The 46,373-nt window shown below is 67.9% G+C and carries 52 protein-coding genes and 5 pseudogenes (1 of these 57 only partly in view); 31 read left to right on the forward strand and 26 right to left on the reverse strand.

All coding sequences use genetic code 11. From position 1 onward, the window contains the following. On the forward strand, positions 1-300 hold the final stretch of the coding sequence (locus OG867_RS31455) for an FG-GAP repeat domain-containing protein (protein ID WP_406290574.1). The gene continues 321 nt to the left of window position 1, outside the view; 300 of the gene's 621 nt are visible here — the last part of the coding sequence; the start codon falls outside the window, past its left edge; the stop codon is at positions 298-300. Positions 301-1,178: 878 nt separating this feature from the next. Here the strand turns inward: OG867_RS31455 and OG867_RS31460 are convergent. Next, entirely contained in the window at positions 1,179-1,391 is a 213-nt protein-coding gene (locus tag OG867_RS31460; RefSeq protein ID WP_406290576.1) for a hypothetical protein, read from the reverse strand. Positions 1,392-1,447: 56 nt separating this feature from the next. On the opposite strand from OG867_RS31460, the gene OG867_RS31465 reads away from it, so the two are divergent. Next, the gene (locus OG867_RS31465; RefSeq protein WP_406290578.1) at positions 1,448-2,098 is read left to right on the forward strand and encodes an HAD family hydrolase; all 651 of its coding nucleotides are present in this window, start codon (positions 1,448-1,450) and stop codon (positions 2,096-2,098) included. A gap of 28 nt (positions 2,099-2,126) precedes the next feature. On the opposite strand, the gene OG867_RS31470 is transcribed toward OG867_RS31465, so the two are convergent. Beyond that, positions 2,127-3,374 carry an FAD-dependent monooxygenase gene (locus OG867_RS31470; protein ID WP_406290580.1) on the reverse strand — a complete coding sequence of 416 codons (1,248 nt, stop codon included), beginning with the start codon at positions 3,372-3,374 and terminating at the stop codon, positions 2,127-2,129. A gap of 82 nt (positions 3,375-3,456) precedes the next feature. On the opposite strand from OG867_RS31470, the gene OG867_RS31475 reads away from it, so the two are divergent. From OG867_RS31475 to OG867_RS31495, 5 genes and pseudogenes are all read left to right on the forward strand, one after another. Further along, on the forward strand, positions 3,457-4,032 hold the full coding sequence (locus OG867_RS31475) for a TetR/AcrR family transcriptional regulator C-terminal domain-containing protein (protein ID WP_406291252.1): 576 nt from the start codon (positions 3,457-3,459) through the stop codon (positions 4,030-4,032). Between the two features lie 393 nt (positions 4,033-4,425). Continuing rightward, positions 4,426-4,649 (forward strand): annotated as a pseudogene (locus OG867_RS31480) (hypothetical protein); the annotation flags it as partial. 176 nt (positions 4,650-4,825) lie between these two features. After that, positions 4,826-5,396 (forward strand): annotated as a pseudogene (locus OG867_RS31485) (site-specific integrase); the annotation flags it as partial. Between the two features lie 229 nt (positions 5,397-5,625). Further along, on the forward strand, positions 5,626-6,387 hold the full coding sequence (locus tag OG867_RS31490; protein ID WP_406290582.1) for a class I SAM-dependent methyltransferase: 762 nt from the start codon (positions 5,626-5,628) through the stop codon (positions 6,385-6,387). A gap of 201 nt (positions 6,388-6,588) precedes the next feature. Then, entirely contained in the window at positions 6,589-7,113 is a 525-nt protein-coding gene (locus tag OG867_RS31495) for an NUDIX domain-containing protein (protein ID WP_406290584.1), read from the forward strand. Here OG867_RS31495 and OG867_RS31500 read toward each other — a convergent pair. Both OG867_RS31500 and OG867_RS31505 read right to left on the reverse strand, forming a co-directional pair. After that, positions 7,107-7,547: a DUF6262 family protein gene (locus OG867_RS31500; protein ID WP_406291255.1), complete on the reverse strand. Its 441-nt coding sequence runs from the start codon at positions 7,545-7,547 to the stop codon at positions 7,107-7,109. The genes OG867_RS31495 and OG867_RS31500 overlap by 7 nt on opposite strands. Positions 7,548-7,988: 441 nt before the next feature. Beyond that, positions 7,989-8,582: a TetR/AcrR family transcriptional regulator gene (locus tag OG867_RS31505; protein WP_406290586.1), complete on the reverse strand. Its 594-nt coding sequence runs from the start codon at positions 8,580-8,582 to the stop codon at positions 7,989-7,991. A 128-nt stretch (positions 8,583-8,710) separates the two neighbouring features. On the opposite strand from OG867_RS31505, the gene OG867_RS31510 reads away from it, so the two are divergent. Then, the gene (locus tag OG867_RS31510) at positions 8,711-9,442 is read left to right on the forward strand and encodes an SDR family oxidoreductase (protein WP_406290588.1); all 732 of its coding nucleotides are present in this window, start codon (positions 8,711-8,713) and stop codon (positions 9,440-9,442) included. Between the two features lie 204 nt (positions 9,443-9,646). Then, a pseudogene (locus tag OG867_RS31515) lies at positions 9,647-9,758 on the forward strand (AAA family ATPase); the annotation flags it as partial. Between the two features lie 21 nt (positions 9,759-9,779). Here OG867_RS31515 and OG867_RS31520 read toward each other — a convergent pair. Continuing rightward, complete coding sequence (locus tag OG867_RS31520; RefSeq protein WP_406290590.1) at positions 9,780-10,358, reverse strand: GNAT family N-acetyltransferase; 579 nt, start codon at positions 10,356-10,358, stop codon at positions 9,780-9,782. 177 nt (positions 10,359-10,535) lie between these two features. Then, on the reverse strand, positions 10,536-10,979 hold the full coding sequence (locus tag OG867_RS31525) for a DUF4259 domain-containing protein (RefSeq protein ID WP_406291258.1): 444 nt from the start codon (positions 10,977-10,979) through the stop codon (positions 10,536-10,538). A 400-nt stretch (positions 10,980-11,379) separates the two neighbouring features. Between OG867_RS31525 and OG867_RS31530 the strand changes: the two genes are divergently transcribed. Beyond that, on the forward strand, positions 11,380-12,126 hold the full coding sequence (locus tag OG867_RS31530) for a class I SAM-dependent methyltransferase (RefSeq protein WP_406290592.1): 747 nt from the start codon (positions 11,380-11,382) through the stop codon (positions 12,124-12,126). Between the two features lie 144 nt (positions 12,127-12,270). Beyond that, positions 12,271-12,777 carry a telomere-protecting terminal protein Tpg gene (tpg, locus tag OG867_RS31535; protein ID WP_406290594.1) on the forward strand — a complete coding sequence of 169 codons (507 nt, stop codon included), beginning with the start codon at positions 12,271-12,273 and terminating at the stop codon, positions 12,775-12,777. 44 nt (positions 12,778-12,821) lie between these two features. Here the strand turns inward: tpg and OG867_RS31540 are convergent, their stop codons facing one another. Both OG867_RS31540 and OG867_RS31545 read right to left on the reverse strand, forming a co-directional pair. After that, entirely contained in the window at positions 12,822-14,348 is a 1,527-nt protein-coding gene (locus tag OG867_RS31540) for a hypothetical protein (protein ID WP_406290596.1), read from the reverse strand. A gap of 767 nt (positions 14,349-15,115) precedes the next feature. Then, positions 15,116-15,787, reverse strand: coding sequence for a hypothetical protein (locus OG867_RS31545; protein ID WP_406290598.1), 672 nt, complete (start codon positions 15,785-15,787; stop codon positions 15,116-15,118). Between the two features lie 1,004 nt (positions 15,788-16,791). Between OG867_RS31545 and OG867_RS31550 the strand changes: the two genes are divergently transcribed. Next, entirely contained in the window at positions 16,792-17,079 is a 288-nt protein-coding gene (locus tag OG867_RS31550) for a helix-turn-helix domain-containing protein (protein ID WP_406290601.1), read from the forward strand. A 104-nt stretch (positions 17,080-17,183) separates the two neighbouring features. Here OG867_RS31550 and OG867_RS31555 read toward each other — a convergent pair whose 3' ends face one another. Beyond that, positions 17,184-17,501, reverse strand: coding sequence for a hypothetical protein (locus OG867_RS31555; protein ID WP_406290603.1), 318 nt, complete (start codon positions 17,499-17,501; stop codon positions 17,184-17,186). A 530-nt stretch (positions 17,502-18,031) separates the two neighbouring features. On the opposite strand from OG867_RS31555, the gene OG867_RS31560 reads away from it, so the two are divergent. After that, positions 18,032-18,511: an HIT family protein gene (locus OG867_RS31560; RefSeq protein WP_406290605.1), complete on the forward strand. Its 480-nt coding sequence runs from the start codon at positions 18,032-18,034 to the stop codon at positions 18,509-18,511. Positions 18,512-18,662: 151 nt separating this feature from the next. On the opposite strand, the gene OG867_RS31565 is transcribed toward OG867_RS31560, so the two are convergent. Both OG867_RS31565 and OG867_RS31570 read right to left on the reverse strand, forming a co-directional pair. Next, a complete protein-coding gene (locus tag OG867_RS31565; protein ID WP_406290608.1) occupies positions 18,663-19,778 on the reverse strand; it encodes a transposase in 1,116 nt (371 codons plus the stop codon). 53 nt (positions 19,779-19,831) lie between these two features. Next, the gene (locus tag OG867_RS31570; RefSeq protein ID WP_406290610.1) at positions 19,832-20,173 is read right to left on the reverse strand and encodes a transposase family protein; all 342 of its coding nucleotides are present in this window, start codon (positions 20,171-20,173) and stop codon (positions 19,832-19,834) included. Positions 20,174-20,182: 9 nt separating this feature from the next. On the opposite strand from OG867_RS31570, the gene OG867_RS31575 reads away from it, so the two are divergent. Beyond that, complete coding sequence (locus tag OG867_RS31575; protein WP_406290612.1) at positions 20,183-20,647, forward strand: hypothetical protein; 465 nt, start codon at positions 20,183-20,185, stop codon at positions 20,645-20,647. A gap of 336 nt (positions 20,648-20,983) precedes the next feature. Continuing rightward, on the forward strand, positions 20,984-21,712 hold the full coding sequence (locus tag OG867_RS31580) for a restriction endonuclease (protein ID WP_406290615.1): 729 nt from the start codon (positions 20,984-20,986) through the stop codon (positions 21,710-21,712). Positions 21,713-22,184: 472 nt separating this feature from the next. Here OG867_RS31580 and OG867_RS31585 read toward each other — a convergent pair whose 3' ends face one another. The 6 genes from OG867_RS31585 to OG867_RS31610 all read right to left on the reverse strand — a co-directional run bounded on the left by OG867_RS31585 (position 22,185) and on the right by OG867_RS31610 (position 25,330). Further along, positions 22,185-22,526: a hypothetical protein gene (locus OG867_RS31585; RefSeq protein ID WP_406290617.1), complete on the reverse strand. Its 342-nt coding sequence runs from the start codon at positions 22,524-22,526 to the stop codon at positions 22,185-22,187. Next, the gene (locus tag OG867_RS31590) at positions 22,498-23,145 is read right to left on the reverse strand and encodes a hypothetical protein (protein ID WP_406290619.1); all 648 of its coding nucleotides are present in this window, start codon (positions 23,143-23,145) and stop codon (positions 22,498-22,500) included. The genes OG867_RS31585 and OG867_RS31590 overlap by 29 nt, the downstream gene beginning before the upstream one ends. A 186-nt stretch (positions 23,146-23,331) precedes the next feature. Next, a complete protein-coding gene (locus OG867_RS31595; RefSeq protein WP_406290621.1) occupies positions 23,332-23,790 on the reverse strand; it encodes a DUF6082 family protein in 459 nt (152 codons plus the stop codon). Continuing rightward, the gene (locus OG867_RS31600) at positions 23,787-24,311 is read right to left on the reverse strand and encodes a hypothetical protein (RefSeq protein ID WP_406290624.1); all 525 of its coding nucleotides are present in this window, start codon (positions 24,309-24,311) and stop codon (positions 23,787-23,789) included. The genes OG867_RS31595 and OG867_RS31600 overlap by 4 nt, the downstream gene beginning before the upstream one ends. A gap of 60 nt (positions 24,312-24,371) precedes the next feature. Continuing rightward, positions 24,372-24,953: a hypothetical protein gene (locus OG867_RS31605; protein WP_406290627.1), complete on the reverse strand. Its 582-nt coding sequence runs from the start codon at positions 24,951-24,953 to the stop codon at positions 24,372-24,374. Further along, a complete protein-coding gene (locus OG867_RS31610; protein WP_406290629.1) occupies positions 24,950-25,330 on the reverse strand; it encodes an ATP-binding protein in 381 nt (126 codons plus the stop codon). Before OG867_RS31610 ends, OG867_RS31605 begins: the two co-directional genes overlap by 4 nt. A 69-nt stretch (positions 25,331-25,399) precedes the next feature. On the opposite strand from OG867_RS31610, the gene OG867_RS31615 reads away from it, so the two are divergent. After that, a complete protein-coding gene (locus OG867_RS31615) occupies positions 25,400-25,867 on the forward strand; it encodes a GNAT family N-acetyltransferase (RefSeq protein WP_406290631.1) in 468 nt (155 codons plus the stop codon). Positions 25,868-25,957: 90 nt separating this feature from the next. Continuing rightward, positions 25,958-26,875 (forward strand): transposase family protein, encoded by a 918-nt coding sequence (locus tag OG867_RS31620; protein WP_406290634.1) that lies wholly within the window; start codon positions 25,958-25,960, stop codon positions 26,873-26,875. A gap of 102 nt (positions 26,876-26,977) precedes the next feature. Here OG867_RS31620 and OG867_RS31625 read toward each other — a convergent pair whose 3' ends face one another. Continuing rightward, on the reverse strand, positions 26,978-27,253 hold the full coding sequence (locus OG867_RS31625; protein ID WP_406290637.1) for a hypothetical protein: 276 nt from the start codon (positions 27,251-27,253) through the stop codon (positions 26,978-26,980). Positions 27,254-27,357: 104 nt separating this feature from the next. On the opposite strand from OG867_RS31625, the gene OG867_RS31630 reads away from it, so the two are divergent. After that, positions 27,358-27,486 carry a hypothetical protein gene (locus OG867_RS31630; RefSeq protein ID WP_406290640.1) on the forward strand — a complete coding sequence of 43 codons (129 nt, stop codon included), beginning with the start codon at positions 27,358-27,360 and terminating at the stop codon, positions 27,484-27,486. Between the two features lie 69 nt (positions 27,487-27,555). Here OG867_RS31630 and OG867_RS31635 read toward each other — a convergent pair whose 3' ends face one another. Together OG867_RS31635 and OG867_RS31640 are read right to left on the reverse strand one after the other, a co-directional pair. After that, positions 27,556-27,813: a hypothetical protein gene (locus OG867_RS31635; RefSeq protein ID WP_406290642.1), complete on the reverse strand. Its 258-nt coding sequence runs from the start codon at positions 27,811-27,813 to the stop codon at positions 27,556-27,558. After that, positions 27,810-28,373 carry an RNA polymerase sigma factor gene (locus OG867_RS31640; RefSeq protein WP_406290644.1) on the reverse strand — a complete coding sequence of 188 codons (564 nt, stop codon included), beginning with the start codon at positions 28,371-28,373 and terminating at the stop codon, positions 27,810-27,812. Before OG867_RS31640 ends, OG867_RS31635 begins: the two co-directional genes overlap by 4 nt. 494 nt (positions 28,374-28,867) lie before the next feature. Between OG867_RS31640 and OG867_RS31645 the strand changes: the two are divergent. Then, positions 28,868-29,112, forward strand: a pseudogene (locus OG867_RS31645) (Tn3 family transposase); the annotation flags it as partial. A 290-nt stretch (positions 29,113-29,402) separates the two neighbouring features. Here OG867_RS31645 and OG867_RS31650 read toward each other — a convergent pair. Beyond that, positions 29,403-29,942, reverse strand: a complete 540-nt coding sequence (locus tag OG867_RS31650; RefSeq protein ID WP_406290647.1) for an EF-hand domain-containing protein — start codon at positions 29,940-29,942, stop codon at positions 29,403-29,405. Positions 29,943-30,130: 188 nt separating this feature from the next. Continuing rightward, positions 30,131-30,637, reverse strand: a complete 507-nt coding sequence (locus OG867_RS31655) for a MarR family winged helix-turn-helix transcriptional regulator (protein WP_406290650.1) — start codon at positions 30,635-30,637, stop codon at positions 30,131-30,133. 111 nt (positions 30,638-30,748) lie between these two features. Between OG867_RS31655 and OG867_RS31660 the strand changes: the two genes are divergently transcribed. Further along, on the forward strand, positions 30,749-31,279 hold the full coding sequence (locus tag OG867_RS31660; protein WP_406290652.1) for a hypothetical protein: 531 nt from the start codon (positions 30,749-30,751) through the stop codon (positions 31,277-31,279). A gap of 21 nt (positions 31,280-31,300) precedes the next feature. On the opposite strand, the gene OG867_RS31665 is transcribed toward OG867_RS31660, so the two are convergent. Both OG867_RS31665 and OG867_RS31670 read right to left on the reverse strand, forming a co-directional pair. After that, positions 31,301-32,175, reverse strand: a protein-coding gene (locus tag OG867_RS31665) for an IS5 family transposase (protein ID WP_406290654.1) whose coding sequence is annotated in 2 segments (ribosomal slippage) — positions 31,301-31,783 and positions 31,786-32,175 — 873 coding nt in all. Because the reading frame shifts where the segments join, the coding sequence is not laid out codon by codon here. A gap of 49 nt (positions 32,176-32,224) precedes the next feature. Then, a pseudogene (locus OG867_RS31670) lies at positions 32,225-33,175 on the reverse strand (IS481 family transposase); the annotation flags it as partial. A gap of 294 nt (positions 33,176-33,469) precedes the next feature. Between OG867_RS31670 and OG867_RS31675 the strand changes: the two are divergent. Both OG867_RS31675 and OG867_RS31680 read left to right on the forward strand, forming a co-directional pair. Further along, a protein-coding gene (locus OG867_RS31675) for an IS5 family transposase (RefSeq protein WP_406290656.1) occupies positions 33,470-34,335 on the forward strand; the annotation gives its coding sequence in 2 pieces (ribosomal slippage) (positions 33,470-33,806 and positions 33,806-34,335; 867 coding nt in all). Positions 34,336-34,554: 219 nt separating this feature from the next. Next, the gene (locus OG867_RS31680) at positions 34,555-35,292 is read left to right on the forward strand and encodes a hypothetical protein (RefSeq protein WP_406290658.1); all 738 of its coding nucleotides are present in this window, start codon (positions 34,555-34,557) and stop codon (positions 35,290-35,292) included. 357 nt (positions 35,293-35,649) lie between these two features. Here the strand turns inward: OG867_RS31680 and OG867_RS31685 are convergent, their stop codons facing one another. Then, entirely contained in the window at positions 35,650-36,699 is a 1,050-nt protein-coding gene (locus OG867_RS31685; RefSeq protein ID WP_406290660.1) for a 5-methyltetrahydropteroyltriglutamate--homocysteine methyltransferase, read from the reverse strand. 486 nt (positions 36,700-37,185) lie between these two features. Here OG867_RS31685 and OG867_RS31690 point away from each other — a divergent pair, with 486 nt between their 5' ends. The 8 genes from OG867_RS31690 (at position 37,186) to OG867_RS31725 (ending at position 42,165) form a co-directional block, all read left to right on the forward strand. After that, entirely contained in the window at positions 37,186-37,560 is a 375-nt protein-coding gene (locus tag OG867_RS31690) for a hypothetical protein (protein WP_406290662.1), read from the forward strand. Next, positions 37,557-38,285, forward strand: coding sequence for an SDR family oxidoreductase (locus OG867_RS31695; protein WP_406290664.1), 729 nt, complete (start codon positions 37,557-37,559; stop codon positions 38,283-38,285). Before OG867_RS31690 ends, OG867_RS31695 begins: the two co-directional genes overlap by 4 nt. A gap of 126 nt (positions 38,286-38,411) precedes the next feature. Beyond that, complete coding sequence (locus OG867_RS31700) at positions 38,412-38,858, forward strand: hypothetical protein (protein WP_406290666.1); 447 nt, start codon at positions 38,412-38,414, stop codon at positions 38,856-38,858. 67 nt (positions 38,859-38,925) lie between these two features. Continuing rightward, positions 38,926-39,243 (forward strand): hypothetical protein, encoded by a 318-nt coding sequence (locus tag OG867_RS31705; protein ID WP_406290668.1) that lies wholly within the window; start codon positions 38,926-38,928, stop codon positions 39,241-39,243. Between the two features lie 180 nt (positions 39,244-39,423). Then, positions 39,424-39,909 carry a hypothetical protein gene (locus OG867_RS31710; RefSeq protein ID WP_406290671.1) on the forward strand — a complete coding sequence of 162 codons (486 nt, stop codon included), beginning with the start codon at positions 39,424-39,426 and terminating at the stop codon, positions 39,907-39,909. 149 nt (positions 39,910-40,058) lie between these two features. After that, complete coding sequence (locus tag OG867_RS31715; protein WP_406290673.1) at positions 40,059-40,277, forward strand: recombinase; 219 nt, start codon at positions 40,059-40,061, stop codon at positions 40,275-40,277. Positions 40,278-40,834: 557 nt separating this feature from the next. Then, the gene (locus OG867_RS31720) at positions 40,835-41,560 is read left to right on the forward strand and encodes a hypothetical protein (RefSeq protein WP_406290675.1); all 726 of its coding nucleotides are present in this window, start codon (positions 40,835-40,837) and stop codon (positions 41,558-41,560) included. 341 nt (positions 41,561-41,901) lie between these two features. Next, positions 41,902-42,165, forward strand: coding sequence for an acyltransferase (locus OG867_RS31725; protein WP_406290677.1), 264 nt, complete (start codon positions 41,902-41,904; stop codon positions 42,163-42,165). Between the two features lie 443 nt (positions 42,166-42,608). Here the strand turns inward: OG867_RS31725 and OG867_RS31730 are convergent, their stop codons facing one another. After that, complete coding sequence (locus OG867_RS31730) at positions 42,609-45,290, reverse strand: Helicase associated domain protein (RefSeq protein WP_406290679.1); 2,682 nt, start codon at positions 45,288-45,290, stop codon at positions 42,609-42,611. A 562-nt stretch (positions 45,291-45,852) separates the two neighbouring features. On the opposite strand from OG867_RS31730, the gene OG867_RS31735 reads away from it, so the two are divergent. Further along, positions 45,853-46,056: a hypothetical protein gene (locus tag OG867_RS31735; protein WP_406290681.1), complete on the forward strand. Its 204-nt coding sequence runs from the start codon at positions 45,853-45,855 to the stop codon at positions 46,054-46,056. The last annotated feature ends 317 nt before the right edge of the window (positions 46,057-46,373 follow it).

Below are 46,373 nucleotides of genomic sequence, written 5' to 3' on the forward strand. Positions count from 1 at the left end.
TTCGTCGCCCGCGACAAGTCCGGCGTCCTGTGGCTCTACAAGGGCACCGGCGACGCCGCCGCCCCGTACGCCAAGCGCACCAAGATCGGGAGCGGCTGGAACCAGTACAACTGGCTCATCTCCACCGGCGACGTCAACAAGCACGGCCGAACCGACCTCTTCGCCCGCGACACGGCGGGTGTGCTGTGGCAGTACGCAGGAACCGGTAATGCCGCCGCCCCGTACAAGCCCAAGACAAAGGTCAACGGCGGTCCGCAGGGCGACAGCAGAGGCTGGAACGTGTACTCCTTCCTCTACTGAACGCCCTGCCGGCTCCGGCACCTGTAGAGCCGGCCACATCCCCGTTGTTGGGATGTGGCCGGCTCTCCCCACCTACGACGCGCTGGCGGCTGTACCGAAAGCCCGCCACTGCGCCGTGTCTGTGCCGGCGGTCGCTGAGGCTGTCGGTCCTCCTGCGCACGCGCCCGTTCTGATCGACCACCCCTGGCGGTGTGCCGGCGGCACGGGCGGAGCCGCGCCGCCGCGCCCGGACCTCTGTCCGTCGACGTGATGAGCGATCGGGTGAGTCGCCCGGCTGGTTGTCGCCGCGGCAGGAGACGGTCCTGCCGTGGTGTGGGAGTGGATCGTCGAGCACGTTGCCTGCTCATTTTGTGCACCATCGGCTGATGAGCAGCATCGGACTGTGAGAGCCCGTTCGGGTGTGGTGAAGGCACCGCGCACAAGGAGGCCCTCCGGCGGCTGCGGGGAGCCTCACCTCGCTTCCCGCGGAGAAAGGTCCGTGGGGGTGCGGACGTTGTGGGGCGCCGCTCTCCTGGGCGCCCCACAACGGATATGCCGCCTTCTACGTGTGACTGCCTGGCCGGGGACCCGCCCACCGATGGGCACGGCCAACCTCCTCAGGCGAGCCGGCCGTTTTGACGACGCCGCCGATGAACTGCGAGCCCTGGGCACGATCAAGGCGCGCGAGGAGAACGGGTACTCCCTGGAGCCACCCTTTTAGGGATTGCCCTCGCTTCACGCTTGCATAAGGAGTGAGGCGAGATCGAGTCGAGGCCGACCCATCGATGTCCGGGGCAGCAACGGCTGTATGAAGTCCCACGAGGGCGAGCGGCGGTTCTTCTCGGCGCTGAGCACCGCGGTGGGCACCGGCCCGGATGATCACCCCGGGTACCCGCTCGTCAGGAGGCTCGCCGGTGAGTGTCGGCGGCGCCCCATGCCTGCTCCTTCAGCTCCATCCGGGCGACCGGCCCGTCAGTGACCTGCTTCCCGTACGGATCCCGGGTGATCCGGGTGGACAGCCGAAGCAGACGCCTGCGCAACGGTGCGACCTGTTCGGCCGGCGCCTCCGCCAGGCGCCCATGGGTCGCGTACCAGTCGATCTGTGCCTGCAAAAGCCCCTCGCAGGACGGTGGCACGACGAACGGCCGTTCCTCTCTACTCTGTCCAGATGTTTACTCCGATTGAACTCGTCATCTTCGACTGCGACGGCGTGCTCGTCGACAGCGAACGCATAGCCGTGCGCGTCTACGTCGCTCTGGGCGCCGAGCTGGGCTGGCCGTTGACCGAAGCCGAGGTGATCGAAAAGTTCATCGGCCGGTCAATCACGTCCAACTTTAAGCAAATCACTTCCCGAGTGGGGTCGAGCCGGGCCGCTCTCTGGCAGGAGAGGTTCGGGCAACTCCACCGCGCGGCCGTCGACACCGAACTCGCCCCGGTCAACGGCATCCTCGAAGCCCTCGATACCCTCACGCTTCCCAGCTGCGTCGCTTCAGGCGGCCACCACGACACGATGCGCCACACCCTGGGCCACACCGGGATCTACCCATACTTCGAAGGCCGGATCTTCAGCGCCAGCGAGGTCACTCACGGCAAACCGGCCCCCGACCTGTTTCTGCATGCCGCCAAGGAGATGGGCGTCAACCCTTCGGCTTGCATTGTCGTCGAGGACAGCAAATACGGGGTCCAGGCAGCCCGAGCGGCCGGCATGCGCGCCCTTGGATACGCCGGTGGACTCACCCCCGCGCAGTGGCTCGAAGGACCGAACACCACGGTCTTCGACGACATGCGCGAGCTCCCGAGACTCCTCGCAGAAGTCTGACCGGCCGGGCCCATCGTCGGCCAGTCGCTCAGGCGGCGTGCGCGTCGGCGAAGGCCGGGAGCTGCCAGTCGCCGCCGCGGTCCTTCTTCGACATGCGGGCGACCATGTCGGGGATGTGAAGGAAGCAGGCCAGCGCGGTGACGCTCTGGAAGGCGCTGATGGCGTGCTTGCTGAGGGGCATGCCCACGTGCAGGATACGGGGGTTGACCTCTCCCTGGATCTCATCGACGAAGGGCCGCAGGACCTGTTCGTAGTTCGCCAGCGCGGCCGGCAGGTCGGCCGGGTTGCGGTTGATCTCCCCGGCCAGGACGTAGGCACCGACCAGGCCGCCGGAGATGCCCATGCCGCTGTAGGGGGAGGCGCAGTGCGCGGCATCCCCGGCCAGGACCACCCGCCCCTTGGACCAGCTGTCGATGCGGACCTGGGCGATCTCCTGGGAGTAGAAGAACGGGCTGTCCTTCATCCCCGTGACGAACCGCTCGGTCTGCCAGCCGGCGTCCTTGAACCGCTCGGCCCAGAACGTCTGCTGCTGCTCGACGGGAGCGCGATGGACCGCGGACGCTTCCGCCGACTCCTCGCGCATCACGAAGTACACCTGGGTCTCGGTCGCGTTGTGGCTTCGCCGCATGATCTGCCGCCCGCCCGGGACCATGTAGGTGTCGCGAATGTTGGTGTCGGAGGCGATCCGCGGCACGAACCAGTACGCCATGTGGATACCCACGCGCCAGTACGGATCGAAGCCCTGCGGCAGCAGCGCCCTGCGGGTTCGCGAGCCCTGCCCGTCTGCGCCGATCAACAGGTCGTACTCGCCCGAGGTCCCGTCAGAGAAGTGCGCGGTGACCCGGTCGGAGTGCTGGTCGAAGCCGTCAACGCTCATACCGAAGACGTACTCGGCGTCGTCCTTCGTCGCCTCGTGCAGGATGCGCACCAGGTCACCGCGCATGATCTCGTATTCCGAGGTCAGGGTCTGACGGCCCTTGCCGGAGGTGTTGGCCATGATCGTCGCCTTCGGCTTCCCGCGGGAATCGACGAACGCCACACCCGCCTCGTCCACCAGCCGACTGCGTACCTCCCGAAGCAGCCCCATGCGCTCCACCGCCTCGATGCCCTGCCCTCGCAGATCCACCTGCGCCCCCGAGGCGCGTAGCGCCGGGGACCGCTCGACGACCGTCACCGCGTGCCCACCGCGCGTGAGCCAGAAGGCCAGCGCCTGCCCCGCAACACCGCCCCCGGCCACCAGGATCCGCAGGGAAGGCTTCGCGATCTTGTTCGTCATGATCCGCACTCCAAAATCTATCGGCGATCGATTCTGCCTTTCCAGATTCTTCTATCACCGATAGATTGTCAACGTGACGAAGATGAACCGTGAGACCGCCGTCGCCGAGGCGCTGGACCTGCTGGACGAAGTGGGCCTGGAAAACGTCAGCACCCGGCGACTGGCCAAACGCCTGGGCGTGGAGCAGCCGTCGCTCTACTACCACTTCAAGACCAAGAAGGACCTGCTGGCCGCGATGGCGGAGGCGGCCATGGCCCCGCACGCCCACGCCGCCCTGCCGGAGCCCGGGGACGACTGGCGTAGCTGGTTCCTGGACAACTCGCGCAGCTTCCGCCACACCCTGCTGCTGCGCCGCGACGGCGCCCGCCTGCACGCCGGCAGCACGCCGACCGGCGATCTGGACCGGATCCGTCGGAAGATGACCTTCCTGATCGCCTCCGGTGTGCCCGAGCGGCAGGCACAGATGGCGATGCTGGCCGCCGGCCGCTTCACCGTCGGATGCGTCCTGGAGGAGCAGGCCGACGCCAACGCGCCGAATCCGGAGAACCTGCCGGAAGATGTCCCCGCACTCGATGACGAGGCGGCCTTCGAGGCGGGCCTCGCACTCATCCTCGGCGGCCTCGAACAGCACACCGCTGCTCCCGACGCCGCTCACTGACCGCCGACGGGCGAGGGCAGGCGTCCGTGCGACCTCTGTGGTCATCCGGTCGTGATCGACTCGGTCGACGAGCGTGACTGCCCAGTGTGCGGCGAGGCTGCTGAATACCAGCCCGCTGCGGCTGGCCGAGATTCGTAAAGGTGCGGTCGCGGAGCATCGCGAAGAGAACATCGGCTCGGCGTCGGGCGAGACAGAGCAGGCCGAGTCGCTGAAGCGTCCGTGCGGACCGCTCGCGCACCAGCATCGTTGTACGGCGGCCGGTTGCTCAAATGGTTGCCCTGCTGGTGGAGGTGCAGGGAGTCGAGTGCTTGTTGGGATCCAGGCACTGTTTCTCGGATCTCCCGACGTGGGCTGGGTGTTGAGGTCAGGCTGGCTTCATGGGTCGTGGGGGCAGTTCGCGCCCACCAGTACGCCGCCGGCGCGAGGAAGGCTCCTCCGGCCGCCGTTCCTCAAAAGGGGGCCGAGCGGGTGACGAACCGGATCGATCCGATACTGCGGAAGCCGGCCGTCCGGCTGGAGGAGGTGGTGGTATCGGCGAGTGTCTGGGACGTTCTCGACGCGGATTCACCACCAGGATCCATCGTGCCGCAGAGGGGCGATGCCGGCCCCTCGCTGCGACGACGCGGTATCCCGCACACGATTCCTGAAGGTACCGTCACGCTCGCAGCACTCGCCTTCTGGCTCGGAACATGATCCGAGAAACGGCGCCCAAGCGTCTCGCGCCGCTGGTGAGCGGTTTGCGGGGTGTCGGCCGCCGGACCGGACGGAAGTCTTCCCACAGGTAACGCCCCCGGTCCGGCCGAAGGCGCTGTGGCGGATGCTCTACGAGACCTGCGCGCGGGCCGATGAGATCCTCGGGGTGAATATTGAGGACCTCGGCCTGCCGGGGCGCCGGGCGCCGGTGAAGGCCAAGGGCGTCGCCGGGGTGCCCGGGCGCGGGAGGACTTCGTGCTGGAGACGTTCTACCGGGACGCCGGCACTGCCAGGCTGCTGCCCCGGGTGCTGGGCGGCCGCACCCGCGGCCCGGTCTTCGTCGCCCACCGCCGCCCCGGCACCCCGAGACGGTGCTCGCGCCGCGCGACGTCTGCCCGGACACCTGGCTCGCCCGGCTATCGTGCGGGCAGGCCCGCGCGCTGCTCGACCAGCACACCGCCGTCGCTGGCGCGGGCTGCACCGGCTGGGACCTGCACGAGTGGCGGCACTCCGGCCTCACGCACCTCGGTGAACAGGGCGCGTCACTGCTGATGCTCATGGCCAAGTCCCGGCACCGTAAGGCGGAGAACGTCCGCCGTTACTTCAAGCCGTCGCCGGAGGCGATCAGCGAGGTGACCGGCCTGCTCGTCCCCGGCGACGCCCGGCGCTGACCGAGGGGAATCCGCGTGATCCACCTTCCACCCCACCGCACCAAGGGGCCGGGCGGCGTCGGCGTGTCCCGCCCAGACACCGAGGACCGCCACCACTTCTCTGCACTTCGCAACCCGCTCGTCGGCGAGTTCTGGACGACAACGCCGGAACCGGGGCGTGCCGAATCGGCGTCCAGCGTCAGGACAACGCCCGTGCGATATGCCGAGATGACAAGACGGAGACCGCAGCATGACTGCCGCCGAAAACCGTGCCCAGCCCGCACCTCCGGCCCCGGCGAACGACTATGACAGCTTCGCCGAGGCGTACTCGGCGGACAACGAGACAAGCCTGCTGAACGCCTACTACGAGCGACCCGCGATGCTGTCCCTCGCCGGAGACGTGGCCGGCCGCCGGATCCTCGACGCCGGCTGCGGCTCTGGCCCCCTGTTCGCTGCGCTGCGCGATCGGGGTGCTCTCGTCACCGGCCTCGACTCCAGTGCCGGGATGGTGGAGCTGGCACGGCGGCGTCTGGGTGCGGACGCGGATTTGCACGTGACCGATCTGAGCAACCCGCTGCCATTCACCGACGGTGCGTTCGATGACGTCCTCGCCTCGCTGGTGCTGCACTACCTGAAGGACTGGGGACCGACGCTGGCCGAGATACGGCGAGTGCTCAGGGCCGGCGGCCGACTGATCGCATCGGTGCAGCACCCTTTCGTGGACTACGCGACCCAGGATCCTCGGCCCGACTATCACGCGACCACCAACTACACCCAGGAATGGACCCACCTGGTAGGGCAGGCCGCCCAGATGAGCTTCTGGCGCAGGCCGCTGCACGCGATGACCGACGCCTTCACTGCGGCTGGCTTCCGCCTGGCCGTGATCAGCGAGCCACAGCCCGATCCGGCCGCCCGAGAACTTTATCCCGACGACTTCCAGGACCTCTCGACTAAAATGTGTTTCCTGCTCTTCGTTCTGGAGGCACCCCCGGCTACCGGCTCGGCCGAGTAACAAGCACCTGCGGTCGGCTGGGTGGAGACGTGCTCCACCCAGCCGACCACAAGCCCTCTGGTGTTGCCGAAACTCGGTTCTGCTCGGGCCGGTGGTTATCGAGGGTTCGGTTCGAGATTCAGCATGTTGCCGCTGGGTGGGACCTTCTTGAGATCGATGTGACGCGGCTGCGTTGTCAGTGCAGCCTCGTATGTTGTCCCGATGAATCAGAAGGTGGTCGACGAGCGGACCGTCGAAGCTGCGGTGAACGACGCTGAACAGGCGATAGCCGAGTTCGACGGGGCCTGCCGGTGGCTGACTGCTGCGCGGCAGGGACCGATGGAGCCTCTTGGAGCCGAGGTCTGGGTGTTCGACAAGGATCTTGCCCGGGTGGTGTTGGTGAAGCACCGTTGGCGGGGTTGGGTGCCTCCGGGCGGGATGGTCGAGGCCGGGGAGACACCGCGAGAGGGCGCCATCCGGGAGCTTTTCGAGGAGACGGGCCTTCGGGTGGAACCGCTGCCTGAGCCGGCAGCGGTTGCGGTTCGCTCCTATCACCCGGACTTGCCGGTCACGCTCGGGCTGTCGTATGCCGCCGTCGTTGATGCGGCGGCCTCGTTCGTTCCGGAGGCCGGGCAGCCAGTGGCTTGGAAGAGGTTGGACGAGGGATGGGAGAGCTTTTTTCCCGATGATCTATCCCGGATCCGTCAGCATGCCGCCTGGTTGGCAGATCGGGTGGGCCGTCACTGAAGGGCTGTTGCGGTTCCTCCGCGGCGGGCGAGTTCGCGGCGAAGATCGAGACTCTCGCCGTGGGCTTGTTCGAGCGCGTCTCGCAGAGCCTGTACTTCCTCGCGGTGCCGCTTCTTCAGGCGGGTGATCTGGCTGGTCAGCGCGAGGACGAGGGTGCTCTGCGCGTCGGCCGCAGGCGCCGGTGCGGGAACGGGCCGGGCTTGGGCCCGGAGTCGTTCGATGCGTCCTCGCAGGTCGGGGTGGTTATAGAGGAACGCGTGAGAGACGGCGGCCTCGCGCTGAACGGCCTGGAACGTGATCGGCTCACCGCGTTTGACCAGGGTGCGGATTGCCTTCTCTGCCGCAGCGGTCTTGGCCTGGGACTTGGCCTTCGGTGACGGTCGAGGTCGAGGTCGAGGGTGAGCGGGGCGGGGTCGGCGGGGGTGGCGCCGCAGCCGGCGCCCTGGACGGCGCGTCCGGACTTGGAGCGGAGGGTGTCCAGCAGCTTCGTGAGAGCCGCGTGCTCAGCCCGTCGTTGAAACAGCCACACGTTGTCCTCGGGCATCGGGCGTCCGTGCCGTTCCTGGAAGGCGGTGGTGTGGCGGTTGATCAGGGCCTCGGTCTCGGCCAACTGCCGTTTCAGAGAGCGCTGATGAGAGGCGTAGGTGACGAAAACCGAGCAGGTGCTGTCCCGCCTTCAGGTCCAGGACGCCACCCAGGCGGACGACCTCACCGCAGTGCAGTTGCTGAGCGACGCCGGTGGCATCAAGGCCGTCTGAGCTTGATGCTTGCCGCATGGGCCGCACCTGCGCGGCGAGCTGCACACGGAGGAGCCCGGACGTGCAAAAACGGGTCGCCACGAGACCGGCCGCGCCAGCAACGGCCGGATCGTGCTGTCAGTCTTCGGGGAGCCGCATCGATGCGGGCTTCAGTCCGTCCAGGGTGAGGTCGAGGAGGCGTTCGGCCTGCTCTCGCTGCTCCGGCTTGGCCGAGGTGAGGGCGATACCGGCGAGGGCAGCGAACATGTCGGTCGCACTGATGTCGGAGCGGATCGTGCCGGCGGCTGTATTGGCATCCATGAGGGAGGAGAGGGCGGCCTGAATCATCTTGTGACTGTCGGCGTACGGGTTGGATCCCGAGGTGACGACGGCTCGCAGGGCTTCGGCCATCCCGAGTTTGGCGGTGGCGTAGTCGATGAAGCGGCGAGTCCAGGCTCGCAGGGCCTCCGGCGCCGGCATCGCCGCAAGGAGGCCGGGGACGGCTTCGCACAGCCGGGCCACTTCGTTGCGGTACGCCGCCTCGATCAGAGCTTCCCTGGTCGGGAAGTTGCGGTAGAGGGTGCCGGTTCCCACGCCTGCTTCTCTGGCGATGCGCTCGAAGTGCGCGTCCAGTCCCTCCTCGGTGAACACGCGCACCGCGGCGGCCAGGATCTTGTCCCGGTTTCGCTGTGCGTCAGCCCTCAGCGGGCGTCCTGCATCGCGGGCCGTCAATGGCTCTCTCCTGTCTCTAGTTGCTAAGTGGAGGCACCGCCACTTATTCTCGGATGAAGTGGCGGTGCCCCCACTTTCACCGTAGGGCATGGCCGCCCCCCTCTCCTCCGCCGGAAGGACTGTTCATCATGTCGGGAATCGAAGGCAAAGTCGTGGCGATCACGGGTGCCGGCAGCGGCATCGGTGAGGCGACCGCGCTCCTGCTCGCCGCGCGCGGAGCGAAGATCGTCCTGGGGGCGCGCCGTTCGGAGCGTCTTGAGGCCCTGGCCGCCCGTATCGAGAAGGCTGGCGGTGAAGCTGCCTGGGCCCGCACGGACGTGACGCGACGCGAGGATCTTTCCGGCCTCGTCAAGCTGGCAGGCGATCGGTACGGCAAGCTCGACGTCCTCGTCAGCAATGCCGGGGTCTGTCTGCTCTCCCGTCTGGATGACCTGCGCGTCGAGGACTGGGAGGAGATGATCGACGTCAACCTCAAAGGGGTGCTGTACGGGATCGCCGCGGCCCTTCCCGTCTTCAGGGAGCAGGGCTCCGGGCACTTCGTCAACACCGTGTCCACCGCCGGACTGCGCATCGTGCCGCTCCAGTCGGTGTACGCCGGCACGAAGAACGCTGTGCGCACCATCTCCGAGGGCCTGCGCCAGGAGGCCGGCGACAGCCTGCGCGTGACCGTCGTCTCGCCCGGCGTCGTCCGCACGGACTTCGCGGAGCGCATGGATTCCGCTGTGAAGGACCAGATCGACAAGATGATGGAGATCGGCCTTTCGCCGGATGCGGTGGCCCGCGCCATCGCCTTCGCCATCGAACAGCCGGACGGCGTCGACGTAGGCGACATCGTGGTTCGACCCACCGCCCAGGGATAGACCTGCGCAGCCACGCATCGCGAGCGCAGCCGCGATCCGCCTACCGCCAAGGACGGTCGGCATCGTCTGAAAGTACGCCCGGGCGGCAGTACGCTGGCCAGGCGCACAGTGTTGAGCTGCTGCCCGATGAGGGAACCGACCGGGTCGTGATCTGCCCGTGGCCCAACGGACACGTTCAAGCGGTCGGCACGGACGACGCGGGATGCCGCCAGTACCGACCGCCTCACCTTTCAACGGCACCATCATCGAAACCGGCACCGACTCCTACCGCCTCGCCAGCACCCGGGCACGTGCTGAACCCGCCGAGGCGGGCTGAAGGGCGATGCGTCCCAGTCGCTCAAGGCGAAAGGGAGTCTGCCCCGCCGTTCTGATGACACCAGGTAAGCAACCTAATCTGGCGGCCCTTGACCTCAAGCGTGACGGGCTCGTCGTCGGTGAGCTGGAAACCAGTCGCGCGGGCGACAGCCACGCTTGGACAGTTCCCCGGTTCAATGCGCAGCAGCACTCGCCTTACGCCCCGCTGGCGATGGGCATAGTCAGCCGCCAGCCCGACGGCTCGTGAGGCAAGGCCCTGCCGCCGGTGTTGGCTGCCGACGCCGTAAGCGAGCTCGACGTCACGCGCGTCGAGCTCGTTGCGAAAGAGGAGGACCTCACCACGCGGCTGCTTCCCGTCGGTAGTGATCGCCAACTGCGCCTTCTTGCGGCCGTCCTCGCGGCCTTCGTGGGCCTTGGCCAGGTATTCACTTGCCGCCGTGGAGTCGAACGGTGAGGGCACCGGAGTCCATCGGTCGATCTCGGGGTCGTCATAGAGCTCAACCAGCGCGGCCAGGTCGGTCTCGGCCCACTCTCTCAGCAGTATCCCGTCTCCTGATAACCGAATGCTTGACGGCAGAACGATCTCATGTTGGCTGGACATGTGCCCGATCTTGCCCGGCAAGAGCGCCGAACTCCAGAGCCAGCAAGCCCGCCGGGCAGGTTTCGTTGTCGACCGAACGCCACAGTTGCGTCAGGCAACACACGGCCGACATCGGTTATGCCGTCAAAACTCGGGCTCTGGCTCAGGTTGTGTGATTGGTGACGCTGGGTAAATGGGTCAGAGATCGAACAGCGAGTCTTCCTGCAGTTTGGGCTCGGGTGCGAGGACGGCGCGAAGGCCGCCAATGATCTGTCGCCACCTCGGGCCATCCGGCGTCTCGTCCCAGAGCTCGGCGAGCTCGGACGCCTCGGCGACCACCCGGTCCAGCGCCTCGACAGCAAGCGGCTGAAGATCGTCGGCAAATATCGGCAGGACTTCCTCGGGCCCGTAGCTTGTGCTGATCGGCTCACCGCCCGGGCACTGTGCCGCGATCAGAGCGACGGCAGCGACGGCCTCTGCCCCTTCCGGGCTTTCGAGGTAGTCCCGGGTATGGATGGTGCGGGTCAGGGTCGCCCGCACGAGACTCTCGCGCTTGTCCTTGGGTGTCTCGTCCAGGGTGTAGGCGAAGTCCGCGGCCATGTCATTCTCGAACGGGCCGATATCCCAAGTGCCTATCGTGATCTCCTCGCGTCACAGTGCGGTGATCATCGCATCGGCCACTGACATGGGCTGCCATCAGGCAAGCAGGACACGTTTCCGTAGAAGCGCGAAGCCTGCGCGGCCGAACATCTGGCGCTTGAGCATCTTGATGCGGTTGACATGCCCTTCCACGACGCCCGAGCTCCAGGGGAGAGTGAGACCGGCACCGACTCCTACCGCCTCGCCACCACCCGAGCACGAGCCGGAGAGCAAGCCAACGTCACTGGCGTCCGACGACTCTGTCTCAACGTTCGCCGCCCGCCCTGGGCGGCGAGCCGTCCGTCACGCTGGTGCATTCTCCGACGTCCTGGGTGACTACCTGCTGTCGTCGGAAAGGGTCAAAGCCCGGCGCCAAGTACCTGCAGCCGTCAACAATGCTCGTATGACCATCCCCTCACAGGCTCGCTCGTTCGACACGGCTGCCGCCAGCTACGCTGCGAACCGTCCTTCGTACCCGCCCGAATTGCTCGACGCGATCGAAGAACTCATTGGCCGCCAACTGGAGGGCGCTCGCGTCGCCGACGTCGGGGCCGGCACCGGACTGGCGACGATGCTTCTCCGGGCCCGCGGTGCGAACGTCATCGCTGTCGAGCCCGGCCCCGGGATGGCCTCCCAGTTCCGTCTCAGCCTGCCCGACGTCCCCCTTGTGATCGGGGACGGCAACAACCTGCCGCTGACCTCCGCCTCCGTCGACGTCCTCACATATGCCCAAGCCTGGCACTGGACCGATCAGCGTAAATCCGTTCCGGAAGTTCTCCGGGTGCTACGCCCCGGTGGTGCACTCGCCCTCTGGTGGAACGACTCAGACAGCACCATTCCGTGGATTGCCAATCAGGACGCGCGCTTGCGCCGGCTTTTCGGTGCCGACGACAGCCCTCACGACCCCATGGCCCGGTTCCGGGGACTGCCGTCCGAACTCGGCTTCGTCCATCGGCACGTGCCGTGGACCCGGAGCGTTCCACTTGACATGCACCTCGCCAATCTCGCCAGCTACTCCGACTTCCTCGTCCTCGGCAAGGAAGCAACGAACACCTTTATTGCCAAGGAGCGCGATCTCTTGACCGAGGTCTTCCCGAACCGGATGGTCGAGGAGCACTACGTCGTCAGCCTGGCTGTCACCACCTGCTGACACAGCGCTGCGACACGTTGGCGACCGCCAGCGGACAGAGGTGCCAATTCTCGTGAACAAACATGGCGGGGCTGGGCACTCACTGCTGCTCAAACAGATCGACAAACGCTGTCGCTCGAAGGGAACGAAGCCACCCAGGCGCAGATGAAGTACCTGGTCAAGCGGCTCAAGGGCACCCGGGCCGTGGCCGAGGCCCTCGGGGTCTCCCAGCACACGGTGGAGCGGTACGTGGCGGGCAAGCTGAAGCGGCCGCGCGAGGACCTCCGGGGCCGCATGGGGCGCGAGGTCGCGCGGCGGTGGCAGCCACAGGTACGGGCGAGGGCGAGGCGGAAGGCCGGCTCGACCGACGGCCTGATGATCTATGCCCGAGCACGGTTCGGGTTCACCGCGGCGCCGGGCACCACCGACGACGCCCGTATCCGCGACATCACCCAGGCGCTGCCGCCCGAGTACGCCGACCGGCTGTTCAGCGCCCGTGAGCAGGGGGCCAGCGAGTGGGAGCTCCAGCAGATCGCCGCCGACGGCCTCGCGCACGTCTACTTCCGTGCGGGGGAGACCCGGGCGCAGGTCTGGGCGTGGAGTTCACCGACGTGGAGGACGTCGGGATCGAGCTGTGATCACCGGTCGTGGCCGGGTGGGCAGCTGGATTGATACGCGATCGGCGCCGAGGTCCAGCCGCATGGCCGAAGTGCGGGTCACCCGCCGCCAGCAGGGACGACAGGAGCGGCGCGTCGTCGGCCGTGGGCCTGTCGATCTGGACGAGTACCTGGACGCGCTCGTTGCCGGTGAGGGAGGGGAGCGCGGAGCCGAGCTGCTGCTCCAGCCGGCTCCAGCTGGTCGAGGTCCGATCCCGGGCCGCCCTTCTTCAAGGCCCCGCGGACCGCCGCCACGGCGGGCGCGAGACGGTCCGGCAACGTCGCGGGCTCCGCAGCAACTTCCCGCCGCGGCTGCACGACCGGAGACGCGTCCTCGGCCGTGCCCGGCTCTTCGACGGGGGCGGCGCTCTTCGTCGTCCACTTCTGCACCTTGTCCTGCTCGGCCTCGGACAGAAGGTCGCCGGCGTTCTTCGCCGCGACCGTCAGCTCCTGGACGAGCTCCCTCTGCTGCTGAGCGGACGGCGCTTCGCGGCGCAGACGGCCGGTGATGCCCTGGACCTGGCCCCGCGCCCTGTTGCGCGCCCTGCGTTCCTGAGCCTGCGCCACCAGCGGCGCCTGCTGCTCCCGCGTCGCCGCTGCGTCACGACGCCTGCGCCATTCCTCGGCCTCGGCCGCACGGCGTGCGTCCTCTTCCCGTCGCTTCTGCGCCCGGTCCAGGCGCGCCTGTTCAAGGAACGCGTCGGCCGCCTGGAGGATGCCCGCCTCCTGCGCCGCGGCTTCCACGTCGTGGTCGAGGAGCTTCCTGGCCTGTGACGTCAGCTTCGTGACCGTGACGACGTGACCATGCCGTACCGCCTCGCCGAGCCCGACAAAGAGCCCTCGACGGATACGGTCCTGCTCGCTCAGCAAATCCTGTGCCCGGTCGATCGCGCGGCGCAGGTGTTCGAGCGCCTGCCCCTCGCAACGGGGCACCTGGAGCCGTGCCGTGTTCAGCAGCTCGCGGACGGCGGGGAACTCCTTCTTCTGTACGGCGCTGCCGATCTGGCGGGTCAGTGCGCCGATCTGTACTGGTCTTTCGGCCTTCTCCTGGCGCGGCTGGGGCACCGGGGCCCGTTCCCGGGCGGCACGTGCGGCCTCGACGCGGGTGACGACCGGGGTGATGAGCCGGCCGTCCTCGCCGACGGTGCAGTCGGCCAGCTCGAAGTCCCAGTCGGTGCCGATCCACGGGAGCTCGGTGCCGAGCGTCATGACCCGCTCGTTGCCCTCGCTGACAAACTGCACGTGGTGGACGTAGCCGCGGCGCACCAGGGTGCGGTGATCGATGCTGACGCCGGGACCGAGGATGATGTCGCCGGCCTGCGCCGTGTCCCAGTCGGGCGGTGCCGTGGGGTCCATGTGCACCAAGAGCGTGTGCCCATCCAGTTCGATCTCCACGATGGGCCCGACCGGGGCGTCGTTGCGGTGGGCGTAGCGGTAGCGCGGCTGGTGGCCCTGCCGGCGCAGCCAGGTCTGGGTGGCCGCCCGTACGTACAGATGGTCCGCGCTCGTGACGTCCCGGGAACGGCGTCCGCACTCGGGCAGCAGCCCGTCGGGGTCGGGGTCGTGGGCGAAGTGGCTGACGCGCACGGTGCCCTGTCGCGTGTGGAGCTTGCCGCCGCAACGCAGTGACCTGAAGCTCCCACGAGGACGACGCCAACCGCTCGTCCAACGGCCCCGACAACCGCCGGTCCGCGTACGTGCCCAGCGCGGCCACCAGGTTCTGGCGCGAGGCGAAAACCCCGATTGCGTGGCGCCGCAGCTGAGTCAGCCAGTCCCGGGCCGCCAGAGCGTACGCGCGCCACGAGTTCGGCGACGGGGCGCCACTCGACGGCAGCGTACGCAGCCACGTGTTCACCACCCGCGTCGCCCGCGGGCCGTATCCGTCCTCGAACAGGAAGTCGTCGTCGATCAGAACCGGCATCCGTTCAGGGATCAAGCGGCTGCCCACTGAGTCCCCAGGACTGCCAGCCCTCGGAAGAGAAGAAGTGCACCAACACGGACCGGGACGTTAAGTCCGCGACACGGCCTCCATCAACTGGTAACTCCACGACCGATCAACGGAAGTTGAGGCATATGAGACACGCAAAGAAAGCAGCGACAAACCCGCTGCAGACCGACCACCGGGCCGGCCACAAGGCCGCCTGCGGCGCGGCCGGGTGGCGGGCGAACCTCGCCCACGCCACGCACGTTGCCGCCTGCTCACTCTCCTTGGTCGTCGTTGTCGCCGTCGTCCTGGACGAGAGCGTCGGCCTGCTGCCCGACCGATGGGCAGCAGGAGCCGTCAGAACGGCCTACGCAGCGGAGGTGGCCCGCCGATCAGACGCTGGCGGGACTCTGGATCACTTTTGATGTCCTCAGCTGGTGCCGTCCTCGACGCCTCCTCGAAGGCCCCACTCATCCAAGCCGGAATAGATCAACGCGGTGCGGCCCCGCGGAAAGGAGAGGGCCTCGGCCTCACCTGTATAGACCGCCACCAGCGAGTCGGCTCCTCGCCACCAAGTGTCGGCCAGTCCCATCACTTCGCGCACCGGCTCGAACCCGGCCAGCACGATGCCATCGACGTCGTCGCCGGTGAGCTTGATGATCTGCGTTGCCCACATGGACGCGTGGTCGGTCAGCGCGAGCGACTCCACCCAGCCCTCGACGGTGGCATGGAGAGGCACCCACTGACCTGAGCGAATGCCGAACTCGCCAGACGGACCGATCCAGAACCCGTACGGGACTGAGCACCTCTGCATCCCAGCCTCGAACCACCAACCTTCAGATTCAGAACCTTCAGGGCAGTCTGCTTCGAGGTACCTCGGGCCGCCGTCGTACCGAGATGCGGGTGGTAGGACCAGACCGCCCCAGCGCTCCTCATAAGCCGCCATCCGGTCGATGACCGAAGCCGGGACGTCTCGCTCAAGCCACCACTGTCTGTGGTCCTCGACGTGCCTGACGTCGACTTTGACTCCATGCACTGAGACGAACGATCGAGCTCGTTGAGTCAGGCCGTCGGGCACATCGTTGAAGAGGTTGAGATTCATCAGAAGGACGCTACCGAGTAGCCCCGGGGCCGCAGGCTCCGGCCCCCTGTGCCTCCTGTGGCACCGTGTCCCGGTGGGTCTGCCGCACGAGCTGGAGGCATGGGCCTCATTGCCCAATTCCGCACGCCCGAATATCGGAACCTACCGACATGGATGACCCACACCCGGCAGACCGCCTGGGCCGCCAAGGGCGGGGCCGCGCACGTCCTGGTCCTGGCCGTCGCCGCCTCGCCCTCACCGCACTGAACAACCTTCACTCACCCACATCTTGAGAATGGGGAAGACCATGGATCAGCAGGAGATCGCGAAGCAGCTGCGCCGGGAGGCCGAGGAGCAGGAGCGCGTTACCAAGGCGTTGGCCGAGGAGATCGCGAAGGCGGCCGGCCGGGACGGCGGGGCCTGAGCCGAGAGGAACAGCGGCCGGGGCTGGTACGGGTGATCCGTACCGGCCCCGGCCGTGTTCGTTTCCATCAGCTCCGAGCTCCGGCCGCGGGCGTCGAGCGGCGGTCGTCCGGAGTTCCGCCCCCAGTCCGTGGGCGCCCGCGCGGCCGGGATGCATCCGGCGCCGTGTCACCGGCGGCCTCCACGGACGCGTGGGCGCCCTTCCGGTAGAACCGAAGTTCGAAAGGATGCCCCATGACTACACCCGCCCGCCCCGCCCCTCTGGCCTGTTCCCCCTCGCAGGTCGGTTTGTGCGCTCGCTGCCGCATGCCGTGCCACCGCTACGGGGCGGGAGGTAACCCGTTGTGTGCCACCTGCCGTGAGGCCGTCGAGGTCGCACGCGGCAAGAAGGCGCCGTGAGCACCCCCCGCGTCGCGCTGAGGGCGTTCGCGCTGCGCGGGCCGGCCGAAACCCGCCACGGAAGGCGTCGGATTCCGGAGTGGGGTGGCGCCGGAAATCGGCCACATATCAGGCCGAAGCGCACATAGTTGCCCTCCGGACGCCACGGGGAGCCAGACAATGCGATCGTCGACGTCCACGCATACGTGATGCGGAGTACGCATATGCCCAGTACAGGGCAGACCTTACGACTCACCATCGCGGCCCTGATGCGGCTTACCGGCGAGCGCCAGGCCGACCTCGCCGACGGCCTCCGCATGCACCAGGCCCAGGTCAGCCGGAAGCAGAGCGGCTCTGCCCCGTGGACGCTCGCCGAGGTCGACCGGCTCTCCGCCCACTACGGCATCCCGGTCTGTGACCTGCTCGCCGGCGTCGACCGGGCCGTGCACTGCCTGCCCGCCCGCCGGTACGCGCCCGCACCGGGTGCAGCCCAGCTCACCATCGCCCCGTAACAGGGAGACGACCGGGACGAGCTCGTCGTCGGACAGCCGGCCCCCGGCCTCGTACGGGCGACGTGAGCCGGCGGATTCCCCCCGGCCAGGCGGACACGGCAAGATCAGATCAAGTTGTCGTAGCGGATCTTGGTCCGGGGAACACCGCCCAGCGTCCGAAGCGCGTGCACGTGCCCCTCGAAGAACGCTTCCTGGCCGCACGAAGCGAACACCCGGTGAACAGTCTTGCCCGAGTAGGACAGGCGAAGCGAGAACAGATAGCAGGTCACCAGCTCGCCGGCCAGTCGCACCGTCACATCGCCGAAGTCGACCTCCGCCTCGTGACCGGGCAGATGGGACTGAGGCACGAACGCTTCCACCGGGGCCTTGCCCGAGGCCGCGAGGATCTCCGGCCTCCGGTCGGAGACGTAGCGCCGGACCATCTGGTAGGAGACGTCGGCGTGTGCTCCTCGATGAGCCGGTGGAAGATCCGCGTGATCGTATGGCGCTGTTTACGTGGCGCGTCGAGGTCCGTCCGAAGCATGTCGTCGATCACTGACTTGTACGGATCCAGCGCCGTCCGCCGCGGCGGAAGCTTCTTGCGAGGCTCTGGCCAGACCGAGTCAACGGCCTTCTTCACGGTCCGCCACGACACGTTGTACTTGCGCTCAAGTTCGCGCATCTTCATGCCAGCACGGTGATCACGCCGGATCGCCGCGTACAGCTCGACCTTGGACATCTGCGGCATGACCAGGACCTTTCACCAGGAGCACCCTGATGCTGCCCTGGCAAGTACCCCAGTGCTGTCGAAACTCGGTTCTGGCACAGATCTTGGGGAGGCGTCGCAGAGGGTGAGGGCGCTGTTCGATTGATAAGGGTCCAACCTGCTCCTCTCCCCACTTGCTTGGTCTTTGGGTTTCGTGAGGAGGGGAGCGAGGAGCGGTCCTTGATCACTGGCGTGTAGGTTCTGGCCATGACTGATGATTGGCGGATGGACAGGATCGGGACTGCTCTGCGGGGTGAGAACCCCACCGTCTTGCGGCGGTTGACGTCGGGGTTCGCGGTGATCGGGGACGTTCAGTTCCTGCCGGGATACTCGGTTCTTCTCGTGGATGACCCGGATGTGCAGCGGTTGTCCGACCTGCCGAAGGCAAAGCGGTTGTCGTTCCTGTCCGAAATGGACCAGCTCGGTGAAGCGGTTGAGCGGGCGTGTAGGCGGCTGGACCCGGCTTTCCGACGGGTGAATCTGGAGATCCTGGGGAACACGGACCCGTTCTTGCATGCGCATGTGTGGCCGCGGTTTGAGTGGGAGCCGGCCGATGTGGTGGGTGCTCCGGTGTGGCTCTATCCGCGTGAGCGATGGAGTGACGAGCAGTTCAGGCTCGGTCCGCAGCATGACGTGCTGCGGGAAGCGATCGGCAGCGAATTGGACCAGTTCCGCGCGCTGACGTGACGATGGTGGGCCCGCCGACCGTCAGGTGGGCGGGCCCGGTACTTGGTGACCGTCAGCAGAATTTCACTGAAGTCGCTGTAGCGGGGCAATCTCCGCGGCACGGTTGGTGATGGTGAGGCTTGGCCCGGGAGCCGGCACTCAGGCGATGCGGCTACTGAAGCAAGATCATCTTGCGTAGGAGTTCGAATCCGGCCCGCCCGTAGAGCTGCCGCTTGATCTTCTTGATGCGGTTCACGGCACCCTCGATACTGCCCGAGCTCCAGTCCAGAGTGAGCCCGGCAATCACGGCGTCGAGGTCTCGGCGCAGATGGAGTGCGTATCCGGTGAGCCCGGGCAGCTGGCTGGCATCGACTGCGTCGATCCAGGTGGGGAGCGTGGCGCCGAGGCGGTCGGTGAGTATCTCGCCGAAGTCGCGGACGTGTCTGGCAGCTGTGTCCAGTTCGGGACAGCGGGCCAGGATGTCCTTCAGACCGGCCCCGTCCTCCTCGGTCAGGGCCGTGGGATGTCGGGTGATCCAGCCGGTCGCCTGCCGCACAGTCGGCGGCCGCGGCGGTGCTGCGGACGGAGCCCAGCGCAAGGTGGCGATATGGGCTCGGACCATGCCGTAGGTGACGAGGGCCCCCTCGGCGACCAGTTCGCCATGCAGCCGGGTGACGCTGATACATCTTTCGGTGAAGCGTCGCTCCAGGTATGGCTTGTAGGGGTCCAGCCTGCTGGACCGGGGGCGGTTGTCGCGGATGGTGTCCTGCCAGCGTGCGGCGTTCGCGTACCGGAGCACGGTGTTCAGCCCCCAGCCCAGGTGCCGGGCGATCGCCCGGCGTGAGTGGCCCTGGGCAAGCAACTCGTGGACCAGGGCATGTGCGGCCTTCTTCCGTTCGGCCTGTCGGCCGATGAGCGCCGAATCGTCCTGCGGCCGGCCGGAAGCCCGACCGGTGGCTTCCGGCTGCATGCCGCCAGGCATCGGGTTGCGCAGGCAGTCGCGGTGGGCGGCGACGCAAGTTTCCACGGCCCGGCCGAGGCCCTGCCACAGATGGAACCGGTCGGCGACCTGCAAAGCGGCGGGGGCTCCGCGTCGGGCGCCCTCGGCGTAGGCGCCCGCCCGGTCCCGGTAGATGACCTCCACGCCGGGGTGGCGGTGCAGCCAGGCGGCCAGCGGGCCGGCTTCCCGGGTCGGAAGCACATCGACCACCCGGTGGTCTTCGGCGCTGGTCAAGACGGTGGAGTAGGTCTGGCCGCGGCGGATCGCAAAGTCGTCCGCGCCCAGCACCCGCGGCGTACTGAACCGCGGATCAGGCAGTGCTATGACCCTGCGTAGTAAGGTCATCCGTCCCGCGCCGAAGCCCAGGCGGGCCGCCAGTCGAGCGCCCGCCCCGCCAGGGCGAGCCCCACGTGCCCAAGTGCGTGGTTGAGCCGCGTGGTGAACCGCGCGTGCGGGACAGTTAGCCGGAAGAACGACTCGGCGAAGGTTCGGCGCGAGCAGTCCGCCGACCCGCAGATGAAGCGTCGAACCGTCAGCCGGATCACAAAGCCCTGGTCAGCAAGTGGGAGGTCTCTCAGCCTGCGCTGGTATCGGTCGTGGACTCGGTCCGAGAAGCGGCCGCAGTCCGGACAAGCCGCCGCGGCCGCGCGGCCTCTGTGCCAGAACCCGAAACTCGTGAACATCACCCGACCGTGGATCTGGGTGCCTCCCAAACCCGTGAACAACTGACGGCGCTACTGGTGAATGAAGCCAGCGTCGAGGGGGCCGACGAGTACCCGTACGCCGAGGCCATCGAGCGGGCCTCGGCGCAGCTCCCCCGAGGCCGTAGGGGAGATCGTGCTGATCGGCGTCGACATGCCGCGCTCGTGAAGCCCCTCCGCACCGTGCTGCACCTGGATCACGGCCCGCGGCCGCGCAGCCTCGCCGATGCCGAGGACTCGGTCATCGCCGAACTCGCCCGCGCCCCGCGCCTGGTCGTGGTGCTCGATGCGCACGCACTGCGTACCACCGCGCTGGAAACCCTTTACGGGATGTGGGCACACGGGCTCGTACTGACCGGCCCGCGCCGAAAGCTGGAACGCACCCTTGAGTGCCCCGCCCTGGCGAGCCTGCAGTCCTGCGTCTTCCTGCGCCACCAACCTCTGGCACCGGCCTGACACGACCTCTCCGCGCGCCCTGCCGGCCCGGGCCCGTCAAGGGGGAAAGCCCACGTCGGAGTCGGCCCGTGGAGCGCCTCAGGGACCGGGTCCGCGTTCAAGCCAACCGATCACATTGCGTCAAAAGCAGGTGACCGATTGCCATAGAGGCGTGCACGTCGGTAGACAGGGCGCCGAAGGACCAGGTGGACGGTCTCGGGGAGGGTTGCGGCCATGATGCTGACGATCAAGTGTGGTGATCGCTCCGACCCCCGTGGGCGAGGGGATCCTCAACGCCCTCGGTCAACTGGCCTCCGGCATCACCGATTCCGCCCACTGACCCCCGGAGCCCACCCGATGCCCACCCGCCACCCGCGACGCCGCCGCCCCGCGCCACGGCGGCCCGCACGCCGAACAACCCCGCCCCGTCGCTACGCACACACCCGCCGGCAGCGGCAGCGCGACCGCCATGTCCTCGTTCTCGGCGCCGGCGTCCTGGGCATCGCCGCACTCTGGGCCGTTGTCGCCTGGCTGGTCGCCCACCTGTGGGCCATGGTCATGCTCGGGGCCGTTGCGGTCGTGGCCGCGACCTGGTTCGTCAACCAGCACCGCCAGCGGCAAGCCTGGGGGAGGGTCCAGCGACAAGCACTGCGCTACGAGCTGCCGCAGATCGACGCGCTGAGCCACCGCGACTTCGAGTACGCGGTCCGGGACCTGATGCGGCGCGACGGATGCACAGACGCCCGCCAGGTCGGAGGATCCGGCGACAACGGCGCCGACGTCCTGGCCACCGACCCCCACGGCCGCACCTGGGTCATCCAGTGCAAACACCGCCGCGCCGGCGACCGAGGCTCCGCCGTCGGCACCCCCGACCTCCAACGCGTCAACGGCACCGCCCGCCAGATCCACGGCGCCGACATCGTCCTCGTCGTCACCAACGGCCGCTTCTCCAACCGCTGCGCACCACTCGCCGAGCAGCTGCACATGCACCTGGCCGACCGGCGTCTACTCGCCGCCTGGGCGGCCGGAAGCCGGCCGCTGTGGGAGCTCCTACCGAAGGTCCCCGCGCCCCGCGCGGGCAACTGACCGGGTATTCAAGGGGGGAAGGCGCGTTCACTCCAGGCCGCGGAATCGCCGGGGTCGTCGGGAGCAGCGCCTGCACGCGACGGCGACTCAGTCGTCGGCGCTCGGCTCTTCAGCAGGTGTTCGGACAGGGGGCGCGGACGCCGCGCCGTCCGGCCACCCCGCTGCGGTGTCCGGTCTGGGAGTAACGGCTCGATTCGCGCCCACTGAGCGTCGGTCAACGGCACACACGAACAACGACTGGCGGCGCTGGTTGGAACGGCGCCCCTGTCAGGCGGTCGGCCCGGTGCTAAGCCGCCGCACGTCCCGCACGAGTGTGTACAAAGCGCTGAGGAAGATCACGGCTCCAGCCACGAGCCAGAGGATCGAGGCTCCAGAGCAGCACTCACGAGTGCCCGCAACTACCAGCATCACGCTGGCGAGGACACCAACGGCCGAGATCAGAGCGCTGACGCGGTTAGCCACACGGACATCATCAACGACAACCTCGGCCAGCGGAAGTGATCCAAACGATCCGGTCCAGGCGGCCGGTGCAGTGCGCGGTGCACGTGCCGGCTTCGCGATGTCGGCGGGCCGTGTGCACCGGCTGACGTACGGTGAGGACTGACAAGTCCGTTGTCGCAGCGGCTGCGGCCGTCGCTGCGCGGCCGACGAGGATCGTGCCGTCCCGGTCCCAGGCCAGCACCCGCGCATCGATGCCGGCCTCGATCAGGGCTCGACGCAGGTGCAGCCCGACACGCCGCAGATCCGACATCCCGGACTCGACCAGGGCGGCGAAACGGCGGACATCACCGGTTGTCGGGAGGGTGATGTCCACAGTGGGAAAATCTCTGCGGTTGAGCTGGACCTGCGCCGTGATCCCCGCGCGGGCGAGGTTGCGCGTGATGTCCCCGCGCAACCACGCAACTGCGCCCTTCGCGTCGTGGGGGCAGGGTCAGATCGAGGTCCGGGCCCGGCTGCTCCGCGCGCGAGTACAGGGTGCCGTGGACGCCGACCTGCTCGGCGATCCGGGCCCGCAGCCTGACGTGGCCGTCCCGCATCCACGGGCAGCCCGTCGCCACCCGGTCCGCGCACGGCACGCACGAGGGCGGGATGGTGGTCTGCACGCCCTCCCACGTCGTGCCCTCGGCCGGAGGCCCGTCCAGCAGGGGCAGCAGCCAGAGCATCCCGGCGGCCTTCCGGTCTGCGGGCCGGCCGCACGTCGCGCAGGGCAGCGCCCGCATTGCCTCGCGCTGATGGACGGGATGGAACAGGGTGTAGACGCGGGGCCCGGTCTGGTGGCCGCCCCACACCTCCCACAGCACCCCGTCGTCATCGCGGTGTCGCCGATCCGCGCGGGCGTCGTCGCAGAAGACATCACTGCGGGTGGACAGCAGCGGCATGGGCAGGATGGTCTCGCCCGCCCACGGAATGACGTACGGCGCTGCTCTGGTCACGGTGCTGTCCCTGATGGTCGGTAAGTGCGGTCGTGGAGCCGGGGGGGGAGCGGGGCCGGCCGCATCCCCCCACGGAGCGCGGCCGGGCGCTTCCGGAATCCTGACCGGGCGCACTCGCACGCCCGGTCAGGCAGATCCCGGAAGCCCCGGGCTGGTGGCACGCCGATCGACGGGCGTGCGGGTCGGTCAGATGGCCGCGGCGTCCGCGTTCTCGCGCTCGCGCCGGGCGGTCCGGTAAGCGTTCGCAAGGGCGTCGTTGACGGTTCCGAGCTGCCGCTCGCCGTGGACGGCCCCCGCCTCCCTAAGAGAGCCGAAGTGCGCCCAGTACCGACGCACGCACCCGATGCTCATCAAGTAGGAGGTGTGGAACCGCATCTGCTCGGTCGAGTCCACACCCAGCCGGTGCCGCAGCGAGAGCGTGCCCAGCGCCAGATTGGCGCTCATGAGCGCCGAATACTCCTGGGCGCTCATGTCCTCGGGCTTCCACTCCTCGGCGATCTCGGGGCGGCTCATGATCATGGTCAGCCACCGCTCCTGGCGGTTGGCCGCCACGAGGTCGAGACGCTGCCGGTGGTGCCGCTCGCGCTGGACGAGATGGGCTCCGGCCAGGGCGGTGAGGGCGAGAAGGGCGATGTGTGCCTTCATGCGGTGCCTTTCGGTGTAGCGATCGGGTGCGGAGGGTGCAGAAGGAGTGGCGGCTGCTGGAGCCAGCCCGGGGGAAGGAAGGCAATGAAGGCGCGCCAGAGGTCAAGCTGGCCCAGCAGGTGCTCGTAGCTGGTGCTGTTGGGCGGTAGGGCCTGGTAGTTGGTCGTGAGGATGCTGTCCACGACTCCCCTCCGGACGGTTCCGCAGGCCCGTGTCAGCTCCGGCCGCCGCATGTCACGGGGTGGTGCGATGCTCGCGGCGGGGCGCTCGGTGAACAGGGTGCTGTGGACGCGCCAGTTTCGCGTCTCGGCGAATTGTGCGAGGTAGGCGTGGGCGGCCTCCGGGTCGACTCCCGGCTCGGCCAGGACGTACGTGGCGACGCGGACCTGCCGGCTGGGCGGGATGGCGGCCAGGACGTTGGTCTCCGAGGTCTGCCGCCGGTGGGTGAGCCAGGCTTCGAAGGGCGGCTGGCCGTAGTCCGGCCAGCCGCCCTTCATCTCATCGGGTGGACCAGCTTCCACAGGTTTCTCCCGTACGGGCCCCTGGTACCGGGGCCGAGGCGGCAGCCCGGCACCAGGGGGTCAGCCCGTGCTCGCCGACATCCGGGGGACGGGGGCTGACGAGCACGGAGTCAGTGGGCGGAACCGAGGCGAGCGGCGAGCGCGCGGTGCGGGGCCGGCTCGGGCCGGGCCTGCATCAGAGCCAGCCGCAGCGGATCGGCCGGGACCAGCGTCGCTGCGCGGCGGGCGCAGCCAGTACGGCCCCGGGGGCGCGTCCCGGTTCAGCGGGGGAAGGGTGGGGTTGTAGGGCTCGCCGAGGCACACCGCGTACGGGTGCCACGCCCAGCGCCGGCGCGTGCCCGGCGGGACGAGCCAGTACAGCCAACCGGCGGGGTCCTGGATGACCGGCCCGCACCCGCCCTGCTGGACGTCCATCCGCTCAAGCGCCTCGGCGGCCTGGTCGGCGCCGGTGATGACGATCTCGAACAGGGCGCCGCCCAGGCGCAGGCGTGTCTCCTGCTGCGCCTCGACGTCGAGCAGAGCACGAAGTCGGGCGGCCAGCTCCGCCATGTCGGCGGCCGGCTGGCGGTCCGGTCCGGCCGCCGCGTTCAGTCGCTCGGTGATCTCGGCGGACGCCGGCGCTCGAAGGATGGTGGCGCTCATGGTTCCACCGGGCCAGTACGCAGGGTGGCGCGGACGACCTTGCCGTCACCTTTATCGGAGGGGAGGAAGGTGACAACCGCACCGGTGTTCCGCACCGCCCACAGGCCGCGCCCCAACTCACCCCGAACTGCTCGTTCGAACTCCGGGAACTCCGGGTTGGAGTCGCTGACGTCGATCAGGAGTTCGCTGCTGGTGACGACCAGTCGGACACCGATAGTCTCCGCTGCCGGAGTCGTGCCGTGGTCCAGGGCATTGCGTACCAGTACGTACAGAACGTCGACGGCGGCGTGCTGCCTGCCGGTCCAGCCCAGTACGGTGAGCCGGGTTCGGCCTTCGATGCGAGTGACCGCCAGCGCGCTGTAGTCGGCCGGTAGCACTGAGGACCTGGCCCGCGCAGCGGACCGCGAGCAGGACGGGCCTACGAGGCGAACTGAGAGCATGGGCCCATGGACGATGCAGTAGACCTCGGTGAGTTCGTTGTGCGCAGCGCGAGTGAGTCGGAGTCGGACGCACTGGTTGGGATCGACTCGGTCGCGGTCGAAGGTGATGTCGGGAGACAGGCGAGTATCCGAAGATGGTGCCAGCAGGGCCTGGTGATCGTGGCGGAGGACGTGTCTGGTCTGCTTGGCTACTGCGTGGTTGAGTACACGTTCTTCGAGCAGGGCTTCGTCACGATGCTCATGGTGGCCCCATCGGCCCGTGGCAGGGGCGTTGGTCATCGGTTGTTGGACGCCGTGGCTGCCTCGTGCACGAAACCGAAGCTCTTCACCTCGGCCAACGTCTCCAACCAGCCGATGCAGCGCCTGCTCCAAAGAGCCGGCTGGAGCCCGGCCGGCCTTCTCCACGGTCTCGATGAAGGCGACCCCGAGCTGTTCTACCTCTGCCGAACGCAGACCGGGCGGATGCACCCGTGACCTGAAGCGGACCGTCCGAGTTCATCGGATGTGTCGTCTCCTTGGGTTCGTTCGGCTTTGTCTCATCCTGCCTCCAGCGGCGTCTCCCGCGTGCATCCCGGCCGACTGATTGAGGAGTTGGCAGGTCCGTGGCTTGCCCGGTGTGAGTCTGCACGGCGTGAGCGACGTGGTGCCGAGAGGCAGTGGGACGTTGGCGCCGGACCGAAGCACGACCTGGTCTTCACCGACCGTGTGCTGGTCACGCTGGTGCATCTGCGCACCGGGCTCCCGCACGTCGCGCTGGCCGAGCTGTACGGCACAGCCCGCTCCACGATCTCCCGGGCCATCAGCGAGATCCGCCCGCTGCTGGCCGCACGTGGCTTCGCTGTCCCCGACCGCCCCGGCGTCAGGCTACGCACCCTGGCGGATGGATTCGCCTACGCCGAGGCCGAGGGGATCCGTCTACGAATCGACGGCGCCGAGACCCAGGTTCGCCGCCCGAAGGCCGGTCGGCCAGGACGACGAGCCTTCGCATCGGGCAAGAGGAAGCAGAACACAATCAAGACCACCACGGTGAGCGATGGACAGGGCCGTCTGCTGTGGTCGGGCGCGAGCTGGCCCGGTCGCATGCACGACCAGACCGCGGTGCGCACCGAGGGCATCACGGAGCAGTTCCGGCTCCATCCGATGGTGAAAGCCGAGGTCGACGAGGGCTATCGGGGTCTGGCCAACGTATTCCCCGATCAGGTCAGCGCCCCACCGAGGAAGCCGAAGGACGACGCGCCGCCCGGTAAGCACTACGCATGGCACGAAATGCGCCGACGCCAGGCATCGGCCTGGATCTGCGTCGAGCACACCAACGCCGAACTGCGGCAGTGGCGCCCGCTCCAGCGCTACACCACCCGACGCGAGGACTACGCCGAAACCCACCGCGCGATTGCCTCGCTGGTATCGGACCGCTCCGCTCACCGGCCAACCCGCCGCAAGCTGAGCACCGCACTGGCACTCGTCCGACGAGACGCCTTCTGATCAAATACCAGCCAACCCGCCCGGCCAACATGCCGGGGCCTCAATCGCGGACCACGTCGTAAGTGTCTTCAAGGTGAGGTTCAGCCAAACGGCGGTCGAAGATCAAAACGGAACAGACACCCCGGCCTCGCGCAGTCGGGCCAGAGCGACTGACATGCACTGCTGGACAGTCCTCCCGTCAGCTCGCATCCCATGCACCAATGGGCCGCCGCTGGCGGCGAACGTCCACGCTGGCGCATTGTCGGTCAGCCTCTCGGCATCCATCCTGATCATGGCGTTCACACCCTGCTCGCCCAGCCACTCCAGGATCAGGAGCGTCACGTCCTCGACGCCGTGTTTCTCGTCGATCTTCGGCCAACGGCCTCGGTTCCCAGTCATCACTCCGACGCTATCGAGGCCCCGGAGGCGGTCGAGGGGCCCCAGCCGACAGGTTTAGAGAAGCTTGCATCCGCTGCCCCGTCCTGCGGCCCGATCCCGAGCAGATGCCCCGGCTGGAGGAGATCCACGCGAACCTGCTCGACCGGCTCCAGGAGGCCAAAGAACAGGGATGGTTCGGCGAAGTCGCCGCCGGTTATCGCAACAGTGCCCGACGTCTTGATCGCGAGCTGTGACCACCTGACAGTTGCCTCACCTGGCCAGCACCATGCCCGTTAGGGATCGGTGGCTTTCGTTGCGCATGCTCAGGGGCGTTGGGATCCATGCTGCTGGTCGGCGATGGCGTCCTGGGGCGGGCGGTCCCGAGTGACGCGCGGCCGTGCACCACGGTGTCGACGCCTGGCGCGCGACGGGTACAGCTCGAAGATGCGAGCCAGTCCGGCGTCATGCTCCAGTGCCGTCTCCAGAGACATGAGTACCGAGTCGTCGGTGCCTTCCAGGAGCTGGTCGAGCACGGTGTCCTCGTCGGCATAACTGAATTCGGTGCTGCGGTCATCGTTCATGGCTGGTCTCCCGCCGTCAAGCCCAGCGAACGTTTCAAGGACACTCGGGCACGAGCGTAGTTTTGACGAACTGCCTCGACCGTGGTCCCTAGCTCTGCGCTGATTTCGGAGTGGGAGAAGCCGTCCAGGTGCCACGCCATCACCTGGCGCTGGCGCGGCGGCAGCATGCCCAACGCCGCGTACACGTGCTGTTCCTCATCCTTCAGGACCACGGCCGTTAGGGGACATTCCCCACCGGGTTGGTCCGGGACGGTGTCGGTTAGCTGGTCGCGGAGCCCGGTCTGGCGCAGAAAGACCCGTGTGGCGACCGTACGCAGCCACGCCCGGGGCGTCGTGATCTGTGACCACTTGGGGAAGGCTTCGACGAACGCAACGTGTGCGGCTTCCGCCGCCTCGTGGGGTGAGGCACCCAGGCGCATCACGAACCGAGTCAGCATCGCCAAGTGCTCGGAGTAGAACAGTGCGAAGTCCAGTCGGCCTCCAGGCGCACGCAGCGCCGTCTGTGCCGACTGTCGGCGTGGGACCGACTGTTCTTGAACCGGTGCTCGTTGTTCACTCATGTCCACCGTCCCCCGGGCCAGAGCCGACCTCGACGACGACTTTTCGACCTTGAGAGCTCTCAGACAGGCGACTGCCCTGTGGCAAGCAGCGCACCCTCTCACTCAGTCCTTGCTGATCCAGCTGAGCCAACCGTACCGTGGTCCGACTCCTGATCCACTGGTAACACAGTTGGGTGGTTACAGGGACGAGCATCGCGAGTGCTCCCGTCCATATCGGATCCATGCGGCCACGTCTCCATCCGCTCAGCGGTGCTCGGAACACCGCGTACATCAGGTAGTGCAACCAGCAGCCTCCAGCGTGACATCGCCGAGACGGCAATCTTCATCGTCGTTTACATGATCTTGCTGTGGTCGGTGGTGGATGAGTGCCACAGCGCATCGCCACGGGCGTCGACGCCCGGCGACGCCGGTCCACCCAACTTCTCCACGAATACTTTCCGTGGTGGAAGAGTACGGGAGATCAACTCAGCTCCACGCTGGGCCAGTTCGGATAAGACTGGCTCGCCGCCCTGGGCCTGGTCCTCAACGCCGTGGTGCTGTGGAACACCCGCTACTTGGACGCCTCCGTTGCCCAGCTCCGCGCGGCGGGCCCCGACATCAAGGACGAGGACGTGGCCCGCCTGTCCCCGCTGAAGAACGCGCACATCAACTTCCTGGGCCGCCACCTGTTCAACATCGCCTCCTGCGGCCCCTGCGCGACTCGGACGAGGTCGAGCCCGACGACGGAGACAAGGACTGATCCGCGCGGAGCCGTCGCACCGCGTCCGAGGGCCGGGCCAGGCCGTGCAGCGGCGCCCCGGCTTGTCGTACGAGCTGCCGCCGGCACGACAAGGGGCGGGCGTAGACGGCGCTGGCGGGCGAACCGGTCAGCGCCCTCACTCCCTGACCACGATGTTCTCAGAGCCAACCGCTGTAGCGATGATTCCGTCGAGGTCGGCAGCCTCAGGGCCCGGGATGAGAAGGGAGCCATGTCCTTGTTGTCCCGGGCCCTTGCGGTATCCGACGTGTGCTGGGGACTGTCTGGCGGGGTCAGGCTCCGAGCAGGGGAATGTCGAGGTCGCCCAGGTGGTAGGCGCGGACGGCCTGGACGAGTTCTTCGACGGAGAGGTGGCCGTCACCGTTGACATCGATCTGGCGGAATGCCTCGGCCGGCTGGACGCCCTTGACGCCGATGGCGTCGAGCCAGGTCTTGAACTCAGCGGGGTTGACCTGGCCGTCGCCGTCCACGTCGACCAGTTCGACGATGGCCTGGATGGTCGGCCTGACGGCCCGGCCGAAGCCCGCGCTGCCGTTCTCCAGGACGTGCTCCTCGGCGATGTGGTTGAACTGCTCGGGCGTCAGGGCGCCGGTCTGCTCGTCGATACCGGCCTTGTCGGCGAAGAAGCTCCACATGCCCAGGTAGGCATCGGTCATGTGGCGGCCGGCCGGGGAGTTGGGAGACTCGCCGAAAGCCTGCAGAATGCGCTGTGCCTCGGCGTCGAAGTCGGCCTGGTCGATCTGGCCGTCGCCGTTGACGTCCCACAGGGCGAAGCGCTGCTGGGTGCGGTCGAGCTGCACGGAAGAGGTCATGTCGAAGTTCTCCAGGTGATGCGGTCCGAATACAGGGCCGGCGGCGGCCTCACGCGTACAGAGAGAAGACACGCACGACCACTTCAGTAACTCCATGCAACTGTACGACTACAGCGAGAATGTCGCGTACCGGCCTGCCGTGGGAACGAGGCAGGTGTCCTGTGAGCCCGCGTTCGTCTCGTGCCCCCTTAGGGCGTGTTGCGAAAGTCCTGATCGCTGGGCACAGCGGGGCTGTTGTGGTTGGTGCGGATCATTGTCGTGGCCTCGCGGAGGGCCGTGACGGTTCCAATGAGCCATCGGCTGACCGTCTCGCGTTCGGACTCGGTGAGCTCACTGGTGACGCGGGACATGCCATCGATCAGCGGTGCCATCACGCCGGTCATGGACTGCCGATGCTCCGGGGTCACGAAGAGGGCGAACTTCCTGCCGTCAGAGGGGTCGCGCTCCCTGCGGACGTAGCCGAGCTCAACCAGGCGATTGGTGATCTTCGTGATGGCGGCATGGCTCAGTCCCGTCTCTTGGGCGAGTTGGGTAGGGCTGAAGCCGGGATGGCGGCCGATGAGGTCGAGGACCTTGTGCTCGGTTGCGTTGACGCCCAGGTGGGCAGCGACGGCGTCATGGAAGAGCACCACCCACAGGCTCAGCTCATGCCCCAGTGAAGCCCCGCCCATCGGAGACTCTTCCTCGGCGTTCATGCGGACGAGGCTACGCCACTCTTTTACTTGAGTGAAGAAAAGTGCTTCACCAAAGTGAAAGAGTGTGCTTGACTCGATGGCATGGACACCGCTTACGCCCACCGTTTTGACGTGATACCGCCGATTGGGGTCCTGGGTCGCGTCTACGCGGCCAGCCTCGTGGTCAACCTCCCGATCCTGGCTCTGCTGCTGACGCCGCAGATCCGCAGCCGTGTCGGCTCGGAGGCGACCATGGCGATCAGCGTCGTCGCCCTGCTCGGCCTGGTCGTCGCGGCCGTGGTGCTCGCGCCGGAGGTCAGTGCCCGCGTCGCCCCGGCAGGCGCGCGATGGCGCTTCGGCAGCGCACGCGCCCAGGTCCGGGCCCTGATCCGGCGGGACCGCCGCGCCTACGCTTGGCGCCTGGGGGAGTTCGTGGTGTTGTACATCGCCGCCCAGGGCCTCGGGGGAGCGATCGCCTGGATAATGCCCCACATCTGGAGCAACCCCGACTTCGGCAGCGACCCGGCCGCGGGGCAGTGGGAGTTCCACTACCCGAACTTCGCCGTCCAGGCGGCCGCTATCTACTTGGTGATCTGTCTCGCCAGCAGTTGGTACGCCTGCCGCCTGCGTCAACTGGCTCTAGCCAGACCGGATGACCGCTGACGAAGCATCGACGCGTACTTGTCACAGCCACTCGTTGATGGCCGCGACGAGGACGGTCGCCTCATAGCGGACCGCGAGTTTGTCGTACCTCGTGGCCACCGCTCGGTGCCTTTTGAGACGATTGATTCCGCACTCGACCGCGTGCCGAGCCTTGTAGTCCTCCGGGTCGAACTTCGGCGGACGGCCGCCACAGGAGCCACGTTTCCTTCGGTTGCGAGCCTGGTCGGCCTTGTCCGGGATGGTGCAGCGAATGCCACGTCTGCGCAGGTATGCGCGGTTCTTGCGGGAGGCGTACGCCTTGTCGGCGCGCACCCGCCGCGGCCGGGTGCGCGGTCTGCCGGACCTCAGCCGGGGCACCCTGATGCGGCTCAGGACGGCCTCGAACTGCGGGGAGTCGCCGCGCTGCCCGGCGGTGATCACGATGGACATGGGCTTCTGCCCCTGCTCGACGGCCAGGTGCAGTTTGGTGGTCAGGCCGCCGCTCGAGCGCCCCAGGCCGTGGTCGTCGGGCTCGACGGCGACACCGCCGGGCGGCTCCCTCTGCAGGTCCCCCTTTTCCGCGCTCCGGCGGCGTGCTGGTGGGCCCGGCAGACGGTGGAGTCGACGTTGATGTCCCAGGTGATCAGGTCCTTCGCATCGGCCCGGGCTTGGAGTTCGGTGAAGATGCGCTGCCAGGTGCCGGTGCGCTGCCAGCGGCGGAACAGGTCGTACGCCCGGCCCCACGGCCCGTACTCCTCGGGCAAATCCCGCCACGGGATGCCGGTACGGACCCGGAAGCGTATGCCGTCGATCAGCTGCCGCCGGGTCCATACCGGCGGCCGGCCGGGCTTCTTGCCCTTCGGCAACAGCAGCTCCAGCGCGGCCCATTGTTCGTCCGTCAGATCTTTACGCGCCACAGATCAAGATCATCCCACGCTTAAGATCCACTTTCGACACACGCCCTAGGGTGTATTGCCCTGTGAGGTTGGGGACGCGGCTGGTGGGTGGTTGGCCCTTGAGTGCGGTGTGTCCGCGGTGGTGATTGTAGGTGTGGAGCCATTGTGGGAACGCGTCGCGGCGTTCTTGTTCTGATCGGTAGGGGCGTGCGTAGGCCCATTCGTCGAGCAGGGTGCGGTTGAGGCGTTCGACCTTGCCGTTGGTCTGGGGGCGGTAGGGGCGGGTGCGTTTGTGGGCGATCCCGGCCGCTGCGAGCGTGTCGCGCCAGGTGTGGGACTTGTAGCAGGAGCCGTTGTCGGTCAGGACGCGTTCGACGGTGATGCCTGCGCTGGTGAAGTAGGCGTGGGCGCGGGTCCAGAAGGCGGTGGCGGTTTCCTTCTTCTCGTCGGTGAGGATCTCGCTGTAGGCGAGGCGGGAGTGGTCGTCGACGGCGGTGTGGATGTAGCTGTAGCCGGCGTTCGAGCGGGTCTTGCGGCCGGCCTGGCGGCCCAGGGCCTTGTGGCCTCCGCCGTCGGGGATGTTGCCGAGCTTCTTGATGTCGACGTGTACGAGTTCGCCGGGGCGGTCGCGTTCGTAGCGGCGTATGACGTGTCCGGTGGCGCGGTCGAGGTGGGTGAGGCGGGCCAGGCCGAAGCGGACCAGCACGCGGTGGACGGTGGAGGGGACCAGGCCCAGCAGGTGGGCGATGCGGGCCGGTCCCCACCGGCGCAGGAGTCGGACCTTGATGATCCGGCGTTCGGTGCGGGTCGGGGTCCGTCGTGGGCTGTGGTGGGGGCGGGAGGAGCGGTCGGTCATGCCGGCCTCGCCGAGGTCCCGGTAGCGGCTCGCCCATCGTTGGGCGGTGGTGGGTGAGACCTGGAAGCGCTCGGCCGCCCGCCGCAGGGGCCAGCCGTCCTCGACGACGCAGTGGGCCAGACGCAGGCGGCCGGTCTCGGTCAGGGGTGCATTACGGTGGGGCACGAGGGCCTTTCTGGTCGGTGCAGATGTCGCAATCCACACCGAACCCGGAAGGCCCTCACCCGTTCAAGATCCCTCAGCCGAGATATGGCTCACCCGTCCACAACCTCCTCGGACAGAACACCTAGGGCCCGACCCGCGGCAATTAAGGACCCGCGGATGTGCAAGATCGTCTTCACCGGCGATCCCCGTAACCCGCCTGTTCCCCGAAGCGGCACCGGCGCTGCCGGTCACCCTCGGCGTGCGGGGCCAGGGCCTGTTGCGAAAGTGGATCTTGGGTTGGGATGATCACCTGCCGTGGGGCGTGGTGATCTGACAAGCGACCAATGGGCCCGGCTGGAGCCGTTGCTGCCGCAGGGCATCAAGGCGGGCCGTCCGCGGCTATGGACTCGGCGGCAGTTGATAGACGGCATACGGTGGCGGACTCGGACCGGCGCCCCATGGCGGGATGTGCCCGAGCGGTATGGCCCGTGGGACCGTGTGTACGACCTGTTCAGGCGCTGGCAGCGGGACGGCACCTGGGCCGGAATCGTCACCCAGCTTCAGGCTGAGGCGGACGCTAACGGGCTGACCACGTGGGACGCGAACGTCGACTCAACCGTCTGCCGGGCCCATCAGCACGCCGCTGGGGCGGCAAAAAGGGGGACCTGCAGAAGGAGCCGCCCGGCGGGGTCGCCGTCGAGCCGGCCGACCATGCGCTCGGACGCTCCCGCGGCGGACTGACCACCAAGATCCACCTCGCGGTGGAGCAAGGCCAGAAGCCCCTCTCGGTCGTGATCACTGCCGGACAGCGCGGTGACTCGCCGCAGTTCAAGCCTGTCCTGGAAGCCATCCGGGTGCCCAGGCTGACCCTGGGGCGGACTCGCAAACGCCCAGAACGAGTGCGAGCCGACAAGGCATACGACTCGCGCAAAAACCGTACTTACTTGCGCAGACGCGGCATCAAGGCCACTATCCCGATCCCTGCGGACCGCGTTCGCAACCGGCATAGCCTCGGATCCCGAGGCGGCCGGCCGCCGAAGTTCGACAAGACCGACTACCGCGAGCGCCATGCAGTCGAGTGCGGCATCAACCGGCTCAAGCGGCACAGAGCCGTCGCTACGAGATACGACAAACTTGCCGTCCGCTACGAGGCCACCATCCAGATCGCGGTCATCAATTGAATGGCTGTGACGGGAATTTCTGGGGCTCAAGCTTGACCTGCGTCGCTGCCGTCCTTGAGGCGACCGAATGCGAGACCGCTCAGCGGGCCGGGCTATAGAGTCAGCATGTGCGTTGATCTTCCGGGCGGCGGCCAAGCGCCGCCGCAGACGGTGCGGGCGACCCCGATGAGTCGGGGCCGTCGGCTGGCATGCCCGTCACCACAACACCGGAGATCACCTGTGACTGCTCAGAAGCCCCTCGCCTATGACGCGTTTGTCGAGCTCGCATCCGCTGACTCAGCTGTCGTCGGCCTTGTCCTCAAGGGTTCCCGGGCCCACGAGGGCATGACCACCGAGCACTCCGACCACGACCTATACGTCGTCCTTGCCGATGGTGCGACGACGGATCTCACCCGGTTCACGGGGCACCGCACCCCAGAACTCGACCTCGTCATCCTCTTCCTCAGTGAATTCCGCGCAGTCGGAATGCCCGGCTTCGAGCGGTACGCCCTCGCCCGCGCCCGGATTGTGCTCGACCGGCTCGACGGAATCATCGCTCGGATCCTGGCCAGCAAGGCACGGCTTGCTGCCGGTGAAGCCTTTCTGGAGGCGGGCGAATGGCTCGATGCCTACGCCAACTCCCTCTATCGCTCAGTCAAGAACGACCGCGACGGAGCCGCGCTCGCGGCCCGTCTCGACGCCGCCGAGAGCGTCCGATTCCTGCTGGAGTTGCTCTTCGCTCTAGACCGTCGTCCCCGCCCTTACAACAAGTATCTGGAATGGGAGCTTGCCCGATTTCCGCTGCCCGGCTGGGACACCGGGTCGCTACTCGACGCTGCGGACCACATCTCAGGCACGGGCGACGTGTCCACGCAGCGTCGTCTCTTCGCCCAGGTCGAAGCAGTGACCCGGCGGGCCGGACACGGCGCGGTGCTGGACGCATGGGGTGACGATCTGCACCTGATGCGACCGCAGTAGAAGCGCACACCGTGATAGCCCCAGCACGCGGCTTTTGTCGCCCGAGGCTTTCGCAACAGGCCCTAGGGTCGCCAACTCCCTCTCTCGCCGGTGAGCGGGAGTCCGCCGCGCGCTGCCCTCGACCAGAGGGCGGCCGTGTCACTCTCAGAAACGACCCTTTCCGGGAGCAAGATCGGAAACGGCCGCCGGGGTCGGCCTGTATGCCCGATCCGTTCTCAGAACTCGTTCTCACTCAAGTGGCAACGCCCCCTCGTCTGACGGGCAGTCATCTGACCGCGCCGATTGTCACAGGCAGTGACGTGCGTGATGGCAGCCGCGTCACGGTCGGCATCACCATGGCAGTCGGTGGCCCCGGTCTCAGACGGCGAGTTGTGCTGCGGCCAGGGCGGTGCCCTCGATGCGGGCGCGGATCTTGGCCAGGGCGACCTGGCGCGAGGTGGACCGGTCGTCCGCGTACGGGGCGAAGCCGGTGTCGTCGCAGGTGCCGAGCTGGTCGACCGGGATGTGGCGGGCCGCGCTTAGCACGCGGTCGCGGACCTCCTCGGCGGTCTCCACCCGCGGGTCGTTCGGGTCGGTGACGCCGACGAACACCCGGATACCCGGCCGCAGCTGCTCCGCGACGGTGCGCAGCACCCGGTCGGGGTCGGGCTCGCTCGTGAGTTGGAGGTAGAAGTTGCCGGCGGTCAGCCGGAACAGGTGCGGAAGCAGCTCGGCGTAGTCGACGTCGAGGCTGTGGGTGGAGTCCTGGTCGCCGCCTGGGCTGGTGTGGACGCCGATCCGGGCGCGCTCGGCTTCGGTGAAGCGTGCCAGGACCTTGTTGTTGAGTTCGACGAAGTCGCCCAGGACCCCGCCGCTGGGGTCGAGTTTGAGGGAGAGGCGGGCTTCCTCGAAGTCGAGCTGGACGCAGTGCGCGCCGGCGTCCAGGCAGCCGCGGATGTCCTTTTCTGCCTCGTCGAGCAGGTCGGCGACGAACTGCTCACGGGAGTACCCGGCGATGCCGGACGCCGGGTAGAGCAGGCTGAGCGCGGAGGGCGCGGCCACCGCCTGCTTGACCGGGACCTTGGCGTGCTTCTGCGCGGTCCGCAGGTACTGCTCGGCGTGGGTGCGGTAGCGGAACGGGCCCTTTGCCAGCGCTGGCAGCTGGCGCTGGTGCCCGTCGGCGTAGGGGATGACCACCCCGTCGGGGGTCAGGTTGTCGGCTCCGTCGAGCGGGTAGGTCCAGGCGCTGGCCTTGGCCTGCTCGCCATCGGTGACGACCGGCGAGCCCGCCGCCTCAAGGGCCTCGACGCTCTCGCGGACAGCGACGTCCACGGCCTTGGCCAGGGCCGTGCTGTCACCGCCGGACATGGCGTTCAGCACGTCGCTCGTGCGGGGAAGACTGCCGATCGGCTCGGAAGGGATGCTCATGCCAGGACCTTAGGAGCCGCGGCCCGGCCCCTTTCCTCTACACGCGGGCCACTGCTCCGGACCGACCCTCACGAGTGACGAGTCGCCAGCTGGTTGACCGCTCCTGTCGGCCTATCTCAAACGCCGAGCTGGAGCGATCACCGACCGTGTTCACCGGTCAGGCTGCGGGGAGCGGAACTGGCCGCGGGTGGGAACCACCGTCGGGGACGTGCTGGCCATCCACGGGGAGATGATCTTGGCTGCTGCCATCCCACCCGGGACCGGCTCTGCAAGATCGTCTCAATGTGGGTTTCGCAAGCATCATGGCGGGACCCCATGAGTCCCGTGGGTTCACGCAAACTGAAGGGGCCTCAGCCGGAACCCGAGGACGGACTGTCGCGTCTTCGAGGGTTCGGCCCTCGGGTTCCGGCGGATACGCGGGGTGAGTGCCGAGCCGGCCGCCCCCTGGGCACCATTCTTGGGAACGGTGCTGGCATCGTACGAGTCATGGGAACAGCAGGAACGACGCCGGAACCGGAACCCGCAACGCAGAGCGCCCTCATGGCTCTGGGTGAGGTGGCGTGCCGCTATCAGGCGGATGAAGTCCGCCCGGAGGACCTGCCGACGATCGCTGCCGAAGCCCTCGCGGCCGGGCTGGACACCCCAACCCTGTGCGAGCTCGCCGGCTGGCCTCGCAGCGCGGATGCCCGCGATATCCGTGATGCGTTCGAGCAAGCACTCTCCGAGTCCGGTGGCATCGATATCACCGTCGCTGTCAAATGGCAGCGAGCCGCCGCTGGAGACTGGGCCGCCTACGCCGCCGAGGTCAGCCGCCGCACTTCACCGCAACATCCGATCCACGAACCAGGACTACCGACATGAGATTCGACAGCCACCGCGTGGTCATCACCGCCGCCGGCCGCGATTTCGGGCGCACTTTGGCCATCCATCTCGCGGACCTCGGCGCCGAGGTCTTCCTCTCCGCGCGCACTCTCGCCGCCGCTGAGCGTGTCCGCGACGAGATTTGCGGCCGAGGGCACCAACAGGTCCACGCCTTCGCCTGCGATCTGACAGACCCCGCCTCGATCCGCGACTTCGCTGCTGGCGTCACCCAGCGCACCGACCACATCGACGTGCTGATCAACAACGGCTCCCGCTACCTCGAAAGCCCAGATCTCCAATCCGCCTCCGACACCGACGTCGTCGACACCATCGCATCCGGTGCCACCGGCACCGTCCTGACCGTGAAGAACTTCCTCCCTCTCCTGCTCAACTCGGACAAGCCGGACGTGGTGACCATGGTTTCCGCTTGCGGAACGGCCGGTCATCACCGCTCGGACGCCCACGAAGCCTTCTACGCAGCCAAGAGCGCCCAGACAGGGTTCGCCGAGATCCTCTCCAAGCGCCTGCGGCCGCAGGGAGTCCGGGTGATCTCCCTCTACCCGCCCGACTTCGACAACCCTGACCCGCTCTCCGAGGAATGGGAGACCACACCACGCGAGACCAAGAACGCCCTCACCGCGCAGTCACTCGTGGAGTGCATCCTCTTCGCCGTCGCCCAGCCTCGCGACTGCTTCATCAAGGCATTCCACTTCGAACAGGGCTGACCGATTCCTGGCATGTCCACACAGGAGACTGACACCGCGGTCGGGGGACAGCGCACGCGCCCGAGACCGGGGGCATGCAGACAGTTCCAATACCCGACTCCACCACTAGCGATCTACCCGGAGGACGTGATCTCCCATCACCGGGCGTTCATTGCCCGTCGCAGAACCGAGCGGCCCAGCGAGGAGTACCGCGAGCTCACCGCCACCGAGTGGGACGAGTTCCTGGCTCACTTCGAACTGCGCAAGGTTGCCTTGGGGACCTGCGGCCGCGACTACGCGACCCCGTGCCAGCATGAAAACGCCTGTGTCAGATGTCCCCTACTGCTCGTCGACCCGGCCCAGATGCCACGCCTCCAGGAGATCCACGCCAACCTCGTCGACCGCCTCCAGGAGGCCAAGGACCAGGGCTGGCTCGGCCAGGTCGCCGCCATCGAGACCACCATGGCCGCCGCCGCGCAGAAGCTGGAGGCCATACGCGACGTGCAGCTCAGCCGTCCACCGTCCACCTCGGCATGCCCGACATCCGCCGGGACGCCGGACGAAGCAGCGCCGATTCGGAGGACTGAGCACTGACACGTTCGCGATCCCCAGCGCACAAAATGGAGGCCCTCTCATGGGTGCGTGCGGCATGATCGCGAACATGAGCGAACCGGAACTGGACCCGCTCTCACGGCTGTGGGACGAGCACAAGCACGCGACGTTCCCGCCGCACCTACGCGGCCAGGACATCGAGGGCGAAGACATGGTGATGCTGGACGCGGACATCGCCGGCTGTGTCTCCTCGTCCCTGTCCGGCCCCCTTGATGAGCGGCGCCGCAGCATCTTGCTCCGGTGCCTCGCGGCTCTGGAGAAGGTCGTGCCATCGATCAGCGATGAGGGCGGTGCGGTCGAGTACTACGAGCGCCTGCGCGAGATGGCCGCGCTTGCAACCGAATCCGGGAACGGCAAGGCCCAGTAGCGTCGAGCGATGCGAGGTGCTGGTCGCCGCCAAACAGAAGCTTCCCGATGCGCGACGTCGCCGCGCGGCACACCACTGCCCACCTCGGCATGCCCGATTTCCGCAGCGTTGTCGCGCTCATCGACTGCGAGCAGCCAAACGAAGGTGCGAGTCGGCAGTCCCGAGGACTACAACGAGGGGATGACCGTCTTTCTCTGTTCCAAGTGCGGCACCGCGATCACGCCGGAGCTGGCCGAGCTGGCCGCCGTCCCCAGCGTCTCCGACGACGAACACGACCGGGACAAGGAGAAACGCCGGGCCCCCTCCACCGTTCCGCTGGGCCGCTACGCGATCGATCCCGAGCCCTGGGGACCTCCCTACGTCGTGCAGGACGATCAGGAGGACCCGAAGCCGGCTCAGACCCGAGGGCCGCTGGTCTGCCGTGAGGAGGGCTTCGTTGTCTCGGCGGGCGTCCCGGGCACGGTGCTGATGCACCCGGAGGACGCCCCCGACCTTCAACCGCTGCCCAACTGGGAGAACAGCACCGGCTGCTGCGGGCCGACCGGCAACGAAGGACTCAACCGAGCCTGTCCCTGCGGCGCCGCCGTCGCGACGCTAGCGGCGGACTGCTTCGGGCCCTACGAACTGCACCTCGACCCCGTCCGAACCTACGCGTTCTCCCACTAGGCCCGCGTAACGGCCCATCCCGGAGCGCGACACGCTCGGGACGGCCTGTCGCCCGGCTGCTTCGCGACTGCTTTCCGTCGCGAACGCACTTCGCGGACGACCTAAGCGTCGAACTGGACTGGTTCGGATAAGCATGCATCCGATGCCCCATGCTGCAGGTCAACCCGAAGATGCTGCCCAGGCTCGCGGAGATCGAAAGAGACCTGGTCCTGCGCCGCAAGCGCGCCGAGGAGGAACAGTGGCTCGGCGAGATCGAAGGAATCGACATGACCTTGACCTTCGCCCGCACCAAACAGGCCGACGCCGCCCGAACCGCCCAAAGGGCACCCGTCGCCCTCGGTATTCCGACTACCCGGCGACCCGAATGAGCCTGAAGCTCGTTGATCCGAACGCTCGATCTATGCCGGCGCCTGATCGACGTGGCGGCCGCAACCGCCGATGACACCGCGGCCGTTCCTCGGACGCAGGATCTCGGATGTAGCCAGCTAGCGTCCGGGCATGAGCCGAGACGAACCACCGAGACCGATCGCCGTCGGTGACGTCGTCGCCGTGTACGCCGAAGCGCTCGGGGCCTGGACCGCCTCGCAGGTCACCGGCATCGACGCTGCGGCAAAGTCCGCCGCAGTCCTCGAACTGGACTGGTCCGGGCCCGAGCCTGCGACCACGGCCGACCTGGGCGACGTGCAGCCGCTCCGGCTCACACACCACAGCTGGGGCGGCAAGCTCTCCCACTGCAACCACGGGTGGCTCCTTCCGAAGAGCTTCACTGTGATCGGCTCCCTGCCTCCACTGGTGGCCAGACCCTCGTACGCCTATGGCCCGGTATGGGGGCGGGGTGAGCAGCTCGCCCGGCAGCGACACTGGGACAGCGGCGACCGCAAGGACTGGACTGCCCCGTACGCGCTGACGTGCACAGCCAACGAGCTTGCCGCCGAACACCCTGATGGGCGTCGTACGGGCAAGCGTCAAACACCTCACAGTCCGCGGGATCACCCGGCTCGACTGCGCCCTCCTCGTCGCAGACTTCCCGAACCTGACCCGCTTGTCACTGTCGGGGAACCTGGGCACCCTCACGTCGGCGGCAGCCTTGAACCAGTTGCCGCGGCTGCAGGGGCTCACGATCACAGAACTGTTCGGGATGGAAGCATCGGACTGTCTGCTGCCGCCCCAGATCCCGGAGCTGGAGGAGGTCTCGCTGTACGGCATTCCGGCGGACTACGCGGCCGCGATGCGCAAGACCTGGCGTCCCCACGTGCGACACGGAGTTCAGCTCGACGTCCGCGGAGCCCGTAAGCCGGAATGGGTCGCGGCCAACGCGGCCAACCCGCTCCGCGACTGGGATGGCCGCGAGCACATACCCCGCACTGCGTATGGCAAGACCATTGCCCAGTACAAGGCCACCCGTGACGCCTTCCTCGCCGAACTCACCAGCGGCCGGCAGCATGGCAACATCACGGAGATCGGGCGCGCCTTCGCAGCCGCCCTCAACGCGCTGGACAGCCGCTCGCCCTTTATCGAGACCGTGGAACGCGAGGAGCTGTTCGACGCCCTGGACTTCCTGGTGGACGAAGCCCAGACAGCTGCCGGGCGCGACCTGTCCGCCGCCCGCGCGACGCTGATCGAAGGCGTGAACTCCACCCGAGACTGGTGACCGCCGCCCATCTGCTACGACCGATGCCTTTCAGATCGGCTCGCCTTGACTAGTGCAGAGAAGCCAGGCCCCTGTCACCGCTACGGCGTCGGGGGCAATCCCCTGTGCGCCACCTGCCGCGAAGCCGTCGAGGTCGCACGCGGCAAGAAAGTTTCGTGAGCGCCGGCGTCGCGTAGGGCGTTCGCGCTGTGAGGACCGGCCGGTACGGGATCAGGGCAGCGTCGGATTCGAGAGTGGGGCGGTGCTGGGAATCGGCCACATATCAGGCCGAAGCGGATGCAGTTGCTCTCGGAGCGCCATGGGGGCCGGACAATAAGGGCGTCGGCTTCCACACATACGTGATGCGGAGTGCGCATACGCCCAGTACAGAGCAGACCCTACGGCTCACCGTCGCGGCTCTCCTCATGCGGCTGACCGGCGAGCGCCAGACCGACCTCGCCGCCGGTCTCCTGCTAGACCAGGCCCAGGTCAGCCGAAAGCAGAGCGGCACGGTCTCGTGGTCGCTCGCCGACGTCGACCGGCTCTCCGCCCACTACGGCATCCCGGTCTGTGACCTGCGCGCCGGCGTCGACCGGGCCGTGCACTGCCTACCCGCCCGCCGGTAGGCGCCCGCACCGGGCGCGGCCCAGCTCACCATCGCGCCGTAGCGGCAGCGGATCCCGTACGTCAGGGATGCTTCCGGGCAGAAGTACGGTCGTGATGCGATCGGTGTGAAGCCGGCCTGGCCGTACACCGAGCCCTTGACGTGCTGGGAGTGCGGGGTCTCCGTCACGTTCGGCACGGCAACGCCGACGACCCGGATTCGACGTCCTCGCACTTTGTCAAGTACCCCGGCAGGGATCACGGCTCGCGCTGCCCGTACGACCTCGAACGCCGTGGCAAGGAGCTCGTGGAGGCATCCGGGAGCACCGTGGTCCGTGAAGGCGGCCAATCGCAGCCACCAAGATCGTTTTTGCACAATTGTGCAAATGGGCTGAGCCCCGGGTTTGGCACTGGACGACTGTTCCGCGTGGAGGTGCGCTGGTGCCACATACGGCATGCCGGTCTTCTACCGTGCCCAGGCCATGCCGAGATTGGAGAGTGCGGCGAGCTGTTCGGCGTCCAGCCGGTCGCGTCGTGCGCGGGTGTTGGAGAGCCATACGCCGAGCCGGATGGGTACCGGCTCCTCCTGTCCGTCGACGGTGATCTCGACGACGGCCCCGCGGGGGACGGGCCGCTGCCCTTCCTGCTCCACCCACTGGGCCAGGGCGGTGAGGCCGCGCTGGAACGCCTGCTGCGCTTTGCTTCCCGCCTTCCCTGGCGGCCCTTTTGTTGCGCGGGGGGTCACGGGGCCCTGGATGCCGAGCTTGGTCAGCCGGTCGCGTTGTTCGGGCGTCAACTGCGCCCAGGTGGCCGACTGCTTCTGCTGCTGGAGCCACGTGCCGACGTCGTCCCCCTCGAAGATGACGCCCGGGGCGATGTGGGGCAGGTGCCCGTCGGCGTCGACGAGGTCGGCGAGCACCTGGTAGTGGCGTTGCCAGTCCAGCGGCCAGGGGCAGTTCCAGTCCTTGTCGATCGCGGCGAGCTGCGCCGCCCGCTCCGCGGCCCGGTCGGGGTCTTTCCCGAGGCCGTTCTTGGTGCCTTTACGGCGGAGGTTGGCCATGTGCTGGCCGATGGGGACGGGCCCGGGCCCGACGGGGTCGTCCCACACCGCGTCCTGACGCGGCGCCAAGTGCCCCGTCGCCCATCGGTAGGAGCGGAGCGCGGCGAGCTTGGCCTCCCAGGCTTCCTCGCCGGGCTCCCAGACCATCCCGGTCTCCGGCGCGTCCAGTAGCTTTTTGCGCCGTTCCTCCAGCTCCCCGGCCCGCACGGCCTTGCGCTGCTGGTGCACCCACCGCCCAAGCGGGAAGTCCTTCGTGATCCCCACCTCGACCGCGACGTTGTACGGAACGGCGTGGACGCCGGTGATCTTGTTCTCCGTCCGCCAGCGGATCAGGGCTTGGTAGCCCTCCAGCCAGACCAGGGACTCGGGCCGGTAGACCCGCGTACGGAGGAAGGCCGCGATGGTCGCGGCGTCGCGGGGGCTGGAGAAGTGGAGCAGGGCGGACTCGGCGGCGGCGTCGGCGCCGCCGTTGTGCTCCTGGTCCTCACTGTCGCTGCCGCCGCCGGCCCCGACGATCCGACCCTCTTCGTCGCGCTGGACGTGGTGGGTGCGCTTGCCGCTCGCGAGCGCCCGGGAGGCGAGCTGCTCGACGAGGTGGGCATCGTGCGAGCGCAGGCCCTGGAGTACGGCCACCAAGGGGCGGAAGCTAGCGGAGGCGACCATGTCCTCGGGGTCCTCGCCGGGCTCCAGGAAGATCGGGACGATGATGCGGGCGACCTTGGTGGTGCCGTCGCGGTTGAGGCGCAGCGCGCGGCCGATGTTCTGGACGATCTCGACCTGGGAGCCGCGGGTGTCGGCGAAGCAGATCGAGTCGACTCCCCGCTCGCCGGTGATGTCGACGCCCTCTCCGAGGACGCGGCAGCTGGCGAGGAAGGCGCGGTGGACCCGGTGGCCGGTGGCGTCGATGCCGTTGGCGAACTGCCGCAGCACCTCGCGACGCTCGGCGACGAGGTGGTCGCCGCACAGCCACGCCGACCAGACCCGGTCCGGCGGAACGTGGCGGCCGGCCTCCAGCTCGTAGAACTCCGCGTCGATCGACGACTTCGGCAGAGCGTCGGCGGCGGCCAGGTCGGCGTCGGAGGCGTCGTTGACGTACAGCTCGGCCGCGGTCTCCGGGAGGTTGTTGGAGAAGGCGCGGGCTTCTTCGACCTTCTGGTGGAAGGTCATGACGGTGCGGAGGTTGTGTGCGGCGGCGTGCTCCAGGAGCGCGGCCTGCAGGAGCGCCAGGCGCCGGCCGCGCCGCGCCTCCTCCGACTCGCCGAGGATGGGGGAGGGGTCGCGGATCTCCAAGACGTCGATCTCGAAGCCGGCGAGGATTTCCCGCTCGATCGCCTCCGAGAGTCCCAGTTCGGCGCCGGGGAGCCACGCGCCGTACGTCCCGTCCGGGTCGTTGGTCATGGTCGCGAGCTCCATCTCCTGGCCGTCCGCGCCCTTCTGCGGGCGGGGTGCGGCGAGGATGCGCGGGGTGGCGGTGAGGTAGAGCCGGAAGTCCGCCGGGATCCGGGCGTTGTCGTGGATCGCCGCCCACGGACGACCAAGATCACCGGCGGTTGAGTGGGCCTCGTCCACTACGGCGAGGTCGAACGGGGCCATTTGCTGTCCGTAGAGCCTCTCCCCGCCCGCGAGGGCGGCCTCCAGCGGCCCGCGAACCCTTCCCTGGCCTGCGGGCGCGTCGATGTCCTCGCGGTCCACGAGGGAGGCGTACGTCGCGAAGACCACCACGGGCCCGGTCTGGGCCCAGAGCGCGAGCTGGACCGGGTTCGTGGTGGTCCGCACCCCGAGTGCGCGCGGGACCGGGTCATTCTCCAGCGAGCACACCGCGATCATCGGCGCCCGGTGGCCTACGAGCCGCCATGCCTGGGCGGTCTGGACGAGCAGGTCGAGAGTCGGCACGGTCACCAGGACCCTGCCCTCCGCGAACGACTCCAGCGCGCAGGCGGCGGCCATGATCGTCTTCCCCGACCCGGTCGCGGACACGATCGTGCCCCGAGCCCCTTGCGGCACAGATGATCTTGCAGGAAATCCGACCCACTTCCTGAACGCCGACCGCTGCGCCACCTGGTGCTCCCGGAGCCGAATGCCGGTCATTTCTTTGACTCTCTCTTCGGACCTGATCGAACTCTCAAACGGGCTACGAGGTGGAAACCAAGCCATAGACCTACGGACCATCCGAGCGGCACCGCATGGCGCATCGACCGGTGGACCACACTTCCACGGATGCTCACACAGCCCGGCGCACCTGCGAAGGCGCCCAACAGGACCAGGCCGAGGGCTAGTGGAGCCGTATGATCACGCGAATGATTCACCCTGTCTCGGGACCCGTCACGCGGAGACACCCCGCTGCCGCGCTGGCACTCGTATTGCTGGTGGCCGGCGGCTGGTATGCCATGCAGCCGATCTATCCGGACTGCTTCTACATGGGGGACATTTCCTACAGCGAAGCCGTAGACGCCGGATACTGCAAACCCCCTCAGATGCGATGGGAAACCTGGATAAAATAGAATAATAGAGCCCCGCTTCAGATGCTTGTATGGGGTTCCGTGTTTTCGCCAACGGTACATGCTGTATCAGATTGATGCGGCATGTGGATCGAACCTGATGCACAGGAAGCCTGCCGCGCACCGCCCGCAGTCGATCGGAAGGGATGTCCGTGGAACCAACACCTTCAGAACTCCTAGCCGATCTCTACGGCCACGACCAGGACGCCCACTTCGACAGCAAGCAGCTACGGGATGGAATGGCGCACCAGATACCCCCGGCTCAGCTCGACAAGTTCATCGCGGCCGTCGAAGAGACAGGGGATTCGACAGTCGACCTAGAGACAGCCACGTCACTCCTCAACGGCATCCACTAGACCATCCCTGACAGCCAGCCTGGCCCGCGTCAGCGGGCCGTTTCTGGCCCTGGAGGCGAAGCCCGCAAGGGCCGGGGCAGAGCGAAGCGCAGCCCCTCGCATCGCGAAGCGGGGCGTCAGGCCACCGCGAAGCGGGCCGTTCACTGGGCTCATGGAGCGAAGCGGAGAGAGCCGGTCCCTGAAGCAAAGCGGAAGGGACCTTGCCCCGGGCTTCGCCCGGGGCAGCGGGGAGGAAAGCGAGCCGCGCCGGCACCCGGCGAAGCCGGGTGCGCGCACCGCGAAGCGGTGCGCTTCGCTTTCCCCTCGCGCAGCGAGGG

It is taken from the genome of Streptomyces sp. NBC_00209 (assembly GCF_045206345.1).
Taxonomy (GTDB): domain Bacteria; phylum Actinomycetota; class Actinomycetes; order Streptomycetales; family Streptomycetaceae; genus Streptomyces.

Coding starts and splice junctions, on each gene's coding strand:
- OG867_RS31650 (WP_406290647.1), bottom strand. CDS start 29,942: ATGACCTCTTCCGTGCAGCTCGACCGCACCCAGCAGCGCTTCGCCCTG.
- OG867_RS31580 (WP_406290615.1), top strand. CDS start 20,984: ATGCCCACCCGCCACCCGCGACGCCGCCGCCCCGCGCCACGGCGGCCC.
- OG867_RS31520 (WP_406290590.1), bottom strand. CDS start 10,358: ATGTCCAGCCAACATGAGATCGTTCTGCCGTCAAGCATTCGGTTATCA.
- OG867_RS31555 (WP_406290603.1), bottom strand. CDS start 17,501: ATGGTCCGGCGCTACGTCTCCGACCGGAGGCCGGAGATCCTCGCGGCC.
- OG867_RS31640 (WP_406290644.1), bottom strand. CDS start 28,373: ATGAGTGAACAACGAGCACCGGTTCAAGAACAGTCGGTCCCACGCCGA.
- OG867_RS31470 (WP_406290580.1), bottom strand. CDS start 3,374: ATGACGAACAAGATCGCGAAGCCTTCCCTGCGGATCCTGGTGGCCGGG.
- OG867_RS31545 (WP_406290598.1), bottom strand. CDS start 15,787: ATGAATCTCAACCTCTTCAACGATGTGCCCGACGGCCTGACTCAACGA.
- OG867_RS31615 (WP_406290631.1), top strand. CDS start 25,400: ATGGACGATGCAGTAGACCTCGGTGAGTTCGTTGTGCGCAGCGCGAGT.
- OG867_RS31570 (WP_406290610.1), bottom strand. CDS start 20,173: ATGTTCACGAGTTTCGGGTTCTGGCACAGAGGCCGCGCGGCCGCGGCG.
- OG867_RS31605 (WP_406290627.1), bottom strand. CDS start 24,953: ATGAGCGCCACCATCCTTCGAGCGCCGGCGTCCGCCGAGATCACCGAG.
- tpg (WP_406290594.1), top strand. CDS start 12,271: ATGAAGTACCTGGTCAAGCGGCTCAAGGGCACCCGGGCCGTGGCCGAG.
- OG867_RS31595 (WP_406290621.1), bottom strand. CDS start 23,790: ATGAAGGCACACATCGCCCTTCTCGCCCTCACCGCCCTGGCCGGAGCC.
- OG867_RS31465 (WP_406290578.1), top strand. CDS start 1,448: ATGTTTACTCCGATTGAACTCGTCATCTTCGACTGCGACGGCGTGCTC.
- OG867_RS31685 (WP_406290660.1), bottom strand. CDS start 36,699: ATGAGCATCCCTTCCGAGCCGATCGGCAGTCTTCCCCGCACGAGCGAC.
- OG867_RS31550 (WP_406290601.1), top strand. CDS start 16,792: ATGCCCAGTACAGGGCAGACCTTACGACTCACCATCGCGGCCCTGATG.
- OG867_RS31630 (WP_406290640.1), top strand. CDS start 27,358: ATGCCCCGGCTGGAGGAGATCCACGCGAACCTGCTCGACCGGCTCCAG.
- OG867_RS31490 (WP_406290582.1), top strand. CDS start 5,626: ATGACTGCCGCCGAAAACCGTGCCCAGCCCGCACCTCCGGCCCCGGCG.
- OG867_RS31710 (WP_406290671.1), top strand. CDS start 39,424: ATGACCGTCTTTCTCTGTTCCAAGTGCGGCACCGCGATCACGCCGGAG.
- OG867_RS31730 (WP_406290679.1), bottom strand. CDS start 45,290: ATGACCGGCATTCGGCTCCGGGAGCACCAGGTGGCGCAGCGGTCGGCG.
- OG867_RS31530 (WP_406290592.1), top strand. CDS start 11,380: ATGACCATCCCCTCACAGGCTCGCTCGTTCGACACGGCTGCCGCCAGC.
- OG867_RS31725 (WP_406290677.1), top strand. CDS start 41,902: ATGCGGAGTGCGCATACGCCCAGTACAGAGCAGACCCTACGGCTCACC.
- OG867_RS31715 (WP_406290673.1), top strand. CDS start 40,059: ATGCTGCAGGTCAACCCGAAGATGCTGCCCAGGCTCGCGGAGATCGAA.
- OG867_RS31625 (WP_406290637.1), bottom strand. CDS start 27,253: ATGACTGGGAACCGAGGCCGTTGGCCGAAGATCGACGAGAAACACGGC.
- OG867_RS31705 (WP_406290668.1), top strand. CDS start 38,926: ATGAGCGAACCGGAACTGGACCCGCTCTCACGGCTGTGGGACGAGCAC.
- OG867_RS31475 (WP_406291252.1), top strand. CDS start 3,457: ATGAACCGTGAGACCGCCGTCGCCGAGGCGCTGGACCTGCTGGACGAA.
- OG867_RS31560 (WP_406290605.1), top strand. CDS start 18,032: ATGACTGATGATTGGCGGATGGACAGGATCGGGACTGCTCTGCGGGGT.
- OG867_RS31690 (WP_406290662.1), top strand. CDS start 37,186: ATGGGAACAGCAGGAACGACGCCGGAACCGGAACCCGCAACGCAGAGC.
- OG867_RS31695 (WP_406290664.1), top strand. CDS start 37,557: ATGAGATTCGACAGCCACCGCGTGGTCATCACCGCCGCCGGCCGCGAT.
- OG867_RS31510 (WP_406290588.1), top strand. CDS start 8,711: ATGTCGGGAATCGAAGGCAAAGTCGTGGCGATCACGGGTGCCGGCAGC.
- OG867_RS31655 (WP_406290650.1), bottom strand. CDS start 30,637: ATGAACGCCGAGGAAGAGTCTCCGATGGGCGGGGCTTCACTGGGGCAT.
- OG867_RS31495 (WP_406290584.1), top strand. CDS start 6,589: ATGAATCAGAAGGTGGTCGACGAGCGGACCGTCGAAGCTGCGGTGAAC.
- OG867_RS31635 (WP_406290642.1), bottom strand. CDS start 27,813: ATGAACGATGACCGCAGCACCGAATTCAGTTATGCCGACGAGGACACC.